The organism is Pseudomonas sp. GZD-222 (genome assembly GCF_049310525.1).
In the GTDB taxonomy this organism is placed as follows: domain Bacteria; phylum Pseudomonadota; class Gammaproteobacteria; order Pseudomonadales; family Pseudomonadaceae; genus Aquipseudomonas.
Genome location: NZ_JBMOWO010000069.1, coordinates 1 through 55,691, shown reverse-complemented (window position 1 = coordinate 55,691; position 55,691 = coordinate 1). Strand labels below are relative to the sequence as shown.

Here is a 55,691-nt window from a genome sequence, read left to right as displayed (position 1 = left end):
CACGCATTTCTCCGTGCTTGCTGCGTACGCTGAGCGGGCGCGGATCCTTGCCGGTTGCCAGCATGATTTCCCCGGCACGCAAGATGATCAGGCGTTGATTCGCTTCATAGCGGATGTCCACGGCGGTGGCGGTGTTGAGCGTCAGCCGCGTGCCGTCTTGCAGCAGCAGATCACGTCGCTCGCCAGTGGCGGTGCGTTCATCGGCCAGCCACAGCGGGGTTTGTCGATAGCCCGTCCAGGCAAGCCCGGACAAACCGAGGCCCAGCACCATACCTTTGAGCACAGTGCGCCGACCAGGTACGAGCGGCGCTGTCGCCAAGGTTCGCTGCGCCAGCGCAGCAGGTACACCACTGAGTTCTGTGTGGAAGGCCTCCAGGCGTTGCCAGGCCCATTGATTGACGGCGTCATGCTGTTGCCATGCCTGCCATTGCTGCCGGGTTGTCTGGCATTCTGGATCTGCGCCAAGGCGCGCGTACCACTGCGCCGCGTCACGCAGCGCCTGCCGCTGTCTGGGCGCAGTCATGCATCGGCGTCCAGCGCGAACAGCAGGCAACGTTCAGTTGCTTTGGCCACGTACTTGGTGACCGAGCTGACCGAGACGTCCAGGCGCACGGCGATTTCGGCATAGCTCAAGCCCTCGAGATGAGCGAGGAACAGGGCCTGACGGACTTTGTAGTTGAGGCCGTCGAGCATGGCATCGAGCTGTAGCAGGGTTTCCAGCATGAGCAGGCGCTCTTGCGGTGATGCCTCCGACAGTTCCGGCTCCTGCGCGAGTGCCTGCAGGTAAGCCTGTTCCAGGCTGCGTCTGCGCAGGTGATCGACCATCACCCGTTTGGCCACGGTCGCGAGGAAACTGCGTGGCTCACGCAAGGGATGGGCGACGGTGCTGGCAAGCAGGCGCACGAACGTATCGTGGGTGATATCCGCCGCACGTTCCTGATCATGCAGCCGCCGCTTCAGCCACCCTCGTAGCCAACCGCTGTGGTCGCGATACAGGCAATGCATAGCGTGCGATGAAGACGCAGGTGGAGTTTTGTACACCCAAGTGATCCTGAAAAGCGTTGCAGATATGAATGAGTTTGAATCTTAGTCGTATTGGTGGCCAAAGGAAACTGCAGCGAACGGGGATCGCGCGCTTGCGGCCAGTGCCATCCATCGCCAATGCGCTGCTCGTCATGAAAGGAGAAGCACCTGTCGTGGGATGAAAAGCCGGTCACATAAAAATCACGTAGAAAACCAGTCGCTAACTACACCTGTTCAACCCACTTAGGGGGGGGTTATTCACCCTCGCTTTAAGTAATAGTTCGATCACTTTCCAGCAATTGGCTTCACAGGACGGAACGCTGATGGCTGATGCCGACTGCTTAAAACCTATAAGAAGAAAAGTATGCTCAGAAATATTAGTATTGCCTCGCGTGCGTCCATTGGTTTCAGCCTGGTGGTGGCGTTAACCACACTGTTAGGGGTATTCGCGCTTTATAAGTTGGAAGCTATGCGGGAAAGTACCCGGCAAATAAGTGACGATTGGCTGCCGGGCGTCATGATCTTGAGTCACGGCGCGCAAAACGTTCAGCGTATCCGCGCCTTGACCCTGCGCATCATGATAAGCCGTGACCCGATGAGCCTTGAACAGAACTACCGCAAGATCGACGCGCTCAAGGCCGAAACTCGCGACGCGATGGAGCAGTACGAAAAAACCATCCTCGTCGATGAAGACCGGGCGATGTATCAGCGCTTCCAGGCCGCCGAAGCGGCCTATATGTCACTTCAGGCGAAAGTAATCGACTTATCGCGCAAAGATAGACTCGACGAAGCCAGGGACATTATCAACGGTGAGATGAATCCGCGTGCCGATGCGCTGAGCAAGGCACTCGCCGACTTGATTGAACTAAATAACCGCGGCGCCAATGGCGCAGCCGCCAACAGCGTTGAAGTGTTTCAAAGTGCTCGTAGCGGTGTTATCGGGGCGTTATTACTTGTCGCGCTGGCGTCCTGCGTTGTGGCAATTGGCTTGATCCGCAGTATCGTCCTGCCGCTGCGTCAATCGGTGCAACTGGCCGAGACGGTGGCAACCGGCAATCTCACCACACGCATTGTGCTGACTGGCAACGATGAGCCCGCGCGTTTGATGGGCGCATTGGCCACCATGCAGAGCAACCTGCGCGACACCATCATGTCTATCGCCGAATCGTCCAATCAACTGGCGTCGGCAGCCGAAGAGTTGAGTGCCGTTACTGAAGATGCCTGTCGTGGGTTGCATCAGCAAAATGGCGAGATCGAGCAGGCAGCCACTGCGGTCAACGAAATGACCAGTGCCGCGGAAGATGTAGCCCGCAACGCCACCTCCACAGCCGATGCCACACGTACCTCCGACCTGACTGCACAGCAAGGCCGGCAGCAAGTCTTGCGCACTGTCGAGGCGATTGCCGAACTTGCCAGCGGCGTAACGGCAACCGCCGGTGAGGTAGAAAATCTGGCCGAGCGGGTACGCGACATCAGCCAGGTGGTCGATGTCATTCGCTCGGTGGCCGAGCAAACCAATCTACTGGCACTCAATGCGGCCATTGAAGCCGCCAGGGCGGGTGAGGCAGGTCGTGGTTTTGCCGTGGTTGCCGATGAAGTTCGCAGCCTGGCGCACCGTACCCAGAGTTCGACCCAGGAAATCGAGCAACTGGTCACGGCCATTGAAGGCGGCACGGTGCTGGCAGTCAATGCGATGAAAGGCAGTAACACCCGCGCGCGCGACACGCTGGAAGTGGCCCACGCAGCGGGGCAGGCCCTTGATCAGATTGCCTCCTCGTTCACCCAGATCAATGAACGCAACCTGGTAATTGCCAGCGCTGCCGAGCAGCAGGCGCAAGTCGCCCGGGAGGTGGATGGCAATCTCACCACAATCCGTGATCTGGCTGCGCAGACCGCCGCCGGTGCAACACAAACCACCGCAGCCAGCCAGGAACTGTCGCGCCTGGCTGTGTCGCTCAACGGTCTGGTATCGAAATTTTCGGTTTAACCCACGACGATCGCAAGGTGCTGGAGGCGTCACCGTGGCCTGGGGACACTGCACTGGCCACGGTTCCCAACAGCCTGCTTGATTGGCCCTTAGCCCGCGTGGATGTTGCCGCAGAACAGCGCGCGGCTGCCGTCTGCCGGGTTGCTGCGAACGAGCAGGGCATAGTCACCCTTGGTCAGTTCGCTCAGTGCCACCTGCGCTTGCGCCCAGAGCTTGGTACGTGGCGCCATCGAGGGATAATCGACGCTATTGGCCTGACGGGTTTCGTACGCCGGTTGTGCGCCCAGGTGCTGGCAAGAGCCCGCGTAAATGGCGCTGACCAGGCGGCTTGGAACTGCCAGGTCGTGGGGTACGCCACCGACGGTGAGCATGATGCCGGTGTGATCGCCCACCGAACTGAGGGTGGCTCGAGCGATATGCGTTGCGTTTTGCGGGGTAGCATCGAGGGGGACATCGACAATTTCGGTTCTGCTCGCGCACGCCGAAATTGCCCCTACCGCCACTACCAACGCCAGACAAGATGCTCTGTTCATCACAGATCTCCTGATACCTGATAAGAGGTGCGTTGATTGATCCCCCCTGTGAAGTCTAGTGGCCAGCTCGGGGCGCGGGATCTGGCTGATGGGTGGTCATCGATGGCGATCGGGCACAGTGCTCCGCACCTGAGCCTGGCTGCTCACTCAGCAGGTGTGTTGGCGTCGGGGCTGGATTCAGCTTCCAGTTTCAAGCGGTCTGCTTTGCTGATGTATTTAGGCTTGTTTTTCGGTGCCAGTTTGGCGCTGGCCTTTTTCGCGTGCGCCTTCAGCAACTGCTTGATCTTCTTTTGACGATTCATTTTTTGCTCGGGTGGTTAATGCTTCAATGATACCAGCTTAAAACCAGTGTCCCATACGCTAAGGCATGGTGACCGTTCCTTGGCAAAAAATGAGTATTGGATTTGCGGCTGCTGCGCAGCCCGTCGCCGGCCGCGTCAGCTCCCACAAGAATTGAGGCCAACCTTGAAGGGTCAGCCAGTCAGGGTCAGCCGAGAATGAAGTAGGTCTTGCGCACTTTCTCGATGATCTCCCACTCACCATGGGTGTTGGCGGCAAAGTACAGCGAGTCGCCTGCCTTGAAATGCACGGTTTCGCCGCCTTCCGGGGTGAAACTGCCTGTGCCTTCGATGATGTAGCTGAACTCGGCTTGCATCACCCCGCGGCGCAAGCGACCCGGCGAGCATTCCCAGAAGCCGCTGGAGACGTTTTGCCCGGCGATGTCATGGTGTACCGCGGTGCGCGTCATCGGCACCGGTTCGCCGACGGGCAAGCCCGCAGGCTCCGGTGCGGAGAATTGGGCTTCGTTTTCAAGACGGATCAGAACAGGGGACATGGCGTTTCCTCAGGATTTGTCTTCAAGACCAGCAGGGGCAAAACCGGCCATCAGTACGTCGAGCCGGTTTGCCTTGTTATTGCTCAGTTCCGCGCGTTCCTTACGCAGGACTGAACCTCGGACCATGGCGCCACCCAGGTAGCGCACCGGCTCCGGTGGGAAGGCTTTGCAGCGGCGGCCGACCAGCGCGCAGCTGCTCCATTGATCTTTTCTGCCCAGTGCGAGGCTGGCCAGAATGCGCCCGCCAAGGCGGCTCGGGCCGACGCCGTTGCCGCTCCAGCCAATACCGTAATGAATGTTGTCGCAGCCGGTGATGTGGTTGAACACAGGCAGGCTGTCGTAGGTGCGATCTATCGGGCCAGACCAAGAATGAGTGACCTCGACATCGGCGAGCATGGGGTAGGTGCGCCGCAGGTCGGCGGTGGTCAGGCCGATGCCCTCGGCGTCTTCACTGAACACCTTGCCCATGCGCGAACCGTAGGACAGCGCGCCGGTACCCTTGCCAAAAGCAATCCGGCCATCGGCGGTGGTGCGGTAGTAGTCGACCAGCAATTGGGAGTCAGTGATGGCTTCGGCACCGCTCCAGCCCATGCTCTGCAGGCGTTCGCCAAGAGGTTGGGTGACGACGATGGAGCTGCCGACCGGAACGAACAGCTTCGCCAGTTCCGGGATGGCGGCCGACCAGGCGTTGGTGGCCAGTACTACATTGCCTGCCGTGACCTGGCCTTTGGCGGTCACGATCTGCACCGGGCGCCCCGGGCGAATTTCGCTGACCGCGGTATTTTCATGAATCTCGACGCCGGCGTTGATCGCCACCTTGCGCATGCCGCGCACCAGCGCTGCCGGTTGCACGGTGGCATTGCTGCGCTCGAACACACCGGCCAGGTGCACATCGGAGCCGGTGCGACGAGCCACTTCCTGGCGTGACAGACGTTCGAAAGGTTCGGCACCGACGCGCTTGCAGGCTGCCAGGGTGCCGTTCCAGGCGTCGATATGCGCTTCGCAGGTGGCGGTCCATAGCCAGCCCTTTTGGGTGAAGGCCGCGTCAATCTTGTGTTGTTGGCAAAACTCGCCCAGCTCGCTGATGGCCCGCTCAGCACTCCTGGCCAGAAACAGCGCCTGCTCGGGAGGGCAAAATGCGCTGAGCGACTGGATTTTCGGCCACCACGACATCACGAAACCGCCATTGCGCCCCGAGGCGCCGCCACCGCACACGTCCTGCTCCAGCACCATGACCCTGCAATCGGGCTCGTGCTCCTTGATGGTCAACGCCGTCCACAAGCCGACGAAGCCGCCGCCGACAATGACGATATCCGCCGAATGGATGCCTTGCAGAGAAGGCGAGGGCTGCAATGAAGGCTCGGCGCACTGCATCCAGAAGCTGCGCTTCAACGGCGCTACCGCGGGGAATTTCATCGGGGTGCTCGTGCGTTGCACGGTCTGGCCCACAGTCATCGAGGTCATGGTGATCTCCAGGGCATTTGTTTTTATGCCGTCGAAGCTATCGCCAGAATTGTAAAAAAACAACAGTAATTTTTACTGAGAGAAAATATTCTCAAGATTTCTTAATTTTGCAGATTTCTCCTGTTTATCGTCATTTTCTTCCTAGCCACCTGCCCGCGAGTGGCCACAGACTTTTCGCCGATGTCCGTCCGCAACCGTACAGCCCCCATAACAATGACAAGAGAGGTTGGCGTGAACCTACAACGATTGGGCGGTAACGCCCGCTATAGCCAATGCGTCATCAGCGCCGACAGGATCGAAACCGCCGGCATCGTCGCCCGTGATGGGCACCAGGGCATTACTGCCCAGACCCACGACGTGCTGCAGCAACTGGAAGCCATTCTGGCCATGGCCCAGGTCGACAAATCCCACCTCACCCGTGTGCAGATCTGGCTCGCCGACATGGCCGACTTCGACGCCATGAACGAGGTCTACGACGCCTGGGTCGATCGCGCCAACCCGCCGGCGCGTGCCTGCGTCGGCGCGGCGCTGGCCGACAGCCGATACCGCCTGGAAATCCAGGCGTGCGCCGTCAGCTGAAGCAAAAAACAACAACAATAGATGCCCTCAGGAGGTGTCCATGCTGCATGACGTCGTTTTCCTCGACCGTGACGGCTTTGCCGAAAGTGTGCTGATCAAGGAACTGCCTTTTCCCCACCGCTGGACTGCTTATGACTACACCGCACCCGAACAGATGGTCGAACGGCTGACGGGCGCGACCATCGCCATCACCAGCGGCGTGCCGATCACGGTGCAGCAACTGGAACAGTTACCGGCGTTGCAGATGATTTCCCTGGCCATGACCGGCACCGACGTGGTCGATCTCGATTACTGCCGGCAACGCGGTATTCAGGTCAGCAACGTGCCTGGTTACGGCACCCACGCGGTGGCCGAACATGCGCTGGCGATGATTTTCGAGTTGTTGCGCAACGTCGGCCGTTATCACCAGTTGCTGATGGACGTTCGTGCGGGAAGACGTGCGCTGAACAGCACCTATTTCGACTACCCGATCCGCGACATTCGCGGCAAGGTGCTCGGCATCATCGGTCATGGTCCCATCGCTCAGCGTTTGGCAGAACTGGCTGCGCGCCTGGAGATGGACGTCTATTTCTTCGATCGTGATGGCCACTACCAGGGTGAGCGCTACCTGTCGCTGGAGCAGTTGCTGCGCCGTAGCGACGTGGTCTCGATCAATTGCCCGCTGACTGCACAAACCCGTCACATGATCGGCCGTGAGCAGTTCAGCTGGATGAAGCATGACGCGGTGCTGATCAACACCGCACGCGGCGCCGTGATCAACGAGCCCGATCTGATCCATGCCCTGGAAACCGGGCAGATTGGTGGCGCGGCGCTTGATGTGCTGAGCAACGAGCCGATCACCCTCGACGAACCGTTGCTGCAGCTGGCCGCCAGCCACAACCTGATTCTCAATCCACACATCGCCTGGAGCAGTGCCGAGGCCACCCAAGGGCTGATGGATTCAGCGTTGGACAACGTTAGCGCATTCGTTTCGCACGCATCCTGATCACCGATCCCCCCAATAAAAACAACAAGAGGTAGGTCATGCAAAACGTCGACATAGCCAGTACCCGTTCGTTCGATGAATCTCCCGTTCGGCCCCTGCACATCAAGGCGGCCATCGGTGGTGTCGGTGGCCAGTTCTGTGACGGCTACGTGCTCGGCATCATCGGTATCGCCATCAGTCTGGCGACCACGCCGCTGGGCCTGGATGCACTGTCGCTGGGCCTGCTCGGCGGCGCCGCGCTGATCGGCCTGTTCCTCGGCAGCCTGCTGACCGGGCCGATCGCCGACCGCTTTGGCCGCAAGCACATCTACCGTTGGAACATGGCGCTGTTTTGCGTTGTCTCCGTGGCGCAGTTCTTCGCCCAGAACGCCGAACAACTTCTGGTGCTACGCCTGCTGCTCGGGTTTGCCCTGGGTTCGGATTTCGTTGTCGGCGTATCGCTGGTCGCAGAATTGGTGCCGCGGCGTTTCCGCGGGCCGTTGCTGGCGCTGATGGCCGTGGCCTGGACCCTCGGCTTCACCGTGTCCTACATCATCGGCTACGTCATGCAATCCATGGGCGACGATGCCTGGCGCTGGATCCTGTTCAGCAGCGCGGTGCCTTCGCTGTTGGTGCTGCTGGTGCGTCAAGGCACGCCGGAGTCACCGTTGTGGTTGATGAAAAAAGGCCGCGAGCGGGAAGCGCGCGAGGTGATCGAGCGCCTCGGTGGTGGTGAGTTGCCGACGGTCGAGAAGGGCGTGGCGAAAGCCTCCTGGAGCCAGTTGTTCAGCCGCCAGCATCGGCGCAACACCCTGGTCGGCGCGGTGTTCTACACCTGCCAGGTGATCCCTTACTTCGCCATGAGCACCTTCATCCCGCGCATATTTTCAGCGCTGAAGGTCGAAGACAGTTACACCGGCGGCCTGGTCTACAACATCTTCCTGCTGGCCGGTTCGGTTGTCGGTCTGATGCTGATCAACCTGCTGACGCGCCGGGCGTTCCTGATCGGCACCTTTACCATCAACGCCATCGCGCTGTTCGTGCTGGCAACCTGGAGCGGAATGCCGGCGGTCTATGTGGTTGGGGTGTTCGCCGTGTTCGCTTTTGTCATGGCCGGCTCCGGGGTGCTGGAGTTTGCCTACACATCCGAGTTGTTCCCCACCGAGTTGCGTGCATCCGGTGTTGGCCTGTCGGTGGCGGCCAGCCGCATCGGCGCAGCGTCCTGCACCTTCCTGTTGCCGGTGGTGATGGAGCGTTTCGGTACGTCGGTGGCCATTGGTACCTGTGTGGCCGCTTTGGTCATCGGTGCGGTGGTCTGTCTGCTCTGGGCGCCGGAAACCAACCCGCGCTACGTACGCTGACTTACGGCTTTACCAGCCGTTCGGCTTGATGGCGGATCTTGCGAAACAGGTGCGGCGTCTCGCCATAGAACTTGCGAAATTGCTGGATGAAGTGCGAAGCGTCGGAAAAACCCGTGGCGTAGGCAATCTGCGTCACGTGCAGGCTGGTGTCGCTGAGCAGCTTGCGCGCCTGCTGCAAGCGCAGTTTGCGCCAGTACTGGGCGGGTGGCTGGTCGGTGTTGAGCAGAAATGCGCGATGCAACTGGCGTTCACTGCAATCCAGGCTGATGGCCAGCTCTTTGAGCGTGCAGTGGCTGTCCAGATGCTTGCGCATGTAGTCGATGGCGCGCTGCACCAGCGGGTCCTGGTAGACATGGGCGACTTCGGAGCTAGTGCTGCGCTGGACTTCATCGTCATCCACCAGCAAGTACTCCAGGCCTTTCTGCGCCCGGCGTTTGCCGCAATGACGGCTGATGATCTCTGCCGCCAGTTCGAACGCCGTACCGCCCGGGCAGGTGAAGATGCCGTTGTCTTCCACGTAGGCCTTGTCGACGACGATCTGGGTCTCGGGGAACAGTGCCGCAAACTCATCCCGCACCGTGAAGTGCACCGCGCAGCGCCGGCCTTTGAGCACACCCGCCAGGCCCAGGGTGAAATAGGACGCACACAGCGCGATGATCGGTACCTTGCGCTGGTGCAGTCGATGGATGTAGTCGAGCAGTGCGGGGGCAGGGTTCATGACCCCGGATAACAGCCCACCGGCGAGCACCACATAGTCGTAGTGGGCATCCGGGTCCAGGCGTTTGGTCGGGGCGATGGGCAGGCCACAGCTGGCGCTGACCGGCTCGCCGCTGACACTCAGCCAGTCCCATTGGCAGAGGATCTGGCGGCTGTCGAACGAGCGGTCCGCAGCAAAGCGCAAGGAGTCGACGAAACCGGCCACCGGCGTCAGAGTGAACTGATCGATGAGCACGAAGGCAACCCGCAGGTCGGGCTTGAGGTGCTCGGTCGGGGTATCGTGCGGGGCTTCGAAATGGCTCTGGGTTTTCACGGTACTGCTCAGGCTATGCAGGACGAAAACGATCCTACCCCGAGCCTTTGAACAAGTACATCGTCGGCCTTTTTCCGGCGCTGTCCTGAGCTGTCCGTGGGCAGAGTCCGGCACTGCTGATCTGCATCAAGTACCCCTGATGCTCAGCGCGCAAAATTGGCCTCCACCTCAGCAACAACGCCGGGAGGACGCTATGGGGTCATTGCAAGCGCAAACGCGCAGCACCACCAGCAGCACCGAACAGCCTTGGTACCGCAAAAGCGCAGCACAAACCATGGCCGACCTGCAAAGCAGCGTGACCGGTCTGGCCCCTGAAGAGGCCAGGGCGCGACTACAGCGTCTGGGGCCCAATGCGCTACCCGCCAAAGCCGTCGAGCCGATCTGGTTGCGGTTTGCCCGGCACTTCAACGATGTGCTCATCTACATTCTGCTGGCGGCCGCCCTGGCCACGGCGTTGATGGGGCACTGGACCGATACCCTGGTGATCATCACGGTGGCGCTGATCAACGCCGCTATTGGTTTCTTTCAGGAGAACAAGGCCGAGAAGTCCCTGGCTGCTTTGCGCGGGATGCTCAGCAGCAGCGCGCGCGTCGTGCGCAATGGCCAGAAGCTGGAAATCGATGCCAGCGAGCTGGTGCCGGGCGACATTGTGGTGTTGCGCCCCGGTGACAAGATTCCTGCCGATGTGCGCCTGTTCGAAGTGCACCAGCTGCAGGTGGAAGAGTCGATGCTCACCGGTGAGTCACTCACCGTTGCCAAGCAGACCGAAGCACTGGACCACGAGGCGCAACTGGCGGACCGGAGCAATCTGGCCTTTTCCGGTACCAGCGTCAGCGCCGGTAATGCCAAGGGTGTAGTGATCGAGACGGGCACCGCCACTGAACTGGGCAAGATCAACCACATGATCGCCACGGTGGACGAGACCGAGACGCCCTTGCTGCGCCAGATCGCACACCTGGGCAAGCGTATCTTCCAGCTGATCGTCGGCATGATGGTCTTGCTGTTCATCATCGGTTTCTTCTGGCACGACTATCCGCTGGGCGAACTGTCGCTGTCGCTGATCAGCCTGGCGGTGGCGGCGGTACCGGAGGGGCTGCCGGCGATTGTGTCGATCATTCTCTCGCTCGGTGTGCAGCGCATGGCGCGCAACAAGGCGATCATCCGCAAGTTGCCGACAGTGGAAACCCTGGGCGCGATGAACGTGATCTGCTCAGACAAGACCGGCACCCTGACCATGAACGAGATGACGGTGAAACACGTGCTGACCGCCAACAAATTCTACGGTGTGGGCGGGGAAAGCTACGAACCCCGGGGGCGCATCACCCTGGCCGGCGCGACCGAAGCGCTGGACTGGGCTGCGCACCCGAACCTGGCAGCCTTCATCCGCGCCGTCGATATCTGTAATGACAGCAGTCTGCAACGCGATGAAGAAGGGCGTTGGACGGTGATCGGCGGGCCTACCGAAGGTGCGCTCAAGGTGCTCGCGCGCAAGGCCGACCTGGCGCCGGTGGAGGTACGGCGCCTGGGCAAGATTCCGTTCGATTCGGCTTATAAGTACATGGCGCGACGCTGCGATGTGGAGGGCGAAAGCCTGATCTACCTGAAAGGCGCCCCTGATGTATTGTTGAACATGTGTGAGCAGCAACTGGGCGCGGACGGCCCCGAGCCGCTGGATCGTGGGTACTGGGAGCGCGAGATGGGCCACATCGCCGAGCACGGCCTGCGCATGCTGGCGGCGGCTTATCGGCCGGTCAGTGGCACGGGTGGCGAAATTGATCACGCGGACCTGCGTCAGGGCATGGTGTTCCTGGGTGTGGCCGGGCTGATGGACCCACCGCGGCCCGAGGCGATCGAGGCCATCGCCATGTGCAAGCAGGCAGGCATTCAGGTCAAGATGATCACCGGCGACCACCCGGACACGGCCGTCGCCATCGCGCGCATGCTGGGCATGGGCAACGACTTGCGGGCCATGACCGGCAAAGAGCTGGAGCAGACCGACGACACCGCGCTGAAGGCGCTGGCCATGCACTATTCGGTGTTCGCCCGTACCAGCCCGGAGCACAAGTTGCGCCTGGTACGTGCGCTTCAGGCCAACGGCCAGGTGGTGGGCATGACCGGTGACGGCGTCAACGACGCCCCGGCGCTGAAGCAGGCCGACGTCGGCATCGCCATGGGCATCAAGGGCACCGAGGTGACCAAGGAAGCGGCCGACATGGTGCTCACCGACGACAACTTCTCGACCATCGCCAATGCCGTGCGCGAAGGGCGCCGGGTCTACGACAACCTGAAAAAAACCGTGCTGTTCATCCTGCCGACCAACATGGCCCAGGGGCTGTTGATCGTCATGGCGTTGCTGGTTGGCGCGGTGGTGCCGCTGTCACCCTTGCAGATCCTGTGGATGAACATGGCTACCTCCACCACCTTGTCTTTCGCCCTGGCCTTTGAGCCCGGCGAGCCGGGGATGATGCGCCGCTCACCGAGGAAAGCCGGCGAGTCGATTCTCAACGCCTATGCGGTGTGGAGGGTATTGTTCGTGGGCTGCCTGCTGACGGCGGCGGCTTTCCTGCTGGAGGCGTGGATGGTCGCCGACGGTCAGGACACCGACCATATCCGCACGATGATTCTGCATACCCTGGTCACCGCGCAGTGGGCTTATCTGTTCAACTGCCGCCTGCAGGATCAGTTCTCGTTGAACATGGCGTTACTGCGCAACGGTGCGTTGCTCACGGTCACACTTGGCTTGATCTTGCTGCAGTGCCTGATATCCTACGCGCCCTTCATGCAGACGGCGTTCCATACCGTGCCACTGTCATTCAGTAACTGGATGCTGGCATTGGGTATTGGCGTACTGGTTTTCTTCGCAGTCGAACTCGAGAAACTGGTGGTGCGCCGTTGGAAGGCGAGCAACAGAACATAGCCATTTTTTGCACACCCTGTTGTTGCAGGGTGTGCAGCCGCTTCAGGATTTTTTTCCTGCTGCCGGGCAAACGTCCTACGACCTGTAGAAATGGGTCTAAAGTCTTTGCTGCAGGCCCGTTCATTATTTAACCCCAGCACCCTCGGGCAGACCGAGGCGTGTGCGGCACGTATTTTTTTGTAAAACGCGCGCCCGACTGATTGGACTCTAGTTACCATGCCCTCATGGAGGTGGCCATTGCATGCGTCGACACCGGTACTACCCGGTCTTCCCGACAGACAAGCCGAAATGCGCACCGGTGGACTGTACTGGCTGGCTTGCGAGTCCCCGGATACTGCCGACAGGTTGTGCACGCAACTACTGACCAGCTTGCCATCGTCGGCGCGGGCATTGCTGGTGAATGCCGCCGGCGCTTCACACGATCTGGTCAAGGCGATTCCCGCTGAACGCGGACCAGGGCACCTGACCCTGTTTGACCTGCCGAGCATGTCTCCCAACCGTATGATCCAGGCCCTGCGCCAGGATGTACCGCGAGTGCGTGGCGGCGAACAGGCACTGTGGCTGATACGCGTGCCGCACAAGGGCTGGGACGAACTGGTGGCGCAATCCCTGGCGCTGTGGTGCTCGCGGGCCCAGGACTGGCTACGCTCGGTGGGCAGCACACTGCTGGTGGTCGGCGACACGCCGCCGCCGGCGCTGGTCGACATTCTGATTCGCCACAACGACAACCTTTCCGGCCTGGCCCAGGTGTACGTGGCGCAGGGGGCACGGCATCTGCTGGTGCACTTCTGGAGTAATGAATCGGGTGTGACCGGGCTGCATGATTTTCACCTGCTCGACGAAGGCAGCGGTTTTCGCGTATCACCGCGCCCCGATGATGACGGCGCCGCGCCGATCGCCAACGATCAGCGTCAGGTGCTGGCACAGACCGCAGTGCTCGCCGGCGAGGCGCCACCCACGGCGCAATGGCAGCTGTTCGACGACCCCTACGCGTTGTTGGAACGGGGCATGGATGCGCAGGCGGCAACGGTAATTTTCGCCTTGAACGGCAGCGACGATGTCAACGCGCTCGCCACTCGTCTGTACCAGTTGCGCAGCCATTGCGGGCGTTCGGTAAGGCTGGTGGTGCGCGAGATGTTGCAGGGCCTGCGTCAACATGAAGAGCAGTTGCTGCTGGCCAGCGGCGCAAACCTGGTGGTACCGCACGGCACGCCATTTTTGCGCTTCCTGACCCTGGTGCGCTCCATCCAGGGGCACCGTTGGCAGCGGCCGCTGGCCGCCGAACCTTCGACTTTGCTGGCACGCCTGCAGCCGCTGCAGGTGCGCGGCAGCCTGTCGCCACGGGCCTTTGCCGCAGCAGTGAAAAAGATGACCGACAACACCGTCGGCACCGAGGTACGTCACCAGTTGCTGCGCTTGCAGCCTTTGCCGACGCTGAGTCCGAGTGTGGTACTGCAGCAGCTGCAACTGCGCCGCTATGGCGATATTGCCTGCATTGCCGGTGAGGTGCCGTACCTGTTCCTGTTCGCCTGCAGCCCGTCACTGGTAGAGGCGGCGTTGCGCAACGTGTTCCGCCTGCCTTGGCAGACCGTGCTCGGCGGATTTGAAAGTGTAGTGCCATCGCAGGTGCTGGCCATGGCGCAGTTTCAGTCCGATGCCGTGGCCGAGGTTGACGCCACGCTGCTCGACCCGGTTGATGCGCCGCCCGACGTCGAGGCCTTGCGGCCACTGCGACCACAAAGCATTTCACTGCAAGCGCTGGAGTCACGCCAATGACCTATAACGAACTGCTGTGGGTCATCGGTCTGACGGTCCTGCTGACCGTACCGCTGGCCATTGCCCTGTACCTGTTGGGAGAGCGTCTGCTGACCTGGTTCAACCGCCGCTTGCCACCGCGCCACCTCATCGCGCGGGGCGTACGAATTAATCATGATGCCGAAAAGGAGGGCGTCCATGAGTGACGCGGTCGCCACGGCGCCGGTCCTGAAATGGCCGGAGCTGGGGCTTTGGAACCTGTATTTCCTCGCCAAGTTTGTCTTGCTATGGATGGGCCTGCTGGACTTCCACGCTTTGCTGAATCTGCTGCTCGCCGCCGGCTTGCTGCTGCCTTTGCCGGGGCCATGGCTGCCGCGCTTGCGCAACGTCGTGGCGGTGCCGCTGGGCGCCGCGTTGCTCTACAAGGACACCTGGTATCCGCCGATCCGCCGGCTGTTCGAACAGTCCGAGGTGCTGGCATTCTCTGTCGACTATGTCATCGACCTGCTCGGGCGCTTCGTCAACTGGGATGTGCTCGGCGTACTTCTGGCCATCGGCCTGGCCTACCTGTTTATCGCCCCGTGGGTGCGCCTGACGCTGGTCAGCGTCGCGTTGCTGCTGTGGGTGTACCTCGCCGGCGCACTGCCTGCGATCAGTGCACCGGTGCAGTCGGTCGTACAAGAGGCGGGCACCACCCAGGGCGCCAGCAGCCCGCTGGCCGAAAGCAAGGCCATCGATGCCTGGCTGGATCAGTTCTACCGTGAGCAGGCGGGCAAGATGACCCGTTTCCCCGAGCGCAATCCTACGGCCGAGCCGTTCGACCTGTTGGTGCTCAACGTCTGCTCGCTGGCCTGGGACGATCTGGAAGATGCCGGCATGCGCGATAACGCCTTGTTCCGGCGCATGAACGTGGTGTTCGATCGCTTCAACTCGGCCACCTCGTACAGCGGCCCGGCCGCCATCCGCATGCTCCGTGCCAGTTGTGGCCAGCCGCATCACATCAAGCTCTACGAGCCGGCGAACGAGCAGTGCATGCTGTTCGACAACCTCGCCAAGCTTGGTTACAGCCCTGAGTTGATGCTCAACCACAACGGGCCGATCACCCGTAAGTACATGACCTTCCTCGCCGGTCAGCACCTGCCTGCACCGCTGATGAGCAGCGACGAGTTCCCTACCGCGCTGAAGTCTTACGACGGTGCCAACATCGCCCGCGACCATGACGTGCTGCAGGCCTGGTGGACGCACCGGGTCAAGGAAGAGAAACCGGCGGTGTCGCTGTTCTACAACACCATCACCCTGCACGACGGCAACCGCATCACCAATGCCGATGGCAGCACCCGGCGCGCGTCCTTCCAGGAGCGGGCGAAGAACTTCCTCGACGACATCGACCAGTTCATCGACAGCGTGCAGCAAAGCGGGCGGCGGGTGGTCCTTGTGTTGGTGCCGGAGCATGGCGCGGCCGTGCACGGTGACCGCATGCAGATTTCCGGTATGCGCGAGATTCCTTCGCGCTCGATCACCCACGTACCGGCGGCGATCAAGCTGATCAACATGGGCGAGAACGACCAGCAGGGGCCGCTGCACGTGACCACGCCGGCCAGCTACCTGGCAGTCTCCGAGCTGATTGCCCGGCTGTATGCGCAGCAGGGCGGTGCACTCGACCTGGCGGCGCTGATTCACGATCTGCCGACTACACCGGCGGTTTCCGAGAACTCCGATTCGGCGGTGGTCGAGTTCCAGGGCAGGCCCTATGTGCGCATCAAGGGGCAGAGCCAATGGATGCTGTACCCCGAGTGAGGATGAGAGGAGGCGATATGACTCAGGACGATCGCAAGCAGCGTAGCGATGACATTGCCCAGCTCAAACAGCGCCTGGGCGATGACAGCATGCCGTACCAGGACATCAGCCGTGAGGACGAGCTGCTGGCCGCCTGCCGGCGCTGGCCGTTGCTGGCTGAGAGCGAGGGCTGGACGACCGGCCCAGCCCAGGCACAGGCCAATCACGAGGCCCGGAACCTATGACGGTGGTTGCACTCAAGGGCATGCGTGGCGGTGTCGGCACCACCTCATTGGTGGCGGCGCTGGGTTTTGCGTTGCACAGGTTGCAGCAGCGCGTACTGATAGTGGATCTACACCCGCGCAATCTGCTGCGCCTGCACTACAACCTGGGCCTGGATTCGACCCAGGGCTGGGCCGCTGCCGACCAGGATGCCGAGGGCGCCTGGAGCGAAGCCTTGCTGCAAGTGGAGGAGGGGCTGTGTTTGCTGCCGTTCGGGCAACTGCACGGCGATGCACTCAGCGCGCTGGAACAGCGACAACGAAGTCAGCCACAGGAGTGGTCGCAACGCCTGCATACCCTGCAGGCGCACTTCGACTGGATACTGCTGGACATGCCCGCCACGCTGGCAGGTGGGCAGCCGACCTTACCACAGTTGCCGAAATCGGCCCTGCCCATCCGGGTGCTGGAAACCGATGCCGCCTGCCATGCTTTGCTGAGCACCGAAGGGGCGGGCGACGACCTGCTGCTGGTCAACCGTTTCGATCCGATCAGCCAGTTGCAACGCGACCTGTTGCTGCTCTGGGGTGAACGCCACCCGCAATTGATTCCGCAGGTAATCCACCGCGACGAGGCCATGGCCGGTGCCCTGGCCTGGAAAAGCCCGCTCGGCTACTACGCGCCAGATTCGCTGGCCGCCCATGATGTGGGCAGCCTGGCGACCTGGTTGCTGGCCCGGAGAGAGCCTCGCCCATGAGTCGTTATCGCGTCTATCGCCAACGCGGTGCCCGCCCGCTTACAGCGGTCGTGCTCAGCCTGGGTGCCACCCTGGCCTGGGTGTTTCTGCGCCTGGACTCGCCACAGTGGCAACGCTTGTTGCGTAACTGGCGTCAGTTCTACCCGCAGCTCGCCGAGAAACGACCGAGCCTGGGCGACCCCTTGCGTGGTCTGGTGCAGACGATCTGGTTACTGCTGCTGCGGCCTGCACGACCGGCACGGGGTGTCGATCTCAAGCGTGGCCGTGGAGTGACCTGGACGCAGCGTCTGGGCAAAGGACTGTATGCCGGCGTGCAACGGGTGCGCCTGCCGCTGGTGGGACTGATGCGCAAGCTGCCGCGGCTCATTGGCCGCAGCGATGCCCTGGCGCAGACCCAGCGCCGGATCAAGGCCAGCGGCTCACTCGGCGAGCGTGTGTTCTACTGGGTACTGGCGGTGGTCGGGATGGTCATCGCCCTGCTGTGCATCACCTCACCATTCAACCTCTACGCACAACTGGTGTTCGTCCTCACCCTGGGTGCCATGGCGATGCTCATGCGCTACATGCCCGGGCGTTTTCCGACGCTGATGATGATCATCCTGTCGATCACCATCTCTTGCCGTTACCTGTGGTGGCGCTACACCTCGACGCTGCACTGGGCCAATGATCTCGACCTGGCGCTGGGCATGATCCTGTTGCTGGCCGAAACCTATTCCTGGCTGGTACTGATCCTTAGCTTCGTGCAAAGCGTCTGGCCCCTGCGCCGACCTGTACTGGCGCTGCCGGAAGACCGCCGCCTGTGGCCAAGTGTCGACCTGGTGATTCCGACCTACAACGAAGACATCGCGGTGGTGCGCACCACGGTCATGGCCGCCCTTGGCCTGGACTGGCCGCGCGACAAACTCAAGGTGTACATCCTCGATGACGGCGCCCGCGCCTCGTTTCGCGCCTTCGCCAAGGAGGTCGGGGTGGGGTACATCGACCGTCACGACAACCGTGGCGCCAAGGCGGGTAACCTCAACCATGCGCTGGAACGTCTGACCGGCGATCTGCTGGCGGTGTTCGACTGCGACCACATCCCTGTGCGGGCGTTCCTACAGTTGACCGTCGGCTGGTTTCTCCTGGACCCGAAAATGGCCCTGGTGCAGACACCGCACCACTTCTTCTCCGCCGACCCGTTCGAGCACAACCTTGGCTCGTTCCGTCGCAAACCCAACGAAGGCGAGCTGTTCTACGGTCTGATCCAGGACGGCAACGACCTGTGGAACGCGACCTTCTTCTGCGGCTCATGCGCGGTGTTGCGCCGTGCGGCGCTGGACGATATCGGTGGCTTCGCCACTCAGACCGTCACCGAGGATGCCCACACCGCCTTGCGCCTGCACCGCGCTGGCTGGAACTCGGCGTACATGCGTATTCCGCTGGCCGCTGGCCTGGCCACCGACAGCCTGGCGGCGCACGTTCGTCAGCGTATTCGCTGGGCGCGCGGCATGGTGCAGATCTTTCGCCTGGACAACCCGTTGCTGGGCAAGGGCCTGAGCCTGTTCCAGCGCTTGTGCTACGCCAACGCCATGCTGCACTTCCTCTCGGGTTTGCCGCGGCTGGTGTTTCTCACCGCGCCATTGGCGTTTCTGTTGCTGCACGCTTACGTGATCTATGCACCGGCGGTGCTGCTGTTGCTCTACGTGCTGCCGCACATGCTGCATGCCAGCCTGGTCAACTCACGTGTCCAGGGGCCGTACCGGCAGACCTTCTGGGGAGAGGTCTACGAGTCGGTGCTGGCCTGGTACATCATGCGCCCGACCCTGGTGGCGCTGTTCTCGCCCAAGCGCGGCAACTTCGACGTGACGGTCAAAGGCGGCATGAATGAAAGCGACCGCCTCGACTGGCGCATCGCCCGGCCTTATCTGGTACTGGCCGGGCTCAACGTCGTCGGCCTGGCCTTCGCGGTGTGGCGCTTCTTCTACGGGCCGAGCAACGAGTACGGCACGGTGATCGTCAGTTCGCTGTGGGTGATCTACAACCTGCTGTTGATCGGCGCGGCCCTCGCCGTTGCCGCAGAGGTGCGTCAGGTGCGACGCTTCCAGCGTGTGCCAGTGAAGTTGCCTGCGGCCTTGCGCTTGCCCGACGGCCACCTCTATCCGGGGCTGCTGTACGACTACTCCGACGGCGGTGCCGGGATCGAACTGGAAAGCGCCCGCGAGCTGGCGCCGGACACCCCGGTGCAATTGTTGCTGGAGCGGGCAGGGCGTGAGTTCGTTTTCCCCGGCCGGGTCATGCGCAGCATCGATCGTCAGGTCGGCATCAGCCTGGCGGAGCTGACCGTACAACAACGCATCGACTACGTGCAGTGCACCTTTGCCCGCGCCGACAACTGGCTCGGCTGGGGTGACAGCCATGTACCGGATCGCCCCTTGCGCAGCTTTTTCGATGTGCTGGCCCTGGGTGCCATGGGCTACTACCGGGTCATCGAGTATGCCCCAGCCTGGGTACGCCTGCCGGCCCTGCCGATCATTGGCCTCACGCGCTGGTTGCTGAGCTTCTTCCCGCGCATGCCGCGTCCTATTCCCACTGACTCAATGAAGAGTACGACATGAAGCGTTCGTTCCTGTCTCCCTTGACCCTGGCCTTGCTGATGGCTGCTGTGGGCCTGCCGTTTTCGCTGGCTGCCGAAGAGCTGCCAGCGGTCACTCAAGCCGCACCCGAAGTGCCCCACTGGTTGCGTGCACAAACCTTTGAGAACCTCGGGCGCGGTAGCGACAGCCTGTTGATGGGCGTGCGCAACAGTGACCAGATCGAGTTCAGCCTGCGCCGCGACCGCCTGGCCAGCAGCGTCGAGCTGGAGCTAAACTTCACTCCGTCACCGGCGCTGGTGCCGCGCCTGTCGCACTTGCGGGTGTACCTCAACGACGAGCTGATGGGCGTGGTGCCGATCAGCGCCGACGATATCGGCCAGCCGCGTCAGCAGCGCATGGCCCTCGATCCGAAGCTGGTGCAGGACTTCAACCGCGTTCGCGTGGAGTTCGTCGGCCACTACACCGATATCTGCGAAGACCCGGCGCACAGCTCGCTGTGGCTGAACGTCAGCCGCAAAAGCGTGATCCGTGTCGATGAACAGGCACTGGTTACCGACAACGACCTGGCGTACTTCCCGCTGCCGTACTTTGACGCACGCGACACCGACCAGCTGAGCATTCCGATGGTTTTTGCCGGCAGTCCGGGGCTCGGCGAGCAGAAGGCTGCGGCGATTCTCGCCTCGTACTTCGGTAGCAAGGCGAAGTGGCGCATGGCGACCTTCCCGGTGCTTTACAACCAATTGCCGGCGCAGACCGGCAAACAGCCAGTGCCGAGCATCGTCTTCGCCACCAACGACCGGCGCCCGGCGTTTCTCGCCGACCCTGAGCAGTTTCCGCCGGTCGACGGGCCGGTGATCCAGCAGATCACCCACCCGGATAACCGCTACAGCAAGGTGCTGCTGGTGCTCGGGCGCAACGAGGATGACCTGGTCAAGGCAGCTTCGGCACTGGCCGTGGGCACCGACCTGTTCCGTGGTTCGCGGGTGGCGGTGGAGGCGGTTGAGGAACTCAAGCCGCGTGTACCCTACGATGCGCCGAACTGGGTGCGCACCGACCGTCCGGTGCGTTTCGCCGAACTGCTCGACTATCCGGGGCAGTTGCAGGTCAATGGCCTGCGCCCGCAACCGATCGAGCTGTCGCTGAACCTGCCGCCTGACCTGTTCGTCTGGCGCAATCAGGGGGTGGCGGTGCAAACCCTGTACCGCTACACGCCACCGGTGGTCACCGATGAATCACGCTTGACCATCCGACTCAACGACCATTTTGTCGGCAGCATTCCATTGCCCGGTTCCGATGGCATGGGCGCCGCCTTGCAGGAACTGCGCACCCGGGTGTTCTCTGCCGATAGCTCGACGCTGACCGACAAGACCCTGGTGCCGGCAGCGAAGATCGAAGACCGTAACAAACTGCGCTACGACTTCAGCTTCGCCAGCAAGGTCGGCAATGCCCAGAATGGCCAGTGCCAGACCTTCCTGCCCGCGGATGTGCAGGCGGCCATCGATGAGAACTCGACCATCGATCTGTCGGGTTACTACCACTACATCGCCATGCCCGACCTGCGCGCGTTCTCGCGCAGCGCCTTCCCGTTCAGCCGCATGGCGGACCTGTCGCAGACCTTGCTGCTGATGCCGGGCAAACCGAACGAACTGCAACTGGGCACCATGCTTGATCTGGTTGCCGGCATGGCCTCGCGTATCGGCTACCCGGCGCTCGGGCTGCAACTGGCGGATGACTGGAAAACGGCAGCCAAGGCCGACGCCGACCTGCTGGTGCTCGGCCCGCTGCCGGATGACCTGCGCGGTGGCAACGGTCGCGACCTGAACCTGCTGCTCGACCGTTCGCGTGACTGGCTGCGCCAGGCGCGTTCGCCCTGGCCGCTGGACGCCAGCAGCGTGCAGCGCCTGCGCGAAGACGTGCGCAACACGCCGGCAAGCCAGGTGGATGTGGTGGCACGGGCACCGATTGCGGCGATCACCGGCATGCAGTCGCCGTTTCACTCGCAACGCAGCATTGTCGCCCTGCTGGCCAGCGACGAGGGCGACTACCGCCTGTTGCGCCAGGCACTGACCGATCCCGGCAAGCTCAACGACCACATCGGCGGTTCGGTCAGTTTGATCCGCAGCAGCGGTGTGAGCAGCCACTATGTCGGCGAGACCTACTTCGTCGGTCGTCTGCCGTGGTGGATGATGCTCTGGGTCAAGCTCTCCTACCATCCGGTGCTGTTGGCCCTGGGCGCGGTGCTGAGCATTATCCTTTTGGGTGTTGTGGCTTGGCGCTTGCTGGCCTGGGTGGCGCGTCGCCGTCTGCTTGAGGGCAAGCAATGATTGTGTCGAAGTGGCTGCTCGGCGGCGCGCTGTGGCTGTGCGCGTCGGTCGCAGCGGCCAGTTGCTGGCCGGCCTGGGAGCAGTTCAAGAGCGAGTTGGTCAGCCCCGACGGGCGGGTGATCGACCCGGCCCAAGGGCGCATCACCACCTCGGAAGGGCAGACGTACGGGCTGTTCTTCGCCCTGGTGGCGAACGATCACGAGCGCTTCAAACAACTGCTCAACTGGACCGAGAACAACCTCGCCGGTGGCAACCTGAGCAAGCAGTTGCCGGCATGGAAGTGGGGGCAGGATGAAAAAGGCAGCTGGCGCGTGCTCGACAGCAACAACGCCAGCGATGCCGACCTGTGGCTGGCCTACAGCCTGCTGGAAGCCGGGCGCTTGTGGGCGGTGGCCGAGTACCGCGAACTGGCCATCCACGTGCTCTGGCGCGTTGCTGCGCAGACCCTTCGCCCGCTGCCGGGCGTTGGGGTCATGTTGCTGCCGGGTGACCGCGGCTTTGTCACCGCCCAGGGCACACGGCTGAACACCAGCTACCTGCCGCCGCAGGTGCTCGAGCGCTTTGCCGAGCTGGCGCCGCTGTGGGAGGAGTTGGCACGTAACGGTCGCAAACTGCTGCTCGACAGCGCCCCCAAGGGCCTGGCACCCGACTGGTTGGCCGTGCGTGATAACGGCAGCCTGGGCAGCGATCCGGTCAATGGTGCCAAGGGCAGCTACGATGCCATCCGCGTCTACCTGTGGCTGGGCATGCTCGATCCGGCCGCCAGTGGCCGTCAGGCGCTGCTCGAACGCTACCGACCGATGGTGGCCTTGACCGTGAAAGGGGGTGTACCGCCGGAAACCGTCAACGTCGACAACGGTGAGGGCAGTGGCCAGGGGCCGGTGGGCTTTTCCGCCGCCTTGCTGCCGATGCTCGCGGCTTTGAAGGAGCAGGGCGCTCTGCAACAGCAGCGCCAGCACTTGCAGCAGTCGCCGGCGAGTGGTTACTACAACCGGGTGCTGAGCCTGTTCGGCCAGGGATGGGATGAACGTCGATATCGATTCGACGCTAAAGGAAGACTGGTTCCAGGCTGGGAAAAAGCGCAATGCGAAAACTGACCACATTGCTATGCCTGAGCGCTGTACCGCTGACGCTGCTGGCCCAGCCAGCCGACCGTGGCGAACAGCGCGAATGGCTGATGCAGCAGATCCGCCTGGGCGAAGCAACGCACCGCGAGAGCCTGGTGGAAGACTCCCTGGCGCGCCTGCGCCTGCTGGAGCCGAACAACCTCGACGCGCTGGCGGCATCGATCCGCCAGGCCGTGCGTACCCATGAACTCGACCGTGCCCGGCAACTGTACAGCGACTTGCATCGCCTGGCGCCGGACAGCCCGCAGGACCGGCAGATGGCCCGCCTGCTGGAAATGAACACGGGCGAGGGCGAGCAGACCCTGCAGCAGATCCGCCTGCTGGCCACGGCCGGGCGCTTCGACGAGGCGCTGTCGCGTTATGAAGCGGCCTTTGGCAAGGGCGAACCACCGAGCCTGGAACTGGCGCTTGAGTACTGGCGCATTCGCAGTCGCTTACCCGATCAGTTGCCGACCACCATCGATCACCTCTATGCCCTGGACAAGCAATACCAGGGCAGCCCCGAGCTGCAGCAGTTTCTTGCCGAACAGTTGTTCCGCGCCAAGCGTAACGACGAGGCCCTGGCCGTGGTCAAGCGCATGGCCGGCGAAAGCCAGTCGCGCAATCTCGCGGCCGGGCTGGAGTTCGCCTACCTGAGCAAGCAGCCGATCAGCGATGCCAGCGTTATGGCCTGGGAGACGTTTTTGCAACGTTACCCGGGGGATTCTCACGAGGCACAAGTACAGGAACTGCTGGGCCGCCAACAACAGCTCACCGGTGATCCGGCCTGGCGTGCCGGCCAACTGGGCATCCGCATGCTGGTCGAGAAGCGCACCCCGGCGGTCGCCGAGCGCAACCTGCGCAAAGCCCTGGCCGTGTATCCGAAGGACGCCACCCTAAAGGGCTATCTGGGCCTGGCCCTTGCACGCCAAGGTCGTCGCCAGGAAGCGGTTGACTGGCTCAAGCAGGCAGTCGCCGAAGAGCAGGACACCTACATTCTGAGCAAATGGCACGAACTGCTGGCTTCCACCGAATACTGGCTGCTGATGCAGCGCGGCCGCCAGGCGCTGAACGCACGCAACTACAACGTCGCTCAACAGGCTTACGAAGAGGCGGCCCGGCGCGATCCCAAGGAGCCCCTGGCCTTGCTTGGCCTGGGCAATGTGGCGATGGCGCGCAACCAGTTGCCGCGTGCCGAGCAGTATTTCCTGCAGGCGTCGCGCCTGCAGCCGGGTAACGAAAACACCGTGCGGGCCTTGTCACGGCTCTATCAGGCGCAATCCCCGGCGCGTCATTCACGCTACGTTGCCAGCCTGCCGGCGAAACAGCGGCAATGGGCTGCCACGTCTGGCGCAGGGCAGTCGGGCACGGGTTCACAACTTGAGTTGTTGCGCGGGCAAGCCCGGCAGTCGTTGGAGCGTGAAGACTGGGCCACTGCCGAGCGTCAGTTGACCGAGGCACGCCAGCTTGCGGTCAATGACCCCTGGCTGGCAGCCGACCTGGCCCGTGCCTTGCGCATGCAGGGCAAGGGCAGCCAGGCCGATGCGGTGTTCGCCGATCTGCTCTCACGCCAGGGCCAGGAGCCGACGGCACGTTTCGCCCATGGTTTGTACCTGGAGTCCGACGGGCGCAGTCAGGCCGGGCTGGACACCCTGGCTCAGGTACCCGCAACGCGCTGGAACGACGGCATGCAGGCCTTGCACCAGCGCTTGCAGCGCCAGGTGGTAGTGGATCGCTCCCGCGCATTGGCCGACAGCGGCGACATCGCCGACGCCATGACCGAGCTCGAAGGCCAACTGGCGGGCAATCAGCCGGTCGCGCAACAGCTGGGCGACTTGCAGCAACTGGCCGGCTGGGCGCGGCAGTCCGGCAATCTGAATGCCGCTGACGGCTACTACACGCGGATACTGGCCTTGCAGCCAGGCGATACCCAGGCGCGCCTGGGGCATATTGAAGTGATGATCGAGCGTGGCGAGCTGACGGCCGCGCGCCAGGCGCTGCAGCAGAATGACCTGCAGATCCCTGAAGAACGCATCGATGATCGTCGACGCCTGGGTAATGCCTGGGCGGCCGTGGGTGAGCGTGGTAAAGCGCGGGTATTGCTGGCCGACGTGGCCCGGCGCAAGACCACCCCGGACGCTTTGCTGTACCGCGATCTGGCGCGCATGGTGCCGCGCGAACAGGCCGACCAGACGCTGGATTATTACGCCATGGCCATGCGTGATGCCGAGTTGCTGAGTGCCGAACAGGTCAGCCCGCGTGACGACATTGCCCTGACCCGGGCCAGCCGCGCCAAGGAGGAGGATGACTGGCTGCGACAAAGCCTGCGCAGCGACGTCGATAAGCTCTATCAGTGGCAGAGCCCGACCGTGACCGTGCAGCAGGACTACGGCTGGCGCGACAACGACGGTGCCAAAGGTATTTCCGACCTGACTACCTCGACCACCATGGTCCACGCGCAGATGCCGGTTGGTGATGGCCTGGGCTTTGCCCGTGTCGAGCAGGTATCTCTGCGTGCAGCCAGCTTCGATACCGACGCCAACGACCAGCACCACGAAGCCTTCGGCAGTTGCTCGTTCCGTGGGCGCAATGCGGCCGGTGCGATTCCCAGCGGTTGCCCCGGTGGCACGGAAACCGCCGATGGCGTCACCCTGGCCGCAGGCTGGCAGGGCGAGGGTATCAGCGCCGACATCGGCACCTCACCGATGGGCTTTGAAGTGCAGAACCTGTTGGGCGGCGTCACCTTCGATGGCAAGAGCCACGGCATCGGCTGGTCGCTGACCGGTTCGCGGCGGCCGATGAACAACTCGTTGCTGTCGTACGCTGGTGCCAAGGATCCGCGCACCGACATCAGCTGGGGCGGGGTGACGGCCACCGGGCTGACGCTCGGCCTGAGCCGTGACCGCGGCCTGGATGATGGCGTGTGGGCGAGCCTGGGTTACCACTGGCTGCAAGGCAAGAACGTCGAAGACAACAAACGCTGGCGGGCCATGGGCGGTTACTACTACCGGTTGATCAACCGCGTCGACGAAGAGCTGCGCATCGGTGCCACGGCCATGACCTGGCACTACGACCGCAACCTCAGTGGCTACACCCTGGGGCAGGGCGGCTACTATAGCCCGCAGCGCTACCTGTCGTTCGGTGTACCGGTCAGCTACGCCTGGCGCAATCCCGACTGGTCGGTGTACCTGGAAGGCTCGGTGGGCTATTCCTGGGCGCGCAGCGATGATGAACGTACGTTCCCGCTGTCATCGGTGAACGACGACATCGTCAACCAGTATGGCCCGCTGCTGAGCAGCAACATCAATGAAGTGCGTAGCGGCGATGACAACAAAGGTCTCGGCTACCTGGCCCAGGCCCTGGTCGAGCGGCGCCTGGATGATCACTGGGTGCTGGGTGGCGGTTTCACCCTGCAACGCAGCGAAGACTACTCACCGAATCGGGCGCTGATTTACCTGCGCTACAGCTTCGACCCGTGGCAGGGCAACCTGCCGTTGCCGGTGAATCCGCTCAAGCCTTATGCCGAGTATCGTTGAAACCGATAGAACAGGAGTGTGCACCGTGAGCGAAGAGACAAAGGTCAAAGGCCCCGCCTCGTACTTTCCTTCGATTGAAAAAAAGTACGGACAGCCAATCAGTCATTGGCTGGAACTACTGAAAACCGTCAGCGGCAAGAAGCATATGGAGATGGTGGCCTGGCTGAAAGCTGAACACGGTTTGGGGCATGGGCATGCCAATGCGTTGGTTGCGCATTTTCTGGCTGCCGGCAACAGCAAGTAACCGCCAGTAGGAGCGGGCTTGCCCCGCGATGCGATATGCCTGGCAAATCGCATCGCGGGGCCAACCGAGCCGTCGCGCTGCCGCTCACACAAACTAACGCACGGTTTTCGGTGCCATCTGCGGAATGTCACATCGTTCTCAGACACCTCCTACTTGATTAAACGCCGCGTTTTTGACACCCCCTATTTATCTCTCTACCGTTTGCTCTCCTCAGCACCAAGGAAGTGTCAGGGAGACAGCGAATGTTTCTATGGAACAGCGTGCCCTCGTGGTTCGAGATAGAAAACCGGGTAACCCAGGATATGGGCTATCAAGGTGGAGGTCGATTTCGCACTCACCTCAATGAATTTGTCCCCAGCATCGGCCTTAACATTCGCCGCGTCGAAAGTGTCAGAACTGCATTCAATCGAGCGCAGTGGCAAGCCGCTCAAACATTAAGACAACGTTTTTCCGAGCTCGACATTGCCAGCATCCTGACTGAGTTGCTGGATGTGGTCTCGCAGATGGCAATGATTGTGGTCGGCAGTGTCGTGACCGGTGGTGCCCATTGGCGCGGGTGTAGGTCTTTTTGCTGGCGGTGCGGGTTCCGTTCCCCTAGGTGCGGCCGGCGCTGCCATGGGTTTGCAAGTCAGTACCTGGATATTGGGAATGCTCGGGCTGGTTTCGGTTGCCGAGTTTTTCGTCGAGGGCCTGCCACGTATTGGCGAGTACTACCTGGACGGAATCAACATCGCGTGGAACGGGCCTCGTGGTGATGATGGCTTGAATCCGTTCAGTCAGGACGACCCTTTTGCTGCGCAAAGCGCTGCCCACCACATAGCACGCGGGCACGAGGAAGTTGTGGTGCTGTTACTGGGTGCCATTGTTGCTTACCTCATCCGGGGCCGGGGTAATGCCCATATTCTTGCCCAGGACATGCAGGCAAGTCCCAAGGGTGCACGCTTGGGGCAGTGGATGCTCAAACACGAAGACGCGCTGAAAAAACGTCCGGATCTGCAACCCCCAACACCCAGGAAAGGTGAAATTGGTCCGCAGGAACCGGCAGCCCCCGCACATCGCCAGGCACAATCGCCAGCCCGCAATAAACCGGTGGGCATGCCAGAGCATAAAGTGCCATGCTTCAACGCAAGCAACATGCCCACCAGCAGGATTGCGGAGTTCGATCGGCAGCTGGCAGGTCAACAGAAGGGGCTTAATGAGCTGACCGTGGATGAGTACCTGAAGGGGCGGGATGCGTTTACGGCGAAGGCGGTGGTGAGGAATCCAAGGACCGCTACGAATGCACGCGAAGCGCTCCGGAGTGAGCTTGAAGATAAGTTTTACGATCAGCTTATACTGGATGGTGCTGCTCCAGAACATGCAGAAACTTTATCGAAAGGAATGGCGTCGAAGAAAATGGCTGCGTTAGCTGCTTTGCATAATCCTGATTTGTTTGCAGGAGGGAAGGATATCATCAGTGATTTCGGCGATAGGCGTGTGAACTCAAGTATTGGTCCTCAGTGGCCAAGCCGCATAGGTGGCCTAGATGCTGCGGCTAGAGATGTACCAGAAGTCATGCGAGCTACTACAAAGGTCAGTGCTAAACTTGAAAGGTGTAAATAGGGGTTGGCTATGGATGAGCATTTTAATTTTTTCCTAAAGAAATTTTCTCCTGCTTTTGATCGCCGGGAAGTACCTGGTTCCAGTATTGCTCGTTATGAGAGAAAACTACCCGAGCAGCTTCTTGAGTATTGGCGTGAGTATGGATGGAGTGGTTACGCGGAGGGGCTGTTTTGGGTCGTCAACCCGCAAGAGTATGAGGGCGTACTGGAGTCTTGGCTAGCGGGTACGGAATTTTCCCGGAGAGAGAATTACTACGTCATCGCGCGTAGTGCTTTCGGTAAACTCTATGTGTGGGGGGAGAAGAGTGGTTGGTGCCTGACTATTTCGTCGCATGCTGCGCGTTATTCTTCTCGTGTCTCAAAATTTTCAGGTGATAAGCTGAATTTTGGGGTGAGTGTATTTTTTTCATTCGTCAGACCCGATCACAACGATTTAGATGGTTTATTTAAGTCTGCCGTGGAAAAATTTGGTCCGCTTAAGCACGATGAGATGTATGGATTTGTACCGGCTTTAGCACTCGGCGGGGCAATGGAGTTGAGGAATCTGCAGAAAGTCAAAACTATTGAACATCTGGAGTTTTTATCCCAGCTATCACCCCTTCAGGATTGGGGGTTTCCGGAGTTTTGAAGCGCGCGCCTCATTTTAAAATGTAAATAGGAGGTGGCGATGGATGAAGATTATGCGTTTTTCAACGTTTCTCTACCCGTGAGTCCATATTTGCCGGTGACAGGCTCGACTTCGGAGTAAGGGTGTTTTTCTCATCTCAGGAAGCTGAGTACAACGATTTGGAAGGGCTTTTCAGACCTGCTTTAGAGAATCTTGGAAAGCTTCGAAGTGATGAGATGTATGGGTTTGTACCAGCTTTAGCGCTCGGCGGGCCAATGGAGTTGAAGAATCTGCAGAAAGTAAAAACTATTGAACATCTGGAGTTTTTATCCCAACTATCACCCCTGCAGGATTGGGCGTTTCCGGAGTTTTGAGGGGGCAAGCCCCCTTCAGCGATCTTCACCCTTGGCGAAGTGGGTACGGGTCTTGGGCGGGCTTGGGCAACTGCGCTAGAAATGCAGCAATCTGGCGGGCACCGCGCAAATGGACGACGGGAACCTGCGGGCCAACGGCCAGTCGCATCGCCTCGATAGAGGGGCGGTAATCATGATCGAAGGTCCACACGAAGTTGAGAAAGGTCAGGAATGCCCGGTCGAGTTTCTCGCTGCAGCCGGCCGGCATATCGGCGCGTGGCCGGTTCAGCAGACTGCGCATGATCACCCGCCTGAAACAGGTAGTGCGCGGGGTATCCAGCCAGATAACCAGTTGCGCACGGGGCAGTCGCAAGTCAAAGGTTCGCCGAGAGTAGTTGCCCTCACAGATCCACGCGTCTGATGCCACTGCCTGTCTGACCCGTGTGCGGAATTGCTCGGCGTCGGGTTCAACCCAGCCGGGTTCCCAGAACAGTTTGTCTAGGTGCACCACGGGCACGTCCAGGTGCTTGCCCAGGGTTCGGGCAAGGGTGGATTTTCCGCTTCCGGCGTTGCCCAGAATCACGATGCGTTGCATGGGGAAGTCCTTTTCGCAAAACCGACAATTGTGCAGGTTTTCCGAGAGCAACAACAGACCCGGTGAGAGCGGGCTTTTTCCGGGTACAAACCGGGGACATCGTTTGCAGGCAACAGTGGTTGTTGCCCAGCCGTTGCGCTCAGCACTGAGCGCAACGGTCTGAGTGGGTCACTCGCCGCTGACCAACTGGCGGGCCAACTGGTTGTGGCGCTCCAATACCAGAGGCAGGTCGACGGTGGTGATGCGGCCGTCCTTGACCACCACACGGCCGTTGATCACGCTGGTGTCGACGTGGGTTGGCGTGCAGAACACCAGGGCTGCCAGCGGGTCATGAAGGGCACCGGCGTAAGCCACATGGCCAAGGTCGAAAGCGACGAAGTCTGCAATCATTCCAGGTGCCAGGGCGCCAATATCATTACGGTTGAGTACCTTGGCGCTGCCCAGCGTGGCGATCTCCAGTGCCTCGCGCGCGGTCATCGCGTCAGGGCCGAAACCGACACGCTGCAACAGCAGGGCCTGGCGTACTTCACCGATCATGCTGGCGCCATCATTGGAAGCCGAACCGTCGACACCCAGGCCCACCGGCACCCCGTGATCGCGCATCTTGCGGATCGGAGCGATCCCCGAAGCCAGGCGCATGTTCGAGCAAGGGCAGTGGGCTACCCCGGTACCGGTACGGGCGAACAGCTCAATGCCGTGCTGGTCGAGCTGTACACAATGGGCGTGCCAGACATCGTGGCCGACCCAGCCGAGGTCTTCGGCGTATTCGGCAGGGGTCATGCCGAACTTTTCGCGGCTGTAGGCGATATCGTTGACGTTTTCCGCAAGGTGCGTGTGCATCGACACCCCGTACTGGCGCGCCAGTACCGCCGCTTCGCGCATCAGGTCGCGGCTCACCGAGAAGGGCGAGCAGGGCGCTACCACCACACGCAGCATCGAGCCATGGCTGGCATCGTGGTAGTCCTCGATCAGGCGTTGGGATTCCTTGAGGATGTCGCTTTCCTTCTCCACTACCGAGTCGGGCGGCAGACCGCCCTGGCTACGGCCTACGCTCATGCTTCCGCGCGCGGCATGGAAGCGCATGCCGATTTCCTCGGCGGCATGAATGCTGTCGTCGAGTTTGCAACCATTGGGGTAGATGTAGAGATGGTCACTGGAGGTGGTGCAGCCAGAAAGTATCAGTTCAGCCATCGCTGTCTGGGTCGACACCGCGATCATTTCAGGGGTCATCCGTGCCCAGATCGGGTACAGGTTGGTCAGCCAATTGAACAACTCGCCATCCTGAGCCGCCGGCACCACGCGGGTGAGGCTCTGGTACATGTGGTGGTGGGTGTTGATCAGGCCCGGAATGACCACTTTCCCGGCCATGTCCAGTATCACGTCGGCGTGCTGCGGCAGCGTCTCACTAGGGCCGACCTGCTTGATCAGGTTGTCCTCGATGTACATGCCACCGCGTTTTATCTCGCGGCGCTCACCATCCATCGTTACCAGAAGCTCGGCGTTTTTGACCAGTAAAGTCTTGGGCATAGGTATTCCTCTCCCGCGTGGAGTTTGCGTTCAAGCAGATTCTTATTCAGACACACGTTTTGCAGTGTGAGCGAAGCCATTGCCACCAGGCGTTGCGTGAAAACGCAGCGCCGTGCCGGCTGGATCGATCAATTCAGGTGCACACGGGTGTTTTGGGCGAATGGGACAAGGGGGGGGCATCGCTTGATCGATCGCTGGACAAAGCAGCGTCAGGAGCGATGAACGACATTCGGAGATGGCGCTCGATGGGAGCAAGCTGTTGTAGGTGTTGCATGGCTGAGACCGTCGCAATACGCACCGGCGATTACCGGTGTCGTAGGCGTGAGCAAGTGTAAACAGAATTATTTATTCTTGTATACAGGAAGTGCGCTATGACGATTTCATCCCTTTAGTGAATTCCTTCATAGATAAAGGCAGCTCAGGGCCTCATCCCTCAAAATTTTTGCACCCACCCCTCACTTTTTTGAATTACCACCCCCTCGCGAATCGCCGTCAAAATCCCCCCATGCTTCACCCGTAAGCCAAAAATTCCATCTCCACGGACGGAGCCCATTAGGTATTGCCCCTCGCGATACTCAGCCCAGCCCTTTTGGCCGGGCTTTTTTTACTGCCAGGTATCTGATCTATCCATGTCTTCCCGCCGTCTGCACCACTGGTTTGAGCGGCTATTGCCGGCTCCGCTGAATATCCCTCCAAAAGAATGGCTGCGCGCAGGTGTCGGTGCGTTGCTCGGTCTGTTTCTGGCCGGTGTTGCCTGCAGTTATGCCTTTGGCAGTGCGGTAGCCCTGCACCTGCTCGGTCCTCTGGCGGCCTCGGCGGTGTTGCTGTTTGCCGTGCATTCCGGGGCGCTGGCGCAGCCTTGGCCGTTTGTCGGCAGCTACGCCTGCGCGACGGTGGTGGGACTGGTGTTGCATCACTGGTTCGGCTCGGCGCTGTGGGTCGCGGCCTTGGCACTGGGGCTGGCGTTGGTGGTGATGTGTTTACTGCGCTGTCTGCATCCACCGGGTGGTGGCGTGGCGGTAAGCGTGGTGCTGGCGGATTCGTCGCTGACGGCGCTGGGTGACAAGCTATTCGAACCGATCATGCTCAATGCCCTGGTGCTGGTGGCTGTGGCGGTGGTCTACAACCGCCTGACCGGTGTGCGCTATCCGAAGACCGCCGCGCCGCGCAAAGACCTGCACCACACGGCTGATGTAGTCGCCAGTGAGCGGGTGGGTGTCAGTGGTGCGGACCTGGACCAGGCGCTGGAGGAGCTGGGCGAGTTTGTCGATATTACCCGCGATGAACTGGAACGGATCATTCTGGCGACCGAGCAGCATGCGTTGCAGCGCAGTCTTGGCGGCATTACCGCGGCCTCGGTGATGTCGCGCGATGTGCAGCAGGCGACGCCGAGCACGACCTTGCAACAGGCCTGGCAGCAGCTATCGAGTCACCATTTGAAGGCCTTGCCGGTGCTGGATGAGGCGCGGCAACTGGTGGGCATTGTGACCCTCAGCGATCTGGTCGGGGCAGCCATGGCGCAGGGGCGTTTCAGTTGGCGCGGATTGTTTCGGCGTCGACAAGTGACGGTCGAACAGATCATGAGCCGTCCGGTGATTACCGTGCGCAGCGATGAGCCGGCGGTGGCGTTGATTCCGCTGCTCAGCGAGCAAGGGCTGCATTGTCTGCCGGTGCTGGAGGGGCAGCAGTTGGTCGGGGTGATTACCCAGACCGACTTGATCGCTGGCCTCAAGCGGCACTTGCTCAGTGCCGCTGCCCGCTCAGATCACCGGGTCCCAGCGTTGTGACCAGTCGCTGTCGCCGTCGGCCACCAGCTGGCGCAAGATCCTGAAGGCGTGTTGCAGGGCTTCGGTGTCGCGCTCGCGGGCGTGTACCAGGTAGGTGGGGTAGGTGAACTCGGGGGCTTGCGGCACGCGCTCGAAGATTCCGCTGTCCAGGTAACTCTGGACCACGCGGGTGCGAAAGTAGCCGCTGCCGCCGTTTTCGAGGATGAACTGCAGGGCCAGCGGGCCGAGGTTGAAGCTCAGGGCCGGGCGCGCGCACTCGGGCAGGGCGGCGTCGTGCTGGCGGCGGAAGGCCTGGCCCCAGTCGATGTAAATATAGGGTTCGGGTTTGTCTTTACGGCGAACGCGGATGAGCTTTTCTTCCATCAGCTGTTCGACCTGCAGGCCGGGCCCGTAGGTGGGTTGGTACACCAGCACGGCGTCGAGCACGCCCATTTCCAGCTTGCGCAGCAACGATTCGCCATCGCTGACCTCGTTGCGGATGGCATGGCTGGGCATGCTCCGGTGCAGGGCACTGACCCAGTCGAGAACCATCGGATTGCCGAGGCTCACTTCGCCACCGATATGCAGCACCTGGTGACAGCCTTCGGGTAATGGCAAGTCGCGGCGGGCGGCTTCCCAGGTTTGCACCAGCTGGTTGGCATAGACCACGAAGGCTTCGCCGTCGGCGGTGAGGCTGGCGCCGCTGCGGCTGCGGATGAACAGCTGGCAAGACAGCTGTTGCTCGAGTTTCTGCACCCGTGCGGTGATGGCGGTCTGGGTGACGTGCAGGCGCTCGGCAGCGGACACCAGGCTGCCGCTGCGAACGATTTCAAGGAAGGTGCGGGCCAGCTCGATATCCATGGGGATTGCCGGAGGGTAAAGGTTGCCCATTCTAGTGGGTTTGCACTGAATTGGGGCGGGTCAGGCAGGGTAACTCCGTGCCAGAGCCTTCGCTGGGCACTGTCTATAGTGAAGGGGTGTGTTCAGCGGGAGCCTTGCCCATGCAACTGATCAGCCGAGAACCCTGGTGGCGCACGCCGCCACAACCCGGTCAACGTGAAGAAGACCTGGAGTGGGGCTATCTGGAGATTTACAAGGATGGCCACGCGGTGTTCGTGGACCAGCGCCCGAGTGACAAGGAACTGGCCGAACGCAAGAGCTGCCGCAACTTCCCCGACGCCGAGGATTAGCTGGACAAAGGGGGGGCTCTGCACCACTTGCAGGTGCAGATTGTCGGCGACAGTAAACCTTCAGTGGGCAGTGGAGTCACACAGACAAAGCACTGTTCAACCGCCTGAGGGAGACGATCATGGCCAGAGCCATCTGGAAAGGTGCCATCAGCTTCGGTCTGGTGCATATCCCGGTGTCGTTGAATTCCGCGACCAGCAGCGACCGGGTCGACTTCGACTGGCTCGATGAGCGCAGCATGGAGCCGGTCGGCTACAAGCGGGTGAACAAGGTCACCGGCAAGGAGATTGCCCGCGAGCATATCGTCAAGGGCGTTGAGTACCAGAAGGGCCGCTACGTGGTGATCAGCGAAGAGGAGATCCGCCAGGCGCGCCCCGAGGCGACCCAGACCATCGATATTTTCTCCTTTGTCGACAGCACTGAAATCCCTCTGCAGCAGTTCGATACCCCGTACTACCTGAGCCCGGATCGCCGTGGTGGCAAGGTCTATGCCTTGCTGCGCGAGACCCTGGAGAGCACCGGCAAGGTTGCCCTGGCTAAAGTGGTGCTGCATACCCAGCAGCACCTGGCGCTGCTGCGTCCGCTCGACGACGCGCTGGTGATGATTACCCTGCGCTGGCCACAGGAGGTGCGCAGCCTGGACAGCCTGGAGCTGGACAGCAGCGTGCGTGATCCGAACCTCGACAAGCGCGAATTGCAGATGGCCAAGCGTCTGGTCGAGGACATGAGCGGCAGCTGGAGCCCGGACGAATACCGCAACGACTTCAAGGACACCATCATGACCCTGGTCGAAGAGAAGGCCAGCCAGGGCAAGATCGCTACGGTCGAGCCACTGGAGGGCGAAGGCGAGCAGAAGAGCGCCGACATCATCGACCTTACCGAACTGCTCAAACGCAGCCTGGGCGGGCGTAAGCCGGCGGCGAAAAAAGCCCCGGCGGCGAAAAAACCGGCACCCACCAGCACACCGCGGAAAAAGGCCTGATCAGTCTGCTACTGGCGTTTCATGCAGATGCCGCCAGCGCAGCGCGCCGTGGTCGTGCTCGAGCACCGCTGTCGAGCGCCGCTGCCTCTGCTTGCCCAAAGCATCCGCTTGCCACTCCCGGTAGCTGACCACTGTCATGCCCGGGCCGCTGGCAATCTGTTGTAACTCATCGATCCTGATCTGTAGTCCCGGACGCTTGCCATAGGCCTGCTGAAAAAGTTTATACAGACCTGGGTAATCAAGGCACTGGCCGAACAGGGTGATCATTGTGTAGTGCCGGCTGAAACGTGCCATCAATGGGTCGAGCTGACTGGCGGGAGTGTTACCCGACAGCCATTGTTCGATGGCGACATGGGCTTCGAGGACTTCATTGAAAGCGGGATTTGATCTAGACACGATTAATAGACTCAGGAACAACGGATTAAGCCCTGCAACGTGCAGGCCTTGGGAAGTTTTATCACCATCGGCAGCGGCAACAGGGTCAGCAGCGCGGCCACCAGGAAGGTTTGCTGGAACGCTGCGGGTGCAGGCAGCAGCTGGTTGAGTACGGCACCCAGCAGCGCTACGCCGAGGCAAAAGCTCAGCTGTCGATTGAGGTTCCACAGGGCGCTGGCCTGGCCCATTTGCTCGGGTGGTATGGTCAGGAACGCCAGGTTTTGCGCGCTGCTGCTACACAGGCTGCTGCCCAGGCCGAGGAGGGCGAAGATACTGAGCAGAGCTGCAGGGTGAGTAGCGCCCCAGGGCAGCGCCAGCCACAGCAGTGCCGTGCACTGAATGAGCATGCCGGCACTGAGCAACAGCCGTGGCCCCAGCCGGGTAAAGCGCCAGCGCACAAAGCCGATGGCGGCCAGCGCGCCGAGCGCCCACGGCAGCATCAGCGCACCGGTTACTGTCGCGCTGATTCCAAGCTGTTGTTGCAGGTACAGCGCCGCCACCAGGTTGGTACCGATAAACACCCCGGGTACGCACAGGTAAATCAGCATGGCGGTACGCAGTAACGGCTGGCCGAGCAGGCGCAGGCTCAGCAGCGGTTGAGCAGCAGGCAATGGCTGGCGTGCGGGTAACCAGGCAAGTACCAGCACCGCGGTCAGCAAGGTCAGCGGCAGCATGGCGAAAAAGATCCAGCGCCACGAGGCATGATCAACCACCACTCCGCCCAGAGCGGGTGACAAGGCCGGCACCAGTAAGCCCACCATCATCACCAACGAGGTCAGGTGACGGCGTTGGTCGGGAGGGTACAGCCGATAGGCCATGGCCTGGCCGACCGGAATCAGCAAACCGCCGCCAAGCCCCTGCAACAGCCGCCAGCCAAGCAGGCTGCCAATCGTTTCTGCACTCCCGGCCAGCGCCGAACCAAGGCCGAACAGCGTCAGCGACAACAGCAGTGTGGTGCGTTCACCCAGACGGCTGGCAAGCCAGTTGCCCAAAGGGATCACCAGGGTCAGGCCGAGCATGTACAGGTTGCTGGTCCAGCTCAGTTGCGCCACCGAAGCGTGCAGCTCTCGCCCGAGTAGCGGGTAGGCCGCATTGAGGGCAAACATGTTGAGCAGGTCCAGGGTAAAACCCAGCAAGTAGACCAGAGTGACTTTCGAGCGATAGGGCATGACGGCTTCGACGGACGGGAGAAAGGCGCAGTCTAGAGGCATGCAGCCGCTTGAATAAGGGGTGCAATAGGCGTCAAATTGGTCGAATTATTTTGACAATAGCGAACCTGCTCCATGGTCAGTCTCGACCGATTCGAATTGTTTTGCGCGGTAGTCCAGGCCGGCTCCTTCACCGGCGCTGCCGAGCGCTTGCAGCAAACCCGCGCAGCCGTCAGCTTCAACATCAAACAGCTGGAAGCCGAACTGGGCGTGACTTTGTTGACCCGAACCACGCGCCGTATCGCCCTCACCGATGCCGGTGAGCGCTTTTATCAGCGTTGCCTGCAGGTGGTTGAAGAAGCCCGCATTGCCATCGATGAAGCCCGCGCCGAGCACGGCGGCCTGCAGGGCTGTCTGCGCATTGCCTCGACGGTGGAGTACGGCGCGAAAGTGCTCGCACCGGCGCTGCAGGCCTTCTGCCGGGAACACCCGGACCTTAGCGTGCGCCTGGAAACCCACAGCGCCCAGGTCGATCTGGTGCGCGAGCGCTTCGATGTCGCTATTCGCCTCGGCCAGCCCCACGATTCCGGTTACCGGGGTGTGTGCCTGGCGACCTATGACGTGCGCCTGGTGCTGGCGCCGAGTCTGCTGGCGGCACACGGCAAGTCGGTCATCAATGCGCCGCAGCAGCTTGCCGGGCTGGTCCAACTGGTGCACAGCCGCTTCGAGCAAAACAATCGCTGGGAGCTGCTCGATGACCAGGGGCGCAGCGCGGTATACGAAGCACAAGGTGCGTCTTTGCTGGTGGCCGACAACGCATCGATTCTGCACGCTTTCGCCTTGCAGGGCGCCGGTGTGGCCTTGTTACCGGATTGGCTGGTGGCGGAAGATCTGGACAGTGGGCGGCTGATCGATGGCTTGCCCGGCTACCGCTTTCCGCGCCAGAGTGTCTACGCACTGTATCCGCCCAGCCGCCATGTGCCGCGCAAAGTGCGTAGCTGGATCGACTTCATCAAGGCATGGCTGGCTACACCGGAGCCGGACCGTCCAGGTTGTTGAGAAAATCGCCGAAGCCGCCACGCACCCGGCAATCGCGGCGAGCGCTGGTGGACACGCTGTTACGTGCGGTCCAGACAATCTGCGCACCGCGCTGTTGCAGGTCGTGGACCAGTTGCACGTCCTCATGCAGCGCCAGGGCCTTGAAGCCGCCGACGTGTTCGTAGGCGCGGGCGCAGATGCCCAGGTTGGCGCCATGGATATGGCGATGACCTTCGCAGGCCTGATAGTGGGCCAGATAGCGCTCGCGCAGCGCCGCGTCCTGGTGTGGCAACCAGTTGGCGACATGCACAGTGCCGCACACGGCATCGGCGGCGAAGGCCAGCTGACAGCGCAACCAGTTCACCGGCACACAGCTGTCGGCGTCGGTGAAGGCCAGCCAGCGCGCACCCCGTTCGAGCATCAACGCAGCGCCGGCGCGTCTGGCGTGGCCGACATTGCGGGCGCTGACCTTGAGCGCTTCCAGGCCATGCGCGCGGACAACGGCTTCACTGGCATCGTTGCAATCGTCGAGCACCACCAGTACCTGCACCTGTTCAGCCATTGACGACACTGCCCGGGCTGCCCGGCCCAACGCCCGCAGGCAGGAGGCCAGCAGTTGTTCTTCGTTATGCGCAGGCACGATCACGGCAATCATAGGCAGGGCTCGTCCAGGTCGATGGCTGAGGGTTTGACGCACCAGTACTCGAGTAGAAAGTCGGCTTCTTCATGACGCAGGCTGCGGTACAGCGGCAAGCGCCGGGCCAGCAGGTCATGCACCTGATGGCCGGTTTGCGGGCAGCCGTCGATCGGGTGCAGCCAGTGGCACAGGAGCAAGGCACCTTCGGCGCTCAGGCTGGCGTGCGCGTGTTCAAGTACTTCCAGCCACTGGGTCGGGTCCAGGTAGTAACCGATCTCGCTGAGGACGATGAGGTCGAACTCACCCGCCGGCCAGTCGCCTGGCAGGCAACCCTGTTCGACCCGAACGTGAGACCAGGGCCGCAGACGCTCGACCGCCAGTTGCACCGCCGTGGCATTGAGGTCCTGACATAGCAGGCACTCGGCGCGCTCGGCAAGCCCGGCGCTGAGTTCGCCATTGGCGCAGGCCGGTTCGAACACACGCGCGTAGTACTGGCGCGGCAGGCAGGCCAGCAGCAGCTCGCGTTTGCGTTTTTCGTACCAGCGCGTGCGCATTGCCCAGGGGTCGTCGTTGTGCGCAAAGAGTTGCTCGAAGTAGCTCGCCGGCACGCTCATGTGAACACCAGTTCGAACGGTTGCAGCCAGCGCGCCAATGCCTCGGAATCAAGCACCGGCGGTGTTTCGCCGTCTGCCTGTAGTTGGCTGGTATGTGCGGTGATGGCCTGCTGCTTGAGGGCCAGCACGGCGCGGTCGAGGAACAGCTTTTGCGCATGCGGCCAGGGCAGGCGCGGGTCGCTCGGCTGGGCCCAGTGCCAGGCCCAGACCGGTACTTCGATCAAGCGCGCGCCCACGGTTTCGCAGGCCCGGGCACAGGCACGGCCCACCGCTTCATGATCGCAGTGGCCATCCAGGCGCCAGGTTGTCAGTACCCTGTCGTTGGCGCGCAGCAACTGCACCAGGCGTTCGGCCAGCCCGCGTTCATGGTTGGCCACGGCGCTGTCAGGCAGGCCCAGGCGCAACCAGGTCAGGCGCGTCAGGTCCAGGCCCAGGCGGCGCAGGGCGTCGGCACTCTCCCGTGGACGCTGCTGGCGCAGGCGCTCACTGGTCCAATGGCGGGACTGTGGGTGGCTGGCTTCGCCGTCGCTGACCGACACCAACAGTAAGTCAGCTTCGCGGCCACGCATGCCGGCCAGCACACCGCCACAGCCGAGCACTTCGTCATCCGGGTGCGGGGCGACGACCACCAGCCGACAGGTCAGGGGCACCAGTTGTTCATGGCTGATGGCCGGCACTGCTTGCAGGGTGGGCGAGGCCTGCCACTGGGACAGCGGCGTCCCGTGACCCTTGAGCGGATTGTGTGGCTGCTGCAGGGTCATAGCTGCCAGCCTCCGTCGGGTGCTTCGGTCAATTGCCGGCCCAGTTCGGCCAGGTCGCGTTCGGCATGGCTCTGGCGCAGAAACACCGGCAGGTCGGCACTGAGGCGGGCAAAATGACTGTTGTGGCAGAAGGGCGTCGCGCCCAATGCCCGGCCGACATGGTGGAGCACAGTGTTGGCGGCGGATTCGACCTGGGCACGCAGGCGCCGCACTTCGGCTTCGCCAGGGCTGCCGGGGTGGCCGTCGATCCAGGCGGCGGTTTCCCGCAGCGCCGTTCGCGCACCGCTCAAAGCAGCGTCTACCGCGCCCAGATGAGCGAGGGCGTGGGGCTCATCACGGTTTTTGCAGTGCTCAAGTAAATAGCTGCCCAAGGCTTGCGCCGCACCGTACCAGCAGGCCGCGATACCTCCGCCGCCATGCCAGAAACCCGGGCGCGACAGGTACTGGCCACTGCTGCCGACCAGTTGCGCTGGCGTGTCGGCGAACTCGATGTCGACGCTGGCAGTGCTGGCCATGCCGACCGCCTGCCAGGCCTCATTGAAAATCCGCAGCGAAGGCTGGTTCAGCGCAACCGCCACCAGGTACGGACGCTCCTGTTCATCCCAGGCGGTGAGCAGTGCACGGTCGATCTGCAAGGCGCCTGAGCACCAGGCTTTGCGTCCCTGCAAGTGCACTTCATTACCGTCGCGGGCGACGATACGCACCCTGGCGTTCGGCGGCTCGGCAGCCCACACCCCCCAGTTACCGCTTGTCTCCACATGACTGGCACCGCACTCATGCAGGATGGCCAGGGCATCGGTATGGCCTTCGAACAGCTTGGCCAGGTTCAGGTCGACTGCGGCGATCTGCGCCAGCCCCTGCCAGCGTTGCAGGGTGCGGCCATGGCCGGGCAGCGGCAACTGATCGAGACCGTTTTCCCGGCACTGCTCCAGACAGCGCTGCAAATGGCGGTCAATGTTCAGGGCCTGGGGCCGCAGGGCGAATTCCTGCAGGAACGGTGCAGCGGGGGCAGCTGTGTTCATCGGCTCGACTCCCGGGTGGAAGGGCAGTTATGCGTGGTGCTGTTGTCCAGCCCCAGGCGCCGGCGCAGGTCCTTGCTGATGGACTGGCGTACCTGGTCATAGCCGGCCCAGGGATCCTCGCCTTCTGCCAGGCGTTCAGCGAGGTTGCGCAGGGTCCACTGGTTGGCGCCCTTGAGGGTGGTCAGCTCGTCGCGGCGAATCGGCACTGACACCGGCAAGCCTTCGCGCGCCCTGATCGAATAGGCGCATACGGTGGTTGCGCCCTTGCTGTTGCGCAGGTAGTCGATAAAAATCCGGCCGACCCGGTTCTTCGGCCCGGAGACCGCCGACAGACGCTCCGGAAACAACCCGGCCATGTGCTGGACGATGGCCTGGCTGAACGCCTTGACCTCGTCCCAGCCCGTTCGGCGGGTCAGCGGCACGACGATGTGCATGCCCTTGCCGCCACTGGTCTTGAGAAAGGCTTGCAGGCCTAGTTCGTCGAGCAGCGCCAGGGTCAGTTGGGTGGCTTCGAGCATGGCTTTCCACGGCAGTGCCGGGTCGGGGTCGAGGTCGAGGATGAAACGGTCGGGCTTGTCGAAGTCCTTGGCCGTTGCGTTCCAGGTATGCAGTTCGAGGGTGTTCATCTGCACGGCGCCGAGCAGGGTGTCGGCCTGGTCGATGATCATCAGCGCCTGGCCGGCCTCGGCTTTGTCATGGCTTTCCAGGCCGGGGATGTTCAGCTGCGCGGCATTCTTCTGGAAGAACAGCTCACCGGCTAAACCATCAGGCGCGCGCACCAGGGCCACGGGGCGGCGCTTGAGGTGCGGCAGGATCCACGGCGCGACCAGGGCGTAATACTCGGCCACCTGACGCTTGTTGATGCCGCTGCTGGCATCGACGATGCGCTCCGGGTGGGTGAGGTGCAGGGCGGGGGGGCTTGCCGGGGTTTTCACGGGTTGCTCCAGGCCGATGGCGCGGGCCGGCTTGTCGTCGCGCAGGCCATGGAACACCGAATGGCGGACCACGCCGTCGCGGGTCATCTGCGCGTAGGCCACTTCAGCCAACAGCTGCGGTTTCAGCCAGTGCACCCCCTTGGTGTCAGCGCCTTGGGGTGGCTTGCTGATCTGCGGCCTGGCCACTTCCAGCGGCGCCAGGCGCTGGTGGAGATGGCTGAGGGTGCTGCTGTTGAATCCTGTGCCTACTTTTCCAGCGTAGCGCAGCTCTCCGCTGTCCGGGTCATGCAGGGCTAGCAGCAGGGCGCCGAAGGCTGCGCGTGAGCCCTTGGGGTCGGTGAAGCCGACAATCACGAACTCCTGGCGCTGCTGGCATTTGAGCTTGATCCAGTCGCTGCTGCGGCGGTTCAGGTAAGTGCTGTCCGTACGCTTGCCGATCAAGCCTTCCATACCCATCTTGCAGGCACTGGCGAGCAGTGAATCGACCGCTTCGTCGAAGTCGGCGGAAAAGCGCAGGCGCTCGGGATCGGCTTTTTCCAGGACTGTCGCCAAAGCTGCACGCCGCTGTTGCAGGGGGCATTGGCGCAGGTCCATGCCGTTGAGGAAGGGCAGGTCGAACAGGTAGTAGATGATCTGTTCATCGCGGGCTTCATCGAAGGCATTCTGCAGGGCCTGGAAGTCGGCCACGCCGTGCTCGTTGGCCACCACCATTTCACCGTCCAGCCAGGCCGATTGCAGCTCGAGCCTGGCCAGGGCCTTGGCCTGCCTTGGTAGTTTTGCTGTCCAGTCATGGCCGTTACGGGTGAACAGGCGCACCTTACCGTGTTCAATGCGGGCCAGAATGCGGTAACCGTCGAACTTGACCTCGTAACGCCAGTCGCCCTCGGGAGGCGACTCCACCAGAGTGGCCAGTTCGGGTTTAAGGGTGGCGGGCAGGGCGGCTTTTTTTGCGCCGCTGAGGGCCTTGGTCGCGGCTTTGCTTTTACCGGCTTGCTTGGACTTGCGCTCGATCAGGGTACGCTCGCTGAGCACACTGTCGGGCTCGGCCTGGAGAACGTCATAGTCGGTTTGCGGGCGCGCCTGGGCATCGTCGGATTTGACCAGCAGCCACTGCTCTTTCTTGCCGGCCAGGTGCGTGCGAAACAGGCTCCAGATGCCCGCGAGCTTCTCGCCCTGCAGGCGAAAGCGCAGTTTGCCTTTGGCGTAGGCCTTGTGCGGGTCTTCTTCGGGAATCCATACGCCACGGTCCCAGACGATGACGTCACCGGCGCCGTAATGACCTTCGGGGATTTGCCCTTCGAAGTTGGCGTAGTCCAGCGGGTGGTCTTCGACATGCACCGCCAGGCGCCGGATCTTGGGATCTAGCGATGGTCCCTTGGGGATTGCCCAGCTCTTCAGAGTGCCGTCCAGCTCCAGGCGAAAGTCATAGTGCAGGTGGCTGGCGTCGTGTTTCTGGATGCAGTACTGCAGCGCGTGTGCGGGCTGCTTGCCACGGGCGTGCGTGCCGGCAGGTTCCGGGGTGGCGTCGAAATTGCGCTTGCGCGCGTATTCCTGCAAGGGCTTGGACATGGCAATGGCCTGCGGCTTTTGTGCATTTCCTTAGCATTGGGAAAGGCCGCAGGGGTGGGAGTTCAATCGACTTGAGCGAGCGTCCTCAGGTGCGCCTGAGCAAGCCCTGCAGGTGCTGCTTCACCGCCGGCCACTCCGGGTCGATGATGCTGAAGCGCCGGGTATCGCGCTTGCGCCCGTCCGCCATGATCCGTTCGTGACGCACGATACCTTCTTCAGTGGCGCCGATACGCAGGATCGCGGCGCGGGACTTATCGTTGAGGACATCGGTGCTGAACTGCACACGCACGCACTGCAGCGCCTCGAAGGCATGGGTAAGCAACAGATACTTGGCCTCAGTGTTGACGCCGGAGCGCTGCACCGACGCACTGAGCCAGGTGTGGCCGATCTCCAGCTTGCGGTTGTGCCGGTCGATCTTCCACAAACGCGTGGAACCGACCACCTTGCCGCTGTCGCGCAGGACAATGGCAAACGGCAGCACCGTGCCGGCCTGCTGGCCAGCCAGGGCCGTGGCGATGTACTGCTCGACCGTATCCGGACCGGGTACGTTGGTGACCTTGAGGTTCCACAGTTCGCCATCGGCGGCTGCGGCCAGCAGGTGAGGGGCGTGGTCGATATGTAATGGCTGGAGTTCGACGGTGCTACCGATCAGGGCAAGGGGCATTTGCAAAGGGTCTGTAGGCGTGAAGGGAGGGGGTGAGGCTAGCAGATACGCCGACGGGCTGAATACAGGTCCGCCATGGGCAGATCTGTATTCAGCGCTGGGGCCGGGTGTTCCAGGTCAGCCGGTTATCTGCTGCTCGCGCTTGCGCCGCGCCGTCACCGTCTCGCCGCCGACGCCCCAATTGTCGGTCGGCACTTCCTCGATCACCACGAAGGTCGAGGCCGGCGGTTTGTTCAGCACCCGAAACAGCAGTTCGGTAGTCCCTTCGATCAGCTCGCGCTTTTGCTCGGCGCTGACGCCTTCCTGGGTGACCCGGATATGTACATAAGGCATGACAGTTTTCCTCCGATTGATTACCAGACGCCGGTGGCCGAGCCACCGTCTACAGCGATAACAGTACCGGTGACAAAACGCGAGTCGCTCAGGTAAAGCACCGCATCGACCACATCCTCGGGTGTGCCGATCTGGCCGGTCGGGGCCAGGGCCTTGAGTGCCGCGCGCACCTGCGGGTCATCGCCATGCAGTGGGGTGTCGATGATCCCTGGGGCCACGGCATTGACCTGTACCTGCGCAGACGCCAGTTCCAGCGCCAGGGCGCGTACCGCCTGGTTCAGACCACCTTTGATCAGCACCGGCAGCAGCGCCGGTACCTTGGTGTTGGGCTGCAAGGCGATGGAGGCGGTAATGGCGATAATATGCCCGGCGCCGTTCTGCGACATATGTTGCGCGGCCGCCTGAGCGGGATAAACGAAGCCTTTGAGGTTGGTGTCGACGATGGCCTCGATGTCGGCCGGGGTGTAGTCGGCCACGGGTTTGGCGATAAAGATGCCGGCGTTGTTGACCAGCACGTCGACCTTGCCGAAGGCTTCGATGGCCTGGGCGAACAGCTTCTGGGCCGTTTCCGGCAGGGAGATGTCGCCCTCGACCAGCAGGAAGTTTGCCGGGTTGCCCAGTTTCGCTGCAGCCTCCTGCAACCGTGCCAGGGTCCGGGCATTGCCTACGACGTTGTCGCCGCGCTCAAGGTAGGCCTTGGCAATGGCAAAACCCAGACCGCTCGAAGCGCCGGTGACGATGACGGTTTTTTTGCTGCTCATGATCGATCTCCGAATGTTCAGACGGTGTGTCCGGTAAGTGGAGCTCACTTTAATTGGCAATTAGAGCTTGAAAAATGGTGTGCATGGAACTTGAATAGATACGTCATGTAATCAATAGAGCCGTTATGACCCGCCTTTTCAACGATATTCAACTGGGTAGCATCGAGCTGTTCTGCCTGGCGGCCGAGACCAGCAGTTTCACCGCAGCTGCGGCACAGGCGGGCGTGACGCCCGCAGCGGTAAGTCGTTCGGTTGCCCGGCTGGAGGAGCGGCTTGGGGTACGCTTGTTCGTGCGTACTACCCGCCAAGTGCGTCTGACTGAAGGTGGACGGCGCTATTTCGAGCAATGCCGCCAGGCGCTGACGCAACTGGTGGACGCCGAACGTGAGATCACCGGCGCACAGGTGGTGCCGTCGGGCTTGCTACGTATCAGCATGCCGACGCCTTATGCCCACTACCGGCTGCTGCCGCGCTTGCCGCTGTTTCGCCAGCGCTACCCGCAGGTGCGAATCGATGTGCACGTCAGCAACCGCAATATCGACTTTGCCGACGAGGGCTATGACCTGGCGATCCGCGGGCGTGAACCCGCCGACTCGAACCTGATCGCCCGGCGTCTGGAAGATGCCGAGCTGGTAGTGGTAGCGACACCCGACTACTTGCGGCGCGCCGGGACGCCTGCATCACCCCAGGATCTGCAGGATCACGAGTGTATCCAGTTCGAAATGCCCAGCAGCGGGCGCGTCAGTACCTGGTCGTTTCGCCTCGATGGCAAGCCGGTAGAAGTGGAGACCTCAGGCAGCTACACCTGCCTGGAAGATTTCCTGGCAACCGTCACCCTGGTGAAAAGCGGGGCGGGGCTGATGCAAGCCTATCGCTTCACCGTGCAGCAGGAGCTCGACAGCGGGCAGTTGGTCGAGGTGCTTGGCGATTTTGGCGGCATCTCGCGCCCCTTCATGCTCATCTATCCCCATGCCCGGCACGTGCCGTCGCGGGTCAGAGCGATGATTGATTTTCTCCTGCCTGCAGCAGAGGCAGGCCATGGGTCGGCAAGCCTGCTTTAATGAGTCAGACCTGCTTTGCCCCTGACTCACTCTCAAGAGCATGCGCCCATGGAACGTCTCACTGCCAAAGACTTCGCCCCTGAACTGCTCGAACTTTACGACTACTACGCCCATGGTCAGATCAATCGCCGCGAGTTCCTCGATCGCGCAGCGGCCTTCACCCTGGCCGGGATGACCGCCAGCACGTTGCTGGCCTCGTTGAGCCCCAACTACGCGCTGGCCGTACAAGTACCGGCGTCCGATCCGGACATTGTCGCCGAGTACATCACTTACCCGTCGCCCAAAGGCCATGGCCAGGTCCGTGGTTACTTGGTGCGCCCGGCCAAGGCCCCGGGCAAGGTGCCCGGGGTTGTGGTGGTGCATGAGAACCGCGGCCTGAATCCCTACATCGAAGACGTCGCCCGGCGCCTGGCCAAAGCCGGGTTTGTGGCGTTGGCGCCCGACGGCCTGACCTCGGTAGGGGGTTATCCGGGCGATGACGACAAGGGCCGTGCCCTGCAGGAAAAGGTCGACCCGGAAAAACTCATGAACGATTTCTTCGCCGCCATCGAATGGTTGATGAAAAACGACACCACCACGGGCAAGGTCGGTATCACCGGCTTTTGCTATGGCGGTGGCGTGGCTAACGCGGCGGCGGTGGCGTACCCGGAGCTGGCGGCGGCCGTGCCTTTTTATGGTCGTCAGGCGGATGCCAAGGACGTACCGAAGATCAAGGCGCCCTTGCTGTTGCACTACGGAGAACTGGATACCCGCATCAACGAGGGATGGCCGGCGTATGAGCAGGCGCTGAAGGCGGCCGGCAAAACCTTCGAGGCTTATTTCTACCCTGGGGCCAATCATGGCTTTCACAACGACACCACACCGCGTTACGACGAGGCTGCGGCGAAGCTGGCCTGGGAGCGAACGCTGGCGTGGTTCCGGCGCTATCTGGTGTAGCCCTGGCAGCTACACATCTGGACACAGCTGGCCATTTGCTAAGCCATTCATGATCTGCTGCCATGCCCGACTCAGACAGTCAGCCACGTCAGGAGACAGGCGATGAGAACCATGGTGGTAGGGGCCAGCAAAGGCTTGGGCAAGGCGTTGATCGAGGGATTGGGCGAGGCCGGTGATACGCTGATCGGCGTATCACGCGGCAAGCCTGAAGGGCTCAGCGCGCAACCCGCTGTGCAAGTGCAGTGGGTTGCTGCTGATCTGAGCCAGCCCCGGATCGCTGCGCAGCAACTGGAGCAAGCGGTGGCCGAGCAGGGGCTGGACACGCTGATTTACAACCTGGGGATCTGGGAAGAACGTGCCTTCAGCCCTGAGTACGACTTTCTCATGGATGACGATGAGCAGATCGAAGCTATCGTCAGTTGCAATATCACCGCGACCTTGCTGGTGATCAAGCGGCTGCTGCCGACCCTGCTGCAAAGCGCCCGACCGCGCATCATCCTCACCGGATCGACCTCGGGTCTTACCCAGAGCGGGCGTCCGGAGGTCACCTTTGGCGCCTCCAAATTCGCCTTGCGCGGCATTGCCGATGCCCTGCGCGAGGGCTATCGCCAGCAGCACCTGGGGGTGACCTGCCTGAACCTGGGTTATTTGAACACCGAGGATTCCCTGGCCACCCCGCGCGAAGTGGCCGAACGCGAGGGCGAGGGACAGCTGATTCCGGTACACGATGTCGTTCAGGTGGTGCGCATGGCCTTGAGCCTGTCGTCGGCCAGTTTTGTCCGGGAGCTGACGCTGCCTGCAATCCTTGATGAGCGCTTCTAACTTGCAGTAACCACTGATCCGCCGTTGCGCTCGCCCGTGCACGGCGGACTATCATGGATGGTTGAAATACCCCCGAGCAGGCCCTTAGCCGCCGTTTAAAGCAGTCATCCCGTGGCGTCGGACACGCTCGTCGCCCCATTTTGGGAGACTCAGCCATGAAAGTCGTGGTCATCGGTGGTACCGGCCTGATCGGTACACAGCTGTGCGCGAACTTGCGAGCGAAAGGGCACAAGGTGCTGGCCGCGTCACCGCAGACCGGGGTCAATGCCCTGAGCGGTGAAGGCCTGGAGCAGGCGTTGGAAGGCGCGGATGTGGTTGTCGATGTGGCGAACTCGCCGTCGTTCGAAGACTCTGCAGTACTGCGCTTCTTCGAAACGTGCGGGCGCAACCTGGTTGCCGCCGAAAAGGCCGCGCAGGTGAAGCATCACATTGCGCTCTCGGTCGTGGGTACCGAACGCATGCAGGACAGCGGGTATTTTCGCGCCAAGCTGGCCCAGGAGAACCTGGTCAAACAATCGGGTGTGCCTTACACCCTCCTGCGCGCCACGCAGTTTTTCGAATTCATGGGCGCGATCGCCTATTCCGGCGTCGACGGCACCCGTGTGTGCCTGAGCACCGCCGCGTTGCAGCCGGTGGCCTCGGCGGATGTCGCCAGAACGCTGGCCGATCTTGTCGATAAACCTGCGGCCAATCGTACCTTTGAGGTCGCAGGACCTGACCGCCAGCCGCTGGTCGAGTTCGTGCGCAGCTATCTGCAGTATCAGCACGACCCTCGCGAAGTGATCGCCGATCCCCAGGCCAGCTATTTCGGCGCGCCGATCGACGACCACTCGCTGACGCCCGGCGCTGATGCGATCACCGGCACGCTGCACTTCCAGACATGGTTGAAAACCACACCTGTGCAACGCTGAATCGACCAGGAGAGCATCATGCGCATCCAGTCATTGCTTGTGCTTTTACCCTTGATCGGCGCCACGGCCGTTCAGGCCCAGACTCCGACCACCAGCGCGCCACCACCCACCGTGACCCCGGTGATGACCCACGCGCTACCTGACTATCCGGGCAAGGAAGTGTTGATCCTGGAGGTGGCCTATCCGCCAGGGGGCGCCGACCCGGTGCACCGTCATGACGCTCACGGTTTTGTCTATGTGCTGGAGGGCTCGGTGGTCATGGGCGTCCAGGGCGGCAAGGAAGTCACCTTGATGCCCGGTCAGGCCTTTCATGAGGGCCCGGCCGACATTCACACGGTCGGGCGTAATGCCAGCCAGGACAAACCGGCGAAGTTCGTAGTGTTCCTGCTCAAGGATGCCAACAAGCCCGCGGTACTGCCGGCGCCTTGATCAGGACGAAATTGCCGCTGTCGCCCGACGCCTACGCACAGCCAGCTTGGCGGTGAGTTTGAGGGCGATGGCGGCAAACATCGTCGAGAAGGCCAGTACGTACCAGCTGCCCATGGGAATGCGCTTGTAGAACGACAGGCAGAACACCAGGGCGATGACCCAGGTACCGGTGCTGTGCAGGCGCTTCCAGGCCTGCGAGCCGAGCAGGCGCATCGGAGCCTTGAACGAGGTCAGGGTCAACAACAGGATGAACACGTAGCCGAAAGTGCCGGGCAAGCTGGAAGTCACCGTGCGCCCGGCCCAGAACAGCGCCGGAAACTGCTGGGCATACTGGTAGATCAACACGCCGTGCACGGTGTGCGAGATGGCAAACGCCAGGCCCAGGTAACGCCGCTCGCGCACCAGCCGCCGGGTCATGTCTCCCGGCACCAGGATGGCCAGCGACGAGGCTAGAAAGGTCAGCAGGAACAGAGCGAACGAGCTGCGGGCGGTGGCGCGGATGGCGCTGCGCAGGCCGTCCGAACCCAAAGGTTGCGCGGCCAGGATCAGGGCGGTCATGGCCAGGGTGAGCACGGCCAGCAGACCGAACAGTTTCCAGCCCGAGGGCAAGGCGCTGAGTTTCATTGAAGGCTCCAGAGACAGGGGGTGACGACGGGGTGTCATCGCCGGATCTGTGCGCAAGTCTCTCTGGGGCGTTTATCTGCAGTGTGTCGGTCAGCGCGGGGTTCTGTATCGTTGTGTACCGAGGGCGCTACACGACCTGTGCGGGCAGTTCGATCTGCGCGCACAAACCACCGTCTGCACGGTTGCTCAGGGTCAGGCTGCCGCCGATGGCCTGGGTCAGTTGCTGGGCGATGGCCAGGCCCAGGCCGGTACCACCAGTGGTGCGATTGCGCGAGCCTTCGACGCGGTAGAACGGCTTGAGCACCTCGTCCAGCTCATCGGCGGGAATCCCGGGGCCGTTATCCAGCACACGGATAAACGTGCGACGGCCCGCCGCGGAATCCACTTCCAGTTGCGCGGCACCGGCAAACTTCAGGGCATTGTCGATCAGGTTCACCAGGATCCGGCGCAGGGCATGTGGACGGGTATCGATGACGGCGTCCGTACAGGCTTCAAGGGTCACCTGCTGGCCGCTGTCCTGGTAGTCGAGCACCAGGCTGTCGAGAAAGGCATCCAGTTTGACCCGGCAGCTGGCCTCGGTGCTGCCGTCGATGCTGCGCGCATAGGCCACGCCCTCGCGCACCAGGTGTTCCATGGCTTCCAGGTCGCTCCAGAGTTTGTCTTTCTCGAGGGAGGGGTCCATCACCTCGACCCGCAGTTTCATCCGCGTGATCGGTGTTTGCAGGTCATGGGAAATCGCTGCGAGTAGCTGCATGCGTTCCTTGAGGTAGGCGGTAATACGCGACTGCAATGAGTTGAAGGCCACCGCCGCGTAGCGCACCTCGCGCGGGCCGCTTTCATCCAGCAGCGGACCGGGGGCGTTGGGGTCGAGGCTGTCCACGGCATGAGCCAGGCGGGTCAGCGGGCGGATCGCGGTTTTCACCGCCAGCCAGGTGCACAGCAGCAAGAGTGCCAGCTGGATCAGCAGCACCACCGGCAACCAGGTCGACAGCGGTATGGACGCCGGGGTGACGTCTACGGTCAGCGGTTTGCCATCGGCCAGGCGCAGGTGCACCTGAAAGTGCGGATTAGGGCCGGGAATGGTCTGGAAGCTCAACGGGTATTGATGGCCGATGGCTTTGTCGATGGACTCGGCCGCCATCGGTGCGTCGCGCAATGACAACGCCTGGCCCGGCAGGCCTTCATCCAGGCGGTAGCGGTAGTTACGCCGCTCCAGGCGCTGCAGCCAGCTCTCGCGCTCTGCGGCTGGCAAGCGGTCGAGGATGGCCACCGAGGTAGAGACATCCTGCTCCAGGTTACCGAGCATCATCGAACGCGAGCTGACATAGCGCTCATAGAACTGAAAGCTGAACGACAACCCATAGGCCAGCACCAGGCCAGTGAAGAAGATCAGTGCCAGGCGTGAGGCCAGGGTCCGCGGCCAGCGCAGTGGCGTACTCATGACTGCGGCTCGACCAGTTGCACCGGCAGTGAGAACACGTAGCCTTCGCTGCGCACGGTTTTAATGAACGCCGGCTCGCGCGCATCGTCCTGCAGGCGCTGGCGCAGGCGGCTGACCAGCAGGTCGATGGAGCGGTCGAAGATGTCCGCCTCGCGGCCCTGGGTGAGGTTGAGCAGCTGTTCGCGGCTGAGCACCCGCTGTGGGTGGTCAAGAAACACCCGCAACAAGCGGTATTCGGCGCCACTGAGGGCCACCAGCGTGCCGTCGCGGTCCAGCAGGTGGCGGGCGGTGGTGTCCAGGCGCCAATGGCCAAAGCCGATCAAACGGCTGCTTTCGCTGATGGTCAGGTTCGGCGGCAGCATCCGCGTGCGGCGCAGCACGGCATTTATCCGCGCCAGCAGCTCACGGGCCGAGAAGGGCTTGGTCAGGTAGTCGTCAGCGCCCATTTCCAGGCCGATGATGCGGTCGGTTTCGTCATTGCGCGCGGTCAGCATAAGCACCGGCGTGGTCTTGTGCTTGCCGGCGCGCAACTCGCGGCACAGCACCAGACCGTCGTCACCGGGCATCATGATGTCGAGCACGATCAGGTCGACCACATTCGACTCCAGAAAGGCGCGCATCTGCCGGCCGTCGGCGACGATGGTGGTGCGTAGCCCGTTTTTCTTCAGGTAGTTGCCTACCAGTTCTCTGATTTCGCGATCGTCGTCGACGATCAGCACATGATCGATATGATCCATGCCCGGCTCCTGTTCAAGCGCTTTGGCCTGAAGTGTACAGAGCCCGGTGGCGCTTGCCTGCCGGGGTTTGTATTGCAGTGTATCTGTTGTGGCGGCAGATACCTGAAGAGGCAATGCAGGCTGTTCCCGACACATCGGCGATACCTTGCGCGCCTCAAATAGGTCTCAACGGGGAGGGCCCTTCCTCTCCGGCAGAGGGTGAGATTTTCACCTGGGAGACTCGACATGACTATCAAGACCCTGGCTCGCATCAGCCTGTTCGCCCTCTTCGGTTTCGGCGCCTTCAGTGCCTTTGCCGACAGCAGCATACCCGTGCAGAACTATCATTACGGCCAGCATCTGGACGTGAAGAAAGTCCTGTCCATCCACGAAAACAACAACGGCGAGGCTTGTGGTGTGGTCACCGCGAAGATGGACTACCTGGACTCCAAGGGCCAACCGCACAGCCTGCAGTACCAGACCTACGCCACCGGTGCCTGCCACGAAGGCGGCTAAGCAGCCTCAAGGAGCGAGTCGCTTATGTCTATGTTCACTTACCTGGGCGGCGCCTGGCGCCGTCTGAATCCGAGCCGGCGCAGGGTTGCTGTGGCCGCGGCGCTGGCCCTTGCTGTGGTTGGTCTGGGCCTGGGCGGGCGCTTGTTCGCCGGTCCGTCGCAGCTGGATACGCTGGGGCCGATGCCCGAGCTCAGCGGTGCAGTGCAGTGGCTCAATTCGCCAGCGCTGGATCGCGAAGCGCTAAAGGGCAAGGTGGTGCTGGTCGACTTCTGGACCTATGACTGCGTCAACTGCCAGCGCAGCCTGCCGTACGTCAACCGCTGGGCCAAGCGCTACGCCGATCAGGGCCTGGTGGTGATCGGTGTGCATACCCCGGAATACGACTACGAAAACGAGATCGACAACGTGCGTGAGCAAGTCGCCAAGTTGGGCATCGAGTACCCGGTGGCCATCGACAATCGCTATGCGATCTGGAATGCCTTCGGCAATCAGTTCTGGCCGGCTCACTACTTCGTCGATGCCCAGGGCCAGGTACGCTTTGTGCACTTTGGCGAGGGCGCCTACGACGCCCAGGAGCAAGTGATCCAGCAACTGCTGGCCGAGCAGCGCGGGCTTGCTCCTTGAGGCTGCTCAGCGATCAGGAAAGGAAACCGCCATCGACATTCAGCGCAACCCCGGTGGTGTAGCTCGAGGCGTCACTGGCCAGGTACAGCACCGCGCCAGCCATTTCTTTCGGATCGGCTACGCGCTTGAGCGGGATCTGCTGCAGGGCGGTGTTGAGGATGGCGTCGTTCTTCACCAGCGCCGAAGCGAATTTGGTGTCGGTCAGGCCGGGCAGCAGGGCGTTGCAGCGGATGCCAAAGGGCGCACATTCCTTGGCGAAGACCTTGGTCATGTTGATCACCGCCGCCTTGGTCACCGAGTAGATGCCCTGGAATACGCCCGGTGAAACGCCGTTGATCGAGGCGACGTTGATGATGCTGCCGCCGCCGTTTTCACGCATCAGCTTGCCGGCCTCGACCGACATGAAGAAGTAGCCGCGGATGTTCACATCGACGGTTTTCTGGAACGCGCCGAGGTCGGTGTCCAGGACGTTGCAGAACTGCGGGTTGGTCGCAGCGTTATTGACCAGGATGTCGAGGCGGCCGAACTGTTCACGGATCGCGGCAAATGCCGCGCCGATCTGCTCCATTTCACCGATATGGCAGGCGATCGCCGTGGCTTTGCCACCGGCCGCAACGATTGCGTCGGCGACCTGCTGGCAGCCTTCGAGCTTGCGGCTGGAGACAATCACGTGCGCACCTTGCTGGGCCAACAGGTGGGCAATGGCCTCGCCGATGCCGCGGCTGGCACCGGAGACAAAGGCGATCTTGCCGTCGAGGTCGAACAGTTGGGTCTTGGACATGGTGTTTTCCTTGTTGTAGTCGTCAGAGGCTGGATTTGGCGATGACCTGCAGGCTCATGTGCTCCAGCAGTTTGTTCATATGAATGAACTGGGCGAAGCGTTTGTCCTGGGTCTGGCCGTGATAGAAGCGGTAGTAGATCTGCTGGACGATCCCGGCCAGGCGGAACAGGCCGTAGGTGTAGTAGAAGTCGTAGTTGTCGATTTTGATCCCGGCGCGCTCGGCGTAGTAGTCGACGAACTGCTGGCGGGTGAGCATGCCCGGGGCGTTGCTCGGCTGACGGCGCATCAGTTGCACCGGTGCCGGGTCATTGGCTTCGATCCAGTAGGCCAGGGTGTTACCCAGGTCCATCAGCGGGTCGCCGATGGTGGTCATTTCCCAGTCGAGCACGCCGATGATGCGCATCGGGTTCTCGGCATCGAGGATGACGTTGTCGAAGCGGTAGTCGTTGTGCACGATGGCAGGCTTGGGGTGATCGGCCGGCATTTTTTCACGCAGCCAGGCGATGACCTTTTCCCAGCGCGGCGCATCCGGGGTCAGGGCCTTTTCATAGCGGCTGCTCCAGCCTTCGATCTGGCGCTGCACGTAGCCTTCAGGCTTGCCCAGGTCGCCCAGGCCGCAGGCGTTGTAGTCGACCTGGTGGAGTTCGACCATGCGTTCGATAAAGCTCTTGCACAGTGCCTCGGTGCGTTCGGCATCCAGGCCCAGTTCCGGCGGCAGGTCCGAGCGCAGGATGATGCCCTTGACCCGGTCCATGACGTAGAACTCGCCGCCGATCAGCGCCTCGTCGGTGCAATGCACGTAAGCCTTGGGGCAGTACGGGAAGCCGCTGTTGAGCTGATTGAGAATGCGGAACTCACGGCCCATGTCATGCGCCGATTTGGCTTTGTGGCCGAACGGTGGGCGGCGCAGGACGAACTCGCGCCCGGGGTACTGCACCAGGTAGGTCAGGTTGGAAGCGCCGCCGGGGAACTGGCTGATCTGCGGCGTACCGCTGAGGCCGGCAATGTGTGCCTTCAGATAAGGGTCGATGACAGCGGCATCGAGTTCTTCGCCGGGGCGGACCTGGGTGGACTGGTCGGTGAGCGTCATACTTTTCCCTTATGATTGAAGCCAGAGATTATTGGCTAATCTAATTCTCGCGCCACACCCGGACAAGTCTGGCACAGCCTTATAGGCCAGCGTGTTGCTGGTCGATCAACGTCCCTGATGGCGGGAGGGGCATACGGTGGGAGCGGGGGGGGGGGGGGGGGGGGGGGGGGAGAGAGGAGAGCGAGTCGGTAGGGAGCAGCCCAGCTACCGACCAAGAAAAG

The 55,691-nt window shown here is 62.1% G+C and carries 51 protein-coding genes and 3 pseudogenes (1 of these 54 running past the window's edge); 29 read left to right on the top strand and 25 right to left on the bottom strand.

Features of this window, described 5'->3' with window-relative positions; translation table 11 throughout:
• Together ACO6VD_RS12600 and ACO6VD_RS12595 are read right to left on the bottom strand one after the other, a co-directional pair.
• Nucleotides 1-523, bottom strand: partial view of a FecR domain-containing protein gene (locus ACO6VD_RS12600; protein WP_422419449.1) — the 5' portion only. The gene continues 419 nt to the left of window position 1, outside the view; only the first 523 of its 942 coding nucleotides appear in the window; its start codon is at nucleotides 521-523; its stop codon lies beyond the left edge, outside the window.
• A complete protein-coding gene (locus ACO6VD_RS12595; RefSeq protein ID WP_422419448.1) occupies nucleotides 520-1,041 on the bottom strand; it encodes a sigma-70 family RNA polymerase sigma factor in 522 nt (173 codons plus the stop codon). Before ACO6VD_RS12595 ends, ACO6VD_RS12600 begins: the two co-directional genes overlap by 4 nt.
• A gap of 346 nt (nucleotides 1,042-1,387) precedes the next feature.
• On the opposite strand from ACO6VD_RS12595, the gene ACO6VD_RS12590 reads away from it, so the two are divergent.
• Complete coding sequence (locus ACO6VD_RS12590) at nucleotides 1,388-3,010, top strand: methyl-accepting chemotaxis protein (protein ID WP_422419447.1); 1,623 nt, start codon at nucleotides 1,388-1,390, stop codon at nucleotides 3,008-3,010.
• Between the two features lie 89 nt (nucleotides 3,011-3,099).
• Here the strand turns inward: ACO6VD_RS12590 and ACO6VD_RS12585 are convergent, their stop codons facing one another.
• The 4 genes from ACO6VD_RS12585 to ACO6VD_RS12570 form a co-directional block, all read right to left on the bottom strand.
• Nucleotides 3,100-3,543, bottom strand: a complete 444-nt coding sequence (locus tag ACO6VD_RS12585) for a hypothetical protein (protein ID WP_422419445.1) — start codon at nucleotides 3,541-3,543, stop codon at nucleotides 3,100-3,102.
• Nucleotides 3,544-3,686: 143 nt separating this feature from the next.
• Nucleotides 3,687-3,845, bottom strand: a complete 159-nt coding sequence (locus ACO6VD_RS12580) for a DUF2986 domain-containing protein (RefSeq protein ID WP_400172050.1) — start codon at nucleotides 3,843-3,845, stop codon at nucleotides 3,687-3,689.
• Between the two features lie 185 nt (nucleotides 3,846-4,030).
• Nucleotides 4,031-4,378, bottom strand: coding sequence for a cupin domain-containing protein (locus tag ACO6VD_RS12575; protein WP_400172051.1), 348 nt, complete (start codon nucleotides 4,376-4,378; stop codon nucleotides 4,031-4,033).
• A 9-nt stretch (nucleotides 4,379-4,387) separates the two neighbouring features.
• On the bottom strand, nucleotides 4,388-5,794 hold the full coding sequence (locus tag ACO6VD_RS12570) for an NAD(P)/FAD-dependent oxidoreductase (RefSeq protein ID WP_422419629.1): 1,407 nt from the start codon (nucleotides 5,792-5,794) through the stop codon (nucleotides 4,388-4,390).
• 279 nt (nucleotides 5,795-6,073) lie between these two features.
• On the opposite strand from ACO6VD_RS12570, the gene ACO6VD_RS12565 reads away from it, so the two are divergent.
• From ACO6VD_RS12565 to ACO6VD_RS12555, 3 genes are read left to right on the top strand one after another with little or no spacing between them, the layout of a single operon-like run.
• Complete coding sequence (locus ACO6VD_RS12565) at nucleotides 6,074-6,421, top strand: RidA family protein (protein ID WP_400172052.1); 348 nt, start codon at nucleotides 6,074-6,076, stop codon at nucleotides 6,419-6,421.
• A gap of 40 nt (nucleotides 6,422-6,461) precedes the next feature.
• Nucleotides 6,462-7,406: a D-2-hydroxyacid dehydrogenase gene (locus tag ACO6VD_RS12560; RefSeq protein ID WP_400172053.1), complete on the top strand. Its 945-nt coding sequence runs from the start codon at nucleotides 6,462-6,464 to the stop codon at nucleotides 7,404-7,406.
• Between the two features lie 38 nt (nucleotides 7,407-7,444).
• On the top strand, nucleotides 7,445-8,746 hold the full coding sequence (locus ACO6VD_RS12555) for an MFS transporter (protein ID WP_422419443.1): 1,302 nt from the start codon (nucleotides 7,445-7,447) through the stop codon (nucleotides 8,744-8,746).
• A gap of 1 nt (nucleotide 8,747) precedes the next feature.
• Here the strand turns inward: ACO6VD_RS12555 and ACO6VD_RS12550 are convergent, their stop codons facing one another.
• Nucleotides 8,748-9,776 carry a GlxA family transcriptional regulator gene (locus ACO6VD_RS12550; RefSeq protein WP_422419441.1) on the bottom strand — a complete coding sequence of 343 codons (1,029 nt, stop codon included), beginning with the start codon at nucleotides 9,774-9,776 and terminating at the stop codon, nucleotides 8,748-8,750.
• A 193-nt stretch (nucleotides 9,777-9,969) separates the two neighbouring features.
• Here ACO6VD_RS12550 and ACO6VD_RS12545 point away from each other — a divergent pair, with 193 nt between their 5' ends.
• The 14 genes and pseudogenes from ACO6VD_RS12545 to ACO6VD_RS12480 all read left to right on the top strand — a co-directional run.
• Nucleotides 9,970-12,693: a cation-transporting P-type ATPase gene (locus ACO6VD_RS12545; protein ID WP_422419439.1), complete on the top strand. Its 2,724-nt coding sequence runs from the start codon at nucleotides 9,970-9,972 to the stop codon at nucleotides 12,691-12,693.
• A 237-nt stretch (nucleotides 12,694-12,930) separates the two neighbouring features.
• Entirely contained in the window at nucleotides 12,931-14,469 is a 1,539-nt protein-coding gene (gene bcsE / locus ACO6VD_RS12540) for a cellulose biosynthesis protein BcsE (protein WP_422419437.1), read from the top strand.
• Nucleotides 14,466-14,654, top strand: coding sequence for a hypothetical protein (locus tag ACO6VD_RS12535; RefSeq protein WP_400172059.1), 189 nt, complete (start codon nucleotides 14,466-14,468; stop codon nucleotides 14,652-14,654). The genes bcsE and ACO6VD_RS12535 overlap by 4 nt, the downstream gene beginning before the upstream one ends.
• Nucleotides 14,647-16,245 (top strand): cellulose biosynthesis protein BcsG, encoded by a 1,599-nt coding sequence (gene bcsG, locus ACO6VD_RS12530; RefSeq protein WP_422419435.1) that lies wholly within the window; start codon nucleotides 14,647-14,649, stop codon nucleotides 16,243-16,245. Before ACO6VD_RS12535 ends, bcsG begins: the two co-directional genes overlap by 8 nt.
• 17 nt (nucleotides 16,246-16,262) lie before the next feature.
• A complete protein-coding gene (bcsR, locus tag ACO6VD_RS12525; RefSeq protein ID WP_422419433.1) occupies nucleotides 16,263-16,469 on the top strand; it encodes a cellulose biosynthesis protein BcsR in 207 nt (68 codons plus the stop codon).
• Nucleotides 16,466-17,200, top strand: a complete 735-nt coding sequence (bcsQ, locus tag ACO6VD_RS12520) for a cellulose biosynthesis protein BcsQ (protein ID WP_422419431.1) — start codon at nucleotides 16,466-16,468, stop codon at nucleotides 17,198-17,200. The genes bcsR and bcsQ overlap by 4 nt, the downstream gene beginning before the upstream one ends.
• On the top strand, nucleotides 17,197-19,794 hold the full coding sequence (bcsA, locus tag ACO6VD_RS12515) for a UDP-forming cellulose synthase catalytic subunit (protein WP_422419429.1): 2,598 nt from the start codon (nucleotides 17,197-17,199) through the stop codon (nucleotides 19,792-19,794). Before bcsQ ends, bcsA begins: the two co-directional genes overlap by 4 nt.
• Nucleotides 19,791-22,097, top strand: a complete 2,307-nt coding sequence (gene bcsB / locus ACO6VD_RS12510; RefSeq protein ID WP_422419427.1) for a cellulose biosynthesis cyclic di-GMP-binding regulatory protein BcsB — start codon at nucleotides 19,791-19,793, stop codon at nucleotides 22,095-22,097. The genes bcsA and bcsB overlap by 4 nt, the downstream gene beginning before the upstream one ends.
• On the top strand, nucleotides 22,094-23,194 hold the full coding sequence (gene bcsZ / locus ACO6VD_RS12505; RefSeq protein WP_422419425.1) for a cellulose synthase complex periplasmic endoglucanase BcsZ: 1,101 nt from the start codon (nucleotides 22,094-22,096) through the stop codon (nucleotides 23,192-23,194). The genes bcsB and bcsZ overlap by 4 nt, the downstream gene beginning before the upstream one ends.
• Complete coding sequence (bcsC, locus tag ACO6VD_RS12500; protein ID WP_422419424.1) at nucleotides 23,182-26,739, top strand: cellulose synthase complex outer membrane protein BcsC; 3,558 nt, start codon at nucleotides 23,182-23,184, stop codon at nucleotides 26,737-26,739. The genes bcsZ and bcsC overlap by 13 nt, the downstream gene beginning before the upstream one ends.
• Nucleotides 26,740-26,764: 25 nt before the next feature.
• Entirely contained in the window at nucleotides 26,765-26,983 is a 219-nt protein-coding gene (locus tag ACO6VD_RS12495; protein ID WP_400172066.1) for a DUF4287 domain-containing protein, read from the top strand.
• Nucleotides 26,984-27,225: 242 nt separating this feature from the next.
• Nucleotides 27,226-28,585, top strand: a pseudogene (locus ACO6VD_RS12490) (DUF6861 domain-containing protein).
• A gap of 9 nt (nucleotides 28,586-28,594) precedes the next feature.
• On the top strand, nucleotides 28,595-29,212 hold the full coding sequence (locus ACO6VD_RS12485; RefSeq protein ID WP_422419422.1) for a GAD-like domain-containing protein: 618 nt from the start codon (nucleotides 28,595-28,597) through the stop codon (nucleotides 29,210-29,212).
• Between the two features lie 65 nt (nucleotides 29,213-29,277).
• Nucleotides 29,278-29,565, top strand: a pseudogene (locus ACO6VD_RS12480) (T6SS immunity protein Tdi1 domain-containing protein); the annotation flags it as partial.
• 25 nt (nucleotides 29,566-29,590) lie between these two features.
• Here the strand turns inward: ACO6VD_RS12480 and ACO6VD_RS12475 are convergent.
• Both ACO6VD_RS12475 and ACO6VD_RS12470 read right to left on the bottom strand, forming a co-directional pair.
• A complete protein-coding gene (locus ACO6VD_RS12475; RefSeq protein WP_422419421.1) occupies nucleotides 29,591-30,139 on the bottom strand; it encodes an AAA family ATPase in 549 nt (182 codons plus the stop codon).
• Nucleotides 30,140-30,307: 168 nt separating this feature from the next.
• Nucleotides 30,308-31,666 carry an 8-oxoguanine deaminase gene (locus ACO6VD_RS12470; protein ID WP_422419420.1) on the bottom strand — a complete coding sequence of 453 codons (1,359 nt, stop codon included), beginning with the start codon at nucleotides 31,664-31,666 and terminating at the stop codon, nucleotides 30,308-30,310.
• Nucleotides 31,667-32,295: 629 nt separating this feature from the next.
• Here ACO6VD_RS12470 and ACO6VD_RS12465 point away from each other — a divergent pair.
• Nucleotides 32,296-33,453 carry an HPP family protein gene (locus tag ACO6VD_RS12465; protein ID WP_422419418.1) on the top strand — a complete coding sequence of 386 codons (1,158 nt, stop codon included), beginning with the start codon at nucleotides 32,296-32,298 and terminating at the stop codon, nucleotides 33,451-33,453.
• Here the strand turns inward: ACO6VD_RS12465 and ACO6VD_RS12460 are convergent.
• The gene (locus ACO6VD_RS12460; protein ID WP_422419416.1) at nucleotides 33,427-34,293 is read right to left on the bottom strand and encodes a LysR family transcriptional regulator; all 867 of its coding nucleotides are present in this window, start codon (nucleotides 34,291-34,293) and stop codon (nucleotides 33,427-33,429) included. The two genes, ACO6VD_RS12465 and ACO6VD_RS12460, sit on opposite strands and share 27 nt — an antisense overlap.
• A 140-nt stretch (nucleotides 34,294-34,433) precedes the next feature.
• Between ACO6VD_RS12460 and ACO6VD_RS12455 the strand changes: the two genes are divergently transcribed.
• Together ACO6VD_RS12455 and ACO6VD_RS12450 are read left to right on the top strand one after the other, a co-directional pair.
• Complete coding sequence (locus ACO6VD_RS12455; protein ID WP_422419415.1) at nucleotides 34,434-34,622, top strand: hypothetical protein; 189 nt, start codon at nucleotides 34,434-34,436, stop codon at nucleotides 34,620-34,622.
• 119 nt (nucleotides 34,623-34,741) lie between these two features.
• A pseudogene (locus tag ACO6VD_RS12450) lies at nucleotides 34,742-35,571 on the top strand (Ku protein); the annotation flags it as partial.
• Nucleotides 35,572-35,602: 31 nt separating this feature from the next.
• Here the strand turns inward: ACO6VD_RS12450 and ACO6VD_RS12445 are convergent.
• Both ACO6VD_RS12445 and ACO6VD_RS12440 read right to left on the bottom strand, forming a co-directional pair.
• Nucleotides 35,603-35,998, bottom strand: a complete 396-nt coding sequence (locus ACO6VD_RS12445) for a DUF4440 domain-containing protein (protein ID WP_422419413.1) — start codon at nucleotides 35,996-35,998, stop codon at nucleotides 35,603-35,605.
• Nucleotides 35,999-36,009: 11 nt separating this feature from the next.
• Nucleotides 36,010-37,206 carry an MFS transporter gene (locus ACO6VD_RS12440; protein WP_422419627.1) on the bottom strand — a complete coding sequence of 399 codons (1,197 nt, stop codon included), beginning with the start codon at nucleotides 37,204-37,206 and terminating at the stop codon, nucleotides 36,010-36,012.
• Nucleotides 37,207-37,320: 114 nt separating this feature from the next.
• Between ACO6VD_RS12440 and ACO6VD_RS12435 the strand changes: the two genes are divergently transcribed.
• Nucleotides 37,321-38,244: a LysR substrate-binding domain-containing protein gene (locus tag ACO6VD_RS12435; RefSeq protein ID WP_422419411.1), complete on the top strand. Its 924-nt coding sequence runs from the start codon at nucleotides 37,321-37,323 to the stop codon at nucleotides 38,242-38,244.
• On the opposite strand, the gene ACO6VD_RS12430 is transcribed toward ACO6VD_RS12435, so the two are convergent.
• From ACO6VD_RS12430 to ACO6VD_RS12395, 8 genes are all read right to left on the bottom strand, one after another.
• Nucleotides 38,213-38,878, bottom strand: a complete 666-nt coding sequence (locus ACO6VD_RS12430) for a glycosyltransferase (protein ID WP_422419409.1) — start codon at nucleotides 38,876-38,878, stop codon at nucleotides 38,213-38,215. The two genes, ACO6VD_RS12435 and ACO6VD_RS12430, sit on opposite strands and share 32 nt — an antisense overlap.
• The gene (locus ACO6VD_RS12425; protein WP_422419407.1) at nucleotides 38,875-39,474 is read right to left on the bottom strand and encodes a class I SAM-dependent methyltransferase; all 600 of its coding nucleotides are present in this window, start codon (nucleotides 39,472-39,474) and stop codon (nucleotides 38,875-38,877) included. The genes ACO6VD_RS12430 and ACO6VD_RS12425 overlap by 4 nt, the downstream gene beginning before the upstream one ends.
• Nucleotides 39,471-40,235 carry a PIG-L deacetylase family protein gene (locus ACO6VD_RS12420; RefSeq protein ID WP_422419405.1) on the bottom strand — a complete coding sequence of 255 codons (765 nt, stop codon included), beginning with the start codon at nucleotides 40,233-40,235 and terminating at the stop codon, nucleotides 39,471-39,473. Before ACO6VD_RS12420 ends, ACO6VD_RS12425 begins: the two co-directional genes overlap by 4 nt.
• Nucleotides 40,232-41,257: an acyl-CoA dehydrogenase gene (locus ACO6VD_RS12415; protein WP_422419403.1), complete on the bottom strand. Its 1,026-nt coding sequence runs from the start codon at nucleotides 41,255-41,257 to the stop codon at nucleotides 40,232-40,234. Before ACO6VD_RS12415 ends, ACO6VD_RS12420 begins: the two co-directional genes overlap by 4 nt.
• On the bottom strand, nucleotides 41,254-43,761 hold the full coding sequence (ligD, locus tag ACO6VD_RS12410; RefSeq protein WP_422419401.1) for a DNA ligase D: 2,508 nt from the start codon (nucleotides 43,759-43,761) through the stop codon (nucleotides 41,254-41,256). The genes ACO6VD_RS12415 and ligD overlap by 4 nt, the downstream gene beginning before the upstream one ends.
• Nucleotides 43,762-43,846: 85 nt before the next feature.
• The gene (locus tag ACO6VD_RS12405; protein ID WP_422419400.1) at nucleotides 43,847-44,425 is read right to left on the bottom strand and encodes a GNAT family N-acetyltransferase; all 579 of its coding nucleotides are present in this window, start codon (nucleotides 44,423-44,425) and stop codon (nucleotides 43,847-43,849) included.
• 117 nt (nucleotides 44,426-44,542) lie between these two features.
• Complete coding sequence (locus ACO6VD_RS12400; RefSeq protein WP_422419398.1) at nucleotides 44,543-44,758, bottom strand: tautomerase family protein; 216 nt, start codon at nucleotides 44,756-44,758, stop codon at nucleotides 44,543-44,545.
• A gap of 20 nt (nucleotides 44,759-44,778) precedes the next feature.
• The gene (locus tag ACO6VD_RS12395) at nucleotides 44,779-45,519 is read right to left on the bottom strand and encodes an SDR family NAD(P)-dependent oxidoreductase (protein WP_422419396.1); all 741 of its coding nucleotides are present in this window, start codon (nucleotides 45,517-45,519) and stop codon (nucleotides 44,779-44,781) included.
• Between the two features lie 125 nt (nucleotides 45,520-45,644).
• Here ACO6VD_RS12395 and ACO6VD_RS12390 point away from each other — a divergent pair, with 125 nt between their 5' ends.
• The 5 genes from ACO6VD_RS12390 to ACO6VD_RS12370 all read left to right on the top strand — a co-directional run bounded on the left by ACO6VD_RS12390 (nucleotide 45,645) and on the right by ACO6VD_RS12370 (nucleotide 49,678).
• Complete coding sequence (locus tag ACO6VD_RS12390) at nucleotides 45,645-46,580, top strand: LysR family transcriptional regulator (protein WP_422419395.1); 936 nt, start codon at nucleotides 45,645-45,647, stop codon at nucleotides 46,578-46,580.
• A gap of 48 nt (nucleotides 46,581-46,628) precedes the next feature.
• Entirely contained in the window at nucleotides 46,629-47,516 is an 888-nt protein-coding gene (gene yghX / locus ACO6VD_RS12385; RefSeq protein WP_422419394.1) for a YghX family hydrolase, read from the top strand.
• Between the two features lie 102 nt (nucleotides 47,517-47,618).
• A complete protein-coding gene (locus ACO6VD_RS12380) occupies nucleotides 47,619-48,338 on the top strand; it encodes an SDR family oxidoreductase (RefSeq protein ID WP_422419392.1) in 720 nt (239 codons plus the stop codon).
• 155 nt (nucleotides 48,339-48,493) lie between these two features.
• Entirely contained in the window at nucleotides 48,494-49,249 is a 756-nt protein-coding gene (locus ACO6VD_RS12375; protein ID WP_422419390.1) for an SDR family oxidoreductase, read from the top strand.
• Nucleotides 49,250-49,267: 18 nt separating this feature from the next.
• Entirely contained in the window at nucleotides 49,268-49,678 is a 411-nt protein-coding gene (locus ACO6VD_RS12370) for a cupin domain-containing protein (protein ID WP_422419388.1), read from the top strand.
• On the opposite strand, the gene ACO6VD_RS12365 is transcribed toward ACO6VD_RS12370, so the two are convergent.
• The 3 genes from ACO6VD_RS12365 to ACO6VD_RS12355 all read right to left on the bottom strand — a co-directional run bounded on the left by ACO6VD_RS12365 (nucleotide 49,679) and on the right by ACO6VD_RS12355 (nucleotide 52,480).
• A complete protein-coding gene (locus ACO6VD_RS12365; RefSeq protein ID WP_422419386.1) occupies nucleotides 49,679-50,302 on the bottom strand; it encodes a hypothetical protein in 624 nt (207 codons plus the stop codon).
• A gap of 127 nt (nucleotides 50,303-50,429) precedes the next feature.
• Nucleotides 50,430-51,731, bottom strand: coding sequence for an ATP-binding protein (locus ACO6VD_RS12360; RefSeq protein ID WP_422419626.1), 1,302 nt, complete (start codon nucleotides 51,729-51,731; stop codon nucleotides 50,430-50,432).
• A gap of 8 nt (nucleotides 51,732-51,739) precedes the next feature.
• A complete protein-coding gene (locus tag ACO6VD_RS12355; protein ID WP_422419384.1) occupies nucleotides 51,740-52,480 on the bottom strand; it encodes a response regulator in 741 nt (246 codons plus the stop codon).
• 225 nt (nucleotides 52,481-52,705) lie between these two features.
• Between ACO6VD_RS12355 and ACO6VD_RS12350 the strand changes: the two genes are divergently transcribed.
• Nucleotides 52,706-52,975: a DUF2790 domain-containing protein gene (locus tag ACO6VD_RS12350; RefSeq protein ID WP_038611538.1), complete on the top strand. Its 270-nt coding sequence runs from the start codon at nucleotides 52,706-52,708 to the stop codon at nucleotides 52,973-52,975.
• A gap of 30 nt (nucleotides 52,976-53,005) precedes the next feature.
• The gene (locus tag ACO6VD_RS12345; RefSeq protein ID WP_422419625.1) at nucleotides 53,006-53,599 is read left to right on the top strand and encodes a thioredoxin family protein; all 594 of its coding nucleotides are present in this window, start codon (nucleotides 53,006-53,008) and stop codon (nucleotides 53,597-53,599) included.
• A 13-nt stretch (nucleotides 53,600-53,612) separates the two neighbouring features.
• Here the strand turns inward: ACO6VD_RS12345 and ACO6VD_RS12340 are convergent, their stop codons facing one another.
• A complete protein-coding gene (locus ACO6VD_RS12340) occupies nucleotides 53,613-54,380 on the bottom strand; it encodes an SDR family oxidoreductase (protein ID WP_422419382.1) in 768 nt (255 codons plus the stop codon).
• Nucleotides 54,381-54,402: 22 nt separating this feature from the next.
• Complete coding sequence (locus ACO6VD_RS12335; protein ID WP_422419380.1) at nucleotides 54,403-55,470, bottom strand: phosphotransferase family protein; 1,068 nt, start codon at nucleotides 55,468-55,470, stop codon at nucleotides 54,403-54,405.
• Nucleotides 55,471-55,691: the final 221 nt, after the last annotated feature.

What these genes read in the sequence shown, in the direction of transcription:
- ACO6VD_RS12590 (WP_422419447.1), top strand. Translation starts at nt 1,388, where the DNA reads ATGCTCAGAAATATTAGTATTGCCTCGCGTGCGTCCATTGGTTTCAGC.
- ACO6VD_RS12585 (WP_422419445.1), bottom strand. Translation starts at nt 3,543, where the DNA reads ATGAACAGAGCATCTTGTCTGGCGTTGGTAGTGGCGGTAGGGGCAATT.
- ACO6VD_RS12580 (WP_400172050.1), bottom strand. Translation starts at nt 3,845, where the DNA reads ATGAATCGTCAAAAGAAGATCAAGCAGTTGCTGAAGGCGCACGCGAAA.
- ACO6VD_RS12575 (WP_400172051.1), bottom strand. Translation starts at nt 4,378, where the DNA reads ATGTCCCCTGTTCTGATCCGTCTTGAAAACGAAGCCCAATTCTCCGCA.
- ACO6VD_RS12570 (WP_422419629.1), bottom strand. Translation starts at nt 5,794, where the DNA reads ATGAAATTCCCCGCGGTAGCGCCGTTGAAGCGCAGCTTCTGGATGCAG.
- ACO6VD_RS12560 (WP_400172053.1), top strand. Translation starts at nt 6,462, where the DNA reads ATGCTGCATGACGTCGTTTTCCTCGACCGTGACGGCTTTGCCGAAAGT.
- ACO6VD_RS12555 (WP_422419443.1), top strand. Translation starts at nt 7,445, where the DNA reads ATGCAAAACGTCGACATAGCCAGTACCCGTTCGTTCGATGAATCTCCC.
- ACO6VD_RS12545 (WP_422419439.1), top strand. Translation starts at nt 9,970, where the DNA reads ATGGGGTCATTGCAAGCGCAAACGCGCAGCACCACCAGCAGCACCGAA.
- ACO6VD_RS12535 (WP_400172059.1), top strand. Translation starts at nt 14,466, where the DNA reads ATGACCTATAACGAACTGCTGTGGGTCATCGGTCTGACGGTCCTGCTG.
- bcsG (WP_422419435.1), top strand. Translation starts at nt 14,647, where the DNA reads ATGAGTGACGCGGTCGCCACGGCGCCGGTCCTGAAATGGCCGGAGCTG.
- bcsR (WP_422419433.1), top strand. Translation starts at nt 16,263, where the DNA reads ATGACTCAGGACGATCGCAAGCAGCGTAGCGATGACATTGCCCAGCTC.
- bcsQ (WP_422419431.1), top strand. Translation starts at nt 16,466, where the DNA reads ATGACGGTGGTTGCACTCAAGGGCATGCGTGGCGGTGTCGGCACCACC.
- bcsA (WP_422419429.1), top strand. Translation starts at nt 17,197, where the DNA reads ATGAGTCGTTATCGCGTCTATCGCCAACGCGGTGCCCGCCCGCTTACA.
- bcsB (WP_422419427.1), top strand. Translation starts at nt 19,791, where the DNA reads ATGAAGCGTTCGTTCCTGTCTCCCTTGACCCTGGCCTTGCTGATGGCT.
- bcsZ (WP_422419425.1), top strand. Translation starts at nt 22,094, where the DNA reads ATGATTGTGTCGAAGTGGCTGCTCGGCGGCGCGCTGTGGCTGTGCGCG.
- bcsC (WP_422419424.1), top strand. Translation starts at nt 23,182, where the DNA reads ATGCGAAAACTGACCACATTGCTATGCCTGAGCGCTGTACCGCTGACG.
- ACO6VD_RS12485 (WP_422419422.1), top strand. Translation starts at nt 28,595, where the DNA reads ATGGATGAGCATTTTAATTTTTTCCTAAAGAAATTTTCTCCTGCTTTT.
- ACO6VD_RS12475 (WP_422419421.1), bottom strand. Translation starts at nt 30,139, where the DNA reads ATGCAACGCATCGTGATTCTGGGCAACGCCGGAAGCGGAAAATCCACC.
- ACO6VD_RS12470 (WP_422419420.1), bottom strand. Translation starts at nt 31,666, where the DNA reads ATGCCCAAGACTTTACTGGTCAAAAACGCCGAGCTTCTGGTAACGATG.
- ACO6VD_RS12465 (WP_422419418.1), top strand. Translation starts at nt 32,296, where the DNA reads ATGTCTTCCCGCCGTCTGCACCACTGGTTTGAGCGGCTATTGCCGGCT.
- ACO6VD_RS12460 (WP_422419416.1), bottom strand. Translation starts at nt 34,293, where the DNA reads ATGGATATCGAGCTGGCCCGCACCTTCCTTGAAATCGTTCGCAGCGGC.
- ACO6VD_RS12455 (WP_422419415.1), top strand. Translation starts at nt 34,434, where the DNA reads ATGCAACTGATCAGCCGAGAACCCTGGTGGCGCACGCCGCCACAACCC.
- ACO6VD_RS12440 (WP_422419627.1), bottom strand. Translation starts at nt 37,206, where the DNA reads ATGCCCTATCGCTCGAAAGTCACTCTGGTCTACTTGCTGGGTTTTACC.
- ACO6VD_RS12435 (WP_422419411.1), top strand. Translation starts at nt 37,321, where the DNA reads ATGGTCAGTCTCGACCGATTCGAATTGTTTTGCGCGGTAGTCCAGGCC.
- ACO6VD_RS12430 (WP_422419409.1), bottom strand. Translation starts at nt 38,878, where the DNA reads ATGATTGCCGTGATCGTGCCTGCGCATAACGAAGAACAACTGCTGGCC.
- ACO6VD_RS12425 (WP_422419407.1), bottom strand. Translation starts at nt 39,474, where the DNA reads ATGAGCGTGCCGGCGAGCTACTTCGAGCAACTCTTTGCGCACAACGAC.
- ACO6VD_RS12420 (WP_422419405.1), bottom strand. Translation starts at nt 40,235, where the DNA reads ATGACCCTGCAGCAGCCACACAATCCGCTCAAGGGTCACGGGACGCCG.
- ACO6VD_RS12415 (WP_422419403.1), bottom strand. Translation starts at nt 41,257, where the DNA reads ATGAACACAGCTGCCCCCGCTGCACCGTTCCTGCAGGAATTCGCCCTG.
- ligD (WP_422419401.1), bottom strand. Translation starts at nt 43,761, where the DNA reads ATGTCCAAGCCCTTGCAGGAATACGCGCGCAAGCGCAATTTCGACGCC.
- ACO6VD_RS12405 (WP_422419400.1), bottom strand. Translation starts at nt 44,425, where the DNA reads ATGCCCCTTGCCCTGATCGGTAGCACCGTCGAACTCCAGCCATTACAT.
- ACO6VD_RS12400 (WP_422419398.1), bottom strand. Translation starts at nt 44,758, where the DNA reads ATGCCTTATGTACATATCCGGGTCACCCAGGAAGGCGTCAGCGCCGAG.
- ACO6VD_RS12395 (WP_422419396.1), bottom strand. Translation starts at nt 45,519, where the DNA reads ATGAGCAGCAAAAAAACCGTCATCGTCACCGGCGCTTCGAGCGGTCTG.
- ACO6VD_RS12390 (WP_422419395.1), top strand. Translation starts at nt 45,645, where the DNA reads ATGACCCGCCTTTTCAACGATATTCAACTGGGTAGCATCGAGCTGTTC.
- yghX (WP_422419394.1), top strand. Translation starts at nt 46,629, where the DNA reads ATGGAACGTCTCACTGCCAAAGACTTCGCCCCTGAACTGCTCGAACTT.
- ACO6VD_RS12380 (WP_422419392.1), top strand. Translation starts at nt 47,619, where the DNA reads ATGAGAACCATGGTGGTAGGGGCCAGCAAAGGCTTGGGCAAGGCGTTG.
- ACO6VD_RS12375 (WP_422419390.1), top strand. Translation starts at nt 48,494, where the DNA reads ATGAAAGTCGTGGTCATCGGTGGTACCGGCCTGATCGGTACACAGCTG.
- ACO6VD_RS12370 (WP_422419388.1), top strand. Translation starts at nt 49,268, where the DNA reads ATGCGCATCCAGTCATTGCTTGTGCTTTTACCCTTGATCGGCGCCACG.
- ACO6VD_RS12365 (WP_422419386.1), bottom strand. Translation starts at nt 50,302, where the DNA reads ATGAAACTCAGCGCCTTGCCCTCGGGCTGGAAACTGTTCGGTCTGCTG.
- ACO6VD_RS12355 (WP_422419384.1), bottom strand. Translation starts at nt 52,480, where the DNA reads ATGGATCATATCGATCATGTGCTGATCGTCGACGACGATCGCGAAATC.
- ACO6VD_RS12350 (WP_038611538.1), top strand. Translation starts at nt 52,706, where the DNA reads ATGACTATCAAGACCCTGGCTCGCATCAGCCTGTTCGCCCTCTTCGGT.
- ACO6VD_RS12345 (WP_422419625.1), top strand. Translation starts at nt 53,006, where the DNA reads ATGTTCACTTACCTGGGCGGCGCCTGGCGCCGTCTGAATCCGAGCCGG.
- ACO6VD_RS12340 (WP_422419382.1), bottom strand. Translation starts at nt 54,380, where the DNA reads ATGTCCAAGACCCAACTGTTCGACCTCGACGGCAAGATCGCCTTTGTC.
- ACO6VD_RS12335 (WP_422419380.1), bottom strand. Translation starts at nt 55,470, where the DNA reads ATGACGCTCACCGACCAGTCCACCCAGGTCCGCCCCGGCGAAGAACTC.